Consider the following 56,863-nt stretch of genomic DNA (forward strand, 5'->3'; position numbering starts at 1 on the left):
TAATGCCCCTCTTTTCGCTTTCATCACTCAGCGTCAAAAACTTCTACTTTTTCCATTTTGTCGCCATTTTTCATAGCTTTGGCTGTTTCAAGTCCAGATGTCACTTTACCGAATACTGTGTGAACACCGTTAAGATGCGGTTGTGGTTCGTGCACGATAAAGAATTGGCTAGAGCCTGTATCTTTCCCAGCATGTGCCATCGATAGGCTTCCTGCCTCATGTTTGTGAGGGTTGCCTACTGTTTCACATTTGATTTGCTTGCCGCTTCCGCCTGCACCCGTACCTGTTGGATCTCCGCCTTGGCTTACGAAACCAGGGATGACACGGTGAAAGACCACTCCATTATAAAATCCTGTGTTTGCTAAGTTTTCGAAGTTAGCCACTGTGTTCGGTGCTTCGTTCGGGAAAAGGTCGAATTCGATCTTTTCTCCATTTGCCATAAGTATGTATCCTTTTTTAGCCATGTAAAACATCTCCTTTAATATGAACTGAATCAAATCTAATAGTACCATTTTTAGAAGCAGAAAGAAAAGCAAGCGCTACTTATTTAGAATTGTATCATTATACATTCCTATATTTTTTCTTTTATAATGGGATAGATCCATTATTTAAAGGGGGAAAAAACATGATACAGCAATTTGATGCATTAGTCGTGAACAAGAAAGAGGATCAATTCACCGTTAACATTCAGCAACTATCACTTGATGATCTACCTCAAGGCGAAGTGCTCATCCGTGTTCATTATTCCGGTGTGAACTATAAAGATAGCCTCGCCACCATTCCTAATGGAAACATTGTCAGCAGCTATCCGATCGTTCCAGGAATTGATATGGCTGGTGTCATCGTTTCATCTGAAGACTCGCGCTTTAAAGAAGGGGACGAAGTCCTTGCGACCTCTTATGGGATTGGCGTTTCGCAATCCGGCGGCTACAGTCAATTTGCCCGTGTTCCTGCAGAGTGGATCGTCCCGCTTCCCGATGGCCTTACAATGAAAGAGGCAATGATCATCGGTACGGCCGGTTTCACTGCAGCCTTATCGGTTCTGCGGCTGGAGGAAAATAACCTCACCCCTGAGCAAGGGAGCATTCTCGTCACTGGTGCAACTGGCGGGGTGGGCAGTTTCGCAGTTGCGATCCTTTCCAAACTTGGCTATTCCGTGGAAGCAAGTACTGGAAAAGAATCGGAACATGGTTACTTAAAGGAAATCGGTGCAACGACCATTGTATCGCGGGAAGATGTATATGATGGCAAGCTGCGGGCACTGGGCAAACAGAAGTGGAGCGGGGCGGTGGATCCCGTCGGCGGTGAACCGCTAGCCTCGGTCCTTAGCCAAATCAAGTATGGCGGAGCTGTTGCAGTCAGTGGGTTGACAGCTGGTACAAGCCTTCCTGCCACCGTCTTTCCATTCATCCTAAGGGGGGTTAATTTACTTGGGATCGATTCGGTCAATTGCCCGATGGATACTAGATTGAAAGTTTGGCAACGCCTTGCTACCGACTTTAAACCCGAGCATTTAAAACAGCTCGTTCAACAGGAAATTACACTGGAAGAATTGCCTGACGTCCTTCCTACCCTTTTAAAAGGGGAAGCAAGAGGCAGAACGATCGTTAAGCTATAAACCAAAAAGTGACGAGAGCATGGCTTCTCGTCACTTTTCATTGTGTACTTTCATTGATGGGAAGACTGATATCTACAATCGTCCCTTCTCCCACTTCGCTGCTGAACTGAATTTCCCCATTATGTTCATGGATGATTTTAGTACTGACCATGAGCCCAAACCCTGTTCCTTTTTCAGAGGTGCTATAAAAAGGCTGCCCAAGATGTTTCATGCGCTCATTTGAGATTCCACAGCCTTGGTCAATGAATCGGATCATTGCAGATCCTCCTTCATGGAGTACCTGTATATGAAGTTTGCCGCCATTCGGCATGGCTTCTATCGCATTATTGACGACATTCGTGAATACTTGTTTCAACTGATTCGGTTCGCCAAAGACAGAAGCCGAATCCGTATTATATTCCTTGATGATTTCAACATCATTCAATATCGCTTGAAACTCGGATAACGTAATCACACTATCCAATATATCGTTAAGCTGAATGAATTCACAAACCTTTGCTTCAGGCTCTGCTAAACTTAAAAATTCATTGGCCAGGGTTTCGATTTTTCCAACTTCACTGACCGTCATTTCAAGATAGTCCTTTTGCTCAGGGTCTTCTCTTAATAATTGTAAAAATCCTTTGACCGTCGTTAATGGATTTCTTATTTCATGTGCGATGCCAGCAGCCATCTGTCCTACCGCCGATAACATATTGGATTGACAGATCAGTTCTTCGGTCTTTTTACGCTCCGTAATATCCCTACAGAATACCTGTATGGCTGGTTGACCTTTATAAATAATCGGAAGGCCGAGTGTTTCTCCATAAAATACTTGTCCGTCAAGCCGAATGAACTTTTGTTCCAGTAAGCCAACCGCCTGATGATCGTCCCTCATGATCTCGATTCTTTTTTGTACACTTTCCCGGGACTCCAGGTGAACGAACTGAAAAACCGATTTACCAATAATATCTTCCACACTATCCATCCCAAGCATTTTTGCCCCCATGGGATTCATATATTCGATGATCCCATTACGATGCACAAAAATCGCTTCAGGTGACACCTCCACTAAACTGCGATACCTTTGCTCACTTTCCTTCAAGGCAGCTTCAGCAAGTTTTTGATTCGTGATGTCCCGATAAACGAAAACCAGTGCACACGGCTCATTTCCATCATCCCGGATATTGAACAGGGAAATGCTTACATCGATTAACTGGCCGTCCTTCTTTAGCCTGACCGTTTCAAAGCCTTTCTTTTGTATCCCTGACTTAATTTGGTCATGCAATTCATTGACTGACTCCTTCAAGAAATCAGGAATAATTGGAAACGGCATGCCAAGCAGCTCATCATTCGTCCAACCGAAAAACTCTTCAAAAGCTGCATTCACTTGAAGGGTCTTACCATCCAGATCAACAATGGAAATGGCGTCCGGGTTGTTCTCCATGAAAGACTTAAATTTCTCGGTATTATCCTCCGGCTGTTCCCCCATTTGCCCCTGTCCATAATTAATAAGCCTTTTACTCATCTATATTTTTATTCCTTTCTTAACCGGAAATTCACAGTCTCAATTTTACAGTATCAGTAAATTATTTGCCAGTTTTATCATATGATTTTTCCTAGTTAGAGATGGATGTACAAAGAGGCCAAACCTCCGTAAGGTTCAGCCTCCTCCTTAAAATGTATTATAAATATTTGGACATTCTGTACCTGTTGGTTCATAAAAGCAATGGAGCTTGAACCGCCCAACCAGTGGCTGATTATACCAGGTTGCCGGACAATCTCCAGGTGGCCTGAAGTACCATAGGCTAAATTTAGAGGGCCATAGCCTTTCACCCATTACACTTCGGCGTGCAAGCCTTTTTTCCCTCTCCCTTGCCCGCTGATAAAAATACCCCTTCTGTACAGCCTCAAAAGCATGCTCTTGGTAAATCATGTCTGGAATCGTCCTCAGCCCTTTGAAATCGGAACAATTCGACCTAATCCGATTGACTCCTACATTACCGATCATCAACATGCCTTGATCCCCTTCACCCTCACCTTCCGCTCTAAGCAATCTTGCCAATAAGGCAAGATCTGCATCAGTGTGCTTTACAACGGCCATCCCATCACCTCCACTTTTTTATCCTATGCCCAGGTATGGAAAAATACTCCGTTTATTAACAAAATCTTCATATGGAGTACACGTCCTATCAATAAAACAACCCTATACTTAAGTAAGGCTGGATAGCACGCGTGGCTATCATGGTATTTGGCGAAGGCGGGGCCAATGCTTCTATAATACATAAAAAAAAGGCGGCACAAATTGTGCCGTCTTTCCTCTTGTCATTCTTTCGCTTCAAATGCCGCTTCAAACGCCAATGATACCTTTTCGAACTCTTCATCCGATTCGATATCGAGCAGTTCACCTTCACCTTCGACCCTGAAAAAGAAAATATCGATATCTTCATCTGTATCCTCTTCAATATCTTCAAGCAAACCAACTGCAACATATTCCGTTCCTTCTACATCCAATGATCCTAAAACCTCAACTTCATGGCCTTCATCACTGTCATCGGTAAGGGTGAAAACCTCACCTTCACGAATTTTTCCCATACTACCTCTCCTCTCATATCCATTAATAATGGAGTTGTTTCCATAGTATATCGACTATTCCATTTAGAAACAAATTTTAGCCATGGAAAATGATAATACCATTCTTTCCATGAAAAGAATCAATCAAGAGATATTATGGAAGAAAAGTATTATCCACTAAGTTATTTTTCATTTTTTTATGATTCACCAACACTTTCCCTTTTTAACACCATTTATAAAATTATCTAAAAACGGCTATAAAAATGTAATTAAATTCCGAATAATCTTATATATACTAATATTAGCTTATTGCACCTGGATATAATGAAGGAGGAAGATTTCTTGGCTGCGAAAAGGGTCGATCATATTGGCGTTGTTGTAAAAGATCTTGAAAAATCCATCGCTTTTTATCAAGATGTGCTGGATTTAAAATTAAAAGCACGCATGACTCATACCAATGGGGTAATCGAACTGGCATTCCTCGGTTACGAAGAGTCGGATGAAACAGAAATAGAATTGATTCAGGGATATAGCGACACACTCCCATCTGAAGCAACGATCCACCATTTTGCCATTACCGTGGATGATATCGAAGTAGAATATGCAAGGATCAAAAGCTTGGATAACACCGAGCTGATTGATGAAGAAATAGTCACCCTTCCAAATGGTTATCGCTATTTCTACGTTTATGGACCGGAAAAAGAGTGGATTGAATTTTTCCAAAGGTAAAAAGTTTCATACTAAAAAAAGCAGAGTCTTAGAGATTTCTGCTTTTTTAACGTTCACTCTACACGCCGCTTCTTCAATGTTCAACAAAATTCACAGGCAAAAGAACTTTCCTTACTATCAATAAAGTAATTTCTTAATACACCGCATTTATCCTAAGTTGTAAAGCCCGAATTACATTAGCGGGCGCGGTAGCCACTTCATCCTTAAATCCCCTTTCCCCCGTTTCACCAGCTTGACTTTTTGACACCCGGCAGTTGCCCTTTATGGGCAAGTTCCCTAAAAACGATACGTGACATGTTGAATTTGCGCATATATCCACGAGGCCTCCCCGTTACTCCACAACGATTGTGGACCCTTGTCGGCGAGGAATCACGAGGGAGTCTGGCCAATGCGGCATAATTCCCTTTCTCCTTGCTTTATGTAAGTCAGGTGGAATGGACAATGCTTCCATCTTGCCAATTGTTCTGCATTTCTATCCACAATCGCCAGCCCCACTATCGTTTTTCCTGACCTAAGTGAAAAGGCAGCCATTGTCATATACCATGAACCTCCCTCCTTTTACGGCCATTCTCTTCTAGAAAACATAAACATTACGGTTTAAACCTCAAAATTACTTCGTTTCACGATGAAGCGTGTGCTTCTTTAATCGTGGGCAGTACTTTTTCAATTCGATCCTGTCCGGGTTATTCCGCTTGTTTTTCGTCGTGATATAATTTCGGTCCCCTGATTCTGTGCATGCTAAAGTAATGTTTACTCTCATTTTTGTTTCCTCCTGAATTTTTTTAATGAACGATTTCCATAAATGCAGGCAAACGATCTTCATACAGGGACCAATCCTGCTGTAACTCAATTTCCGTCAATAGGCATTGATCTAATTCATTTTCTATTTCCTGTTGATTCATTTGAATGCCAATCATCACCAGCTCCGTCATCCTGTCACCATATTTGGCATTCCACCGTTCCAATAATTCTGGTGCTTCCTTTAAAATTTGGTGCTGTTCTTCCTCAGAGTATGCAGCAATCCATTTTCCGGCTGCTTGTAAAGTTAATGACGGTCCTGCCTGCGATAGCAAGCCGGCCGTATCGTTTCTCGTTGCCAGCCAAATGAAGCCCTTTGCCCTCACCACTTGTACGGGCCAGTTTTCTAACCACTCCATCAGTCTCTCGGGATGAAAGGGTTTTTTCCTTCTGTAAACGAAGGAAGAAATTCCGTACTCCAGGGTCTCCGGAATATGCTCTTCATTCAATTCCTTTATCCAGCCAGCTCCTTGGCTTGCCTCTTCAAAATCAAATAAATGTGTATTCAATACATCCTTTAGCGGCACCTTGGAGTGGTTTGTTTCGATGATTCTCGCATCCGCATTCATTTTATGAAGAACCGCTTTCAATTTCTCAACGGCGGCAACATCCATTAGATCGATTTTATTTAACAGGATGACATTGGCGAACTCTATCTGATCTATTAATAGATCGACCACTTCCCTGCCATCCGCAGAATCAGTTGCCTGCATCCTGTCAATAAGTGTTTCTCCGGAAGTGAAGTCTTGCCAAAAGTTATAACCATCAACAACGGTAACCATCGTATCAAGCCGGCAATATTCCGATAAATCAATCCCCATGCTTTCATCAACATAGGAGAAGGTTTGGGCCACAGGTACCGGTTCGCTTATCCCAGTCGATTCAATCACGATGTAATCAATATCCCCTTGTTTCGCCAATTTCTCCACTTCCATCATCAAATCCTCACGAAGCGTACAGCAAATGCAGCCATTCTGCATTTCCACCAGTTTTTCATCCGTCCGGGTAAACCCTCCCTGTTTGACCAGCGAAGCATCAATATTGATCTCACTCATATCATTAACGATGACGGCAACCTTCAGATCATTTCGATTTTCAAGAATATGATTCAAAAGCGTCGTCTTTCCCGCACCAAGGTATCCACTCAATACCGTAACCGGAATTTTCTTCATCTCCATCCTTTCCACCCCTTTGCCTGATTTCCTTCCAATCATAAATCAAAATCATTACGATTTAAACGCTAAAGCTATCGCTTTTATAAAAACACTCCCTTATCATAAAACGTAATCATTACTATTTGCAAGTTTTTTTCAAAATTACCTCCGAATACTTTTCCCGAACAAATGTAATCACGATTGCTCCGATACTGCTGCATGGGCATTCACGGATAAATGAAAAGTGCTGACATTCTTCATAAAACTAAAAATAAAATTTAAATGGAAGCCCAATCACACTAACATCAAGTGTAATGAACCTCCATTGCTTTTTTTATCATTTATTGTCCTTCCATATTGACAAGCAACTGATCATCAACAACGTTTCATTATCCAATACATTTTTCTTTATCATTGTTGCAATTCAAGAAAAAATCATTGATTACTGTCCTTATTCCGCCATTTCCCACCCTGAAGATTTTACTGTCTCTTGTTCAAAAGTTTCAATCTCTCTCTGTTTCGCCAGTTTAGAAGCTTGTGACACGGACCACGTTAAATTCCCAAAGGCAATCACTGTCCCGATCGAGATAACCAACACCTTTTTACAAAGTATTTTCTTCAATAGCTTCCTCCTGAGAATGTATTGGAATACTCTAAATATAAACCAACATTGTTAACCTAACATGGAGAAGCTGTAAATGTACGAATTTTTTTTTGTACATATGTAAACTTAAGTTTGCACACAAAAAAGCTGAGTGCATATGCAGTCAGCTCTTCATAGGTACTCCTTACTTATAAAACACTTTGTCGACGTTGTATTTAGCATGAAGTTTATTGATCATGTACGTTTCATAGATTTCACGTTCCATAGCGTCTTCGACTAAAAGAATGTCAATTTTCTTGACTTCATTACGATGCTCTTTAATCGGAGAAACATTATCCTCGAAATGCTTCTTGACCCTTGGTCTTAATTTACGAGCTTTACCGACAAAGATAAGCTCATCTTTTTCATTGTAAAACAAGATGATGCCGCCTTTATCACGGGGAATCAAATGAAAATCGATAAATCCGTAAATTTCAGGAATGACAGCTTCGTCTCCTTCTATAACTTGCTTTCTTTGTTTGATGCTTATATCCGCTGTTGGGATTTCAATTTTTATCAATATAATTCACGTCCTCTATTTGTATAAGGTGAAACTTTTCAATCGGAATCAAAACTCCGGTTTCACGCCAGGCTCATCTCTTTAGTCTTAAAGGTAAATGGTATCATAATTATGAATGAAAAGCCATGTATGCCTTGATCGTTTTAGTTGATTCTGGATTAAATATAAAGAAGAAGAAGACTCGCTGAGAGCCTCCTTCTTTTTTCGGAAATATCCTTTACCACCTGTGAGCCTTTGCATTGCTTCTTAGTATAATGTTTGTTTGCGATTCTTGCGTATGGCCATTAACTTGAGATTTTGAACGCTTAGGTCTTGTCCAATTATGGTGAAACTTTTGAGAATGTGGATCTAATTGATCTTTATAGCTCATTCTGTGTCACCTCATCATTAGGATTTGGATATTCCGCTCAGTGATAGAAATCCCTATCACTTGTTCTAGTATTTGATTTTTATAAGGCATTCATACGCCAAATCCTTTAAAAAGCGAATTCAGCTAACTTCCCTTTGGCAAGGACTTCCCCTTCTTCATCCACCGCATCACTTGTCATGAGGGATATGCCTTTTATGTTTCCATCAATTAAAATGAAACCAATGTTTCCGCTTTTTGATCCGTTTCCTTCCATTTCGCCAGTAAGTTCTTCTAAGTAGATGTCATCTTCCCATGTCAGATGTTCTCCGCTGTCCGTTTCAAGGAAAGCCACTGGGGAAAACTTGATTTTTTTATCCGTATTATTTTTGATTTCCACGTTCACTTTTACGATATCGAAATCTTCATCATGCGTATACCCGTGAAAGAAATCAATCATGCTGTAATCCGGAGTGGCATGCATCACTTTCATTTCTTTGACTTTAACCTCGATCGGGCCAACATTCAACGTTTCATTCACATTTTTATAGGCCTTCAAAGTTAATTCGCCTTTTGCATCGGAAACGTTATGACCGACCTGGTTCAAGTTTATATCATCAGGAAGCTGTGGACTCGGAACATAGACATCCTTTTTTTCCAGTGGTCGGGCAATTTCTTCCGTTTTTTCTTTAGCTGGCGTTTTTTCTACGTAAGCTGGTTGGGTATTAAGAGCACCAAATGCCGTCAATAACAGGGCACCAATCATCAGTCTGTTCATTGAATCCCTCCCTGAAGTGTTATTACTTTTTCTTTAATAGGTCAAAGATGATTTTGGCATGATCCGTGTTATCGACCTGCCCGGCAAAACGTTCTTTATATGGCCCGTATGCGTAGACCGGAACATCTTCACCCGTATGCCCCCCGGTAGTCCATGCAGTATTGGTCCGATTGTCGAATATCGCTTCAATGGCATTATCGACATTCGTCACATCTTTTGATTTGGCAGCTTCTGTTATCGTTTTGATTTCATCATCAGTTAGTTTCACTTCATTTTGGTTAATATATTTCTTTAAAGTCTTTTCAACATCGGCCCCTTTGACGATGGCATCCGCCATGAAGTCAGGGGTACGTTTGGCTGCCTTGATCGGTTCACCATACCAGTTATATATTCCTTTGGCTCCGATCGAGAATCCTCCTGTAGAGTGATCCGCAGTAGCCACCACTAAGGTATGTTTGTCTTTCTTCGCGAATTCGATGGCCGCTTTGTATGCTTTTTCAAAGTCTTCCATTTCACTCATTGCACCTACGATATCATTATCATGTCCTGCCCAATCAACCTGGCTTCCCTCGACCATAAGAAAGAATCCATCTTTATTTTTATTCAAACGCTTAATCGCCGAACTTGTCATGTCTTCCAAAGAAGGCGTTTCACTTGGGCGGTCAATCATTTTTGGGAGTCCTTCAGAAGCGAATAAACCAAGGACCTGCTCATTTTTGTCCTTAAGCATTTGATTTTTATCAGTAACATAACTGTAACCATCTTTTTCGAAGGCTTTCGCCAAATTGACATCCGGCCGGACAAAATTGGATTTCCCACCGCCCAATAAGACGTCGATTTTATGTTTTCCCTTGATCAAGTCATTATAATAATCGTCTGCGATTGAATTCATGTTTTTCCGATTTTCATCATGGGCGCCAAATGATGCAGGTGTAGCATGCGTGATTTCTGAAGTGGCAACCAATCCCGTCGCTTTTCCTTTTTCCTTTGCTGCTTCCAATACGGTTTTGACTTCAGATTTATCATTATCCACTGCAATGGCGGCGTTATAAGTCTTCACTCCGGCAGACATTGCCGTTGCGGCTGAAGCTGAATCCGTTATATTTTGTGCAGAGTCTTCTGGGTAAGTCATCTGCTGGCCAACCAAGTATTTATCAAACTCTGTCCGTTCTGCCAGCTTCGTACCAGGGTTATCTTTTAAATACCGGTAAGCGGAGGTATAGGAAACACCCATGCCGTCACCGATCAGAAAAATCACGTTCTTGATTTCGGGTTCTTTTTTTGGATTCCCCTTTGCCGAAACACGATCCCCAGCGGACCATGATATACTTCCAAATGCTAATGCAGAAACGAGTGTGATGGGTAAAACCTTTTTACTCCATGTGCGATTCAAATGAATGACCTCCCCTTAATATTTTCTCTTTAATTAAACTATAGGTGAAGAAAATGAACTCAATGTCAAGGCTATGTAAAAATGCAGTAGGATAATTGTTAAGACAAGGTAAAGGCAGCATGCCTCGAAATTATATGCCACTTTTATGAAGTTGTTGGTTATGCAGGAAAATCATCAGTAGTGGGGGCATTTTACATGATTTAGAGAATGAAAAAGATTGGGTTAACACCAGCGTGGGAAGTGATCATGAACAAAGTTCTTTTCATTCAACCTCTTCAAATCGTGGGGAAAAGAAAAACGTTCCCGTTGTTTTCAGAAATCCGCTCCCTGTCTGCCAAGCGGCTGCGGGACTTGGCTAGCCAGTTATTCGGCAGGAGTGTCATAAATTTGTTCAAACTAGTGAGGGTTTCATAAAACAAGAAAAAACCATAAGTCCAGCCTAGTCTTAAACATGGTTCGGGATGAGTTTCTTCCGAATCCCCTATAGTCGGGGTCCTGGTTATGGAGGTCATGCACCATAAGAAAAAGCGCTCCATTCAAAGAGCGCTTTTTTCACTATTATTTCTCTACAACTAAACATTCCAAAGCACGGGCCGCATTCACTCTCGCCAACTCGATTGAATCGGCAGACGACAGGGCAACCGCGACCCTTCTCCCTGCCTTTGTAACTGGTTTTCCGAAAAGACGCACTTGTGTATTCGGTAAAGCCAAAGCTTGTTCAACACCGGCTATAGAATATTCCGATAACTCATCTTGCGCTTTTAATGGACGGCTGGCACCTGGGCTGATCAGCTTGATTTCCGGGATGGGAAATCCCAGAATCGCCCGAATATGAAGGGCAAACTCTGACAGGTTCTGAGTCACTAATGTCACTAGCCCCGTATCATGCGGACGTGGGGAAACTTCACTGAAATAGACTTTATCCCCTGAAAGGAAAAGCTCAACCCCGAATAATCCGTACCCGCCAAGTTCATCCGTAATGGCATGGGCAATTCTTTTCGCTTCCATTATTTGCGCTTCTGTCATATTATGCGGCTGCCAGGATTCAATATAATCCCCGCCCTTCTGAATGTGACCGATTGGAGCACAAAACATGGTACCATTCACGGCCCGGACAGTAAGCAGCGTAATTTCGGAATCAAAACGGATAAATTCTTCAATGATCACCCGTCCATTTTGAACCCGGCCGCCTTCCATCGCGATTTTCCAGCAATCCTCCAGGTCGCCTTCCGTTCGGCATACACTTTGCCCTTTACCTGAGGAACTCATCAACGGTTTGACGACATTCGGGAAGCCAACCTCCTTGGCAGCTTGGACAAATTCTTCATATGTATCAGCGAATTTGTAGGCTGCGGTCGGAATTTCCAGGGTTTCAGAAGCCAACCTCCTGATTCCTTCACGATCCATGGTCAATTTTGCCGCTCTTGCCGTCGGAATGACCTGAAAGCCTTCCTCTTCCAATTTGACTAATTCAGATGTAGCGATGGCTTCGATTTCCGGTACGATCAAATCAGGTTGTTCTTTTTCTACAATTCCCCTTAATTGTTCCGCATCCAGCATATCGATAACATAACTGCGGTGAGCGACTTGCATGGCAGGGGCATGTTCATAGCGGTCTACAGCAACGGTCTCCACACCAAGTCGCTGTGCTTCAAGTATGACCTCTTTCCCCAATTCACCCGAGCCCAATAATAAAATCCTTTTCGATTTATACATTCAGTCTCTCCTCCTTAATACTTCAAAATCATTATATACGAACTATAAAAGAATAAACATAAATATTTATTCGTATTTTCATTTAAAATCACACTGAAAAATGGAAATGATTCTATTCATTTTAGTTTTCAAATACCAACTTGACAAATAGGATTAATACACTTTATACTGGTTTTATATCAAGTATATATAAGCTGACTAGTTCACTGGAGGCTCTCTATTCAAAAGGAATAGGGGGTTTTTCGTTTTTATCAATGAGGGAGGAGTTTACTATGCAAAAGGAATTGCTACGGACCATTTCCCCTGTCATGACTGAGAAGAAAAATGGGGGCTTAGAAGATATGGAGTACCTTAATCTTCCTGACAGACTATTTTTCCATTGGTGCCAGCAGAAATATCGACTGAATAGAGGGGTTTACAACACGATCGATCATTGGTTCTATGAGTATGGCATTGTCCATATTCTTCACCGCCGCATCAACCTTTTAGCCTTTTTGGATTTCGCTTCTACCCCGGAACAAGATGCAGGAAAGACAAAATTCATTAAATTCGGCAATGGTGGCCTAACGCAAAAGTTACATGAATTCATTGCAGATTAACCTGAATCTTATAGGGCCCTTATCAGTAATATGCCCATTCCCCACCTACTGGTAAGGGACACTTATGCAAATGTCGAAATTTGCATTACGATTATTTTTGTAAATGTAAGCGCTTTCTATTATAATGAAAGTAGGTTGGATGGCATGCGTGGCCGTCAAAGTATATGGCGTAGGTGGGGCCAATACTAGCGCTAAGGAAGTCAAAAGACTCCTTTACTGCAATACTATTAGAATGCCTTTTGGTAGGGGCTGCAATCTTACTGGGACATGGAGAATGTCCGTTAATTTTAGGCTAAAAGGTGAATTAATCATGCAATCGATAAGTAAAGCATACCTTTACTTATTTTTTGCAGCAGCCCTCATCGTTTCAAGTCTAATAGTTTATAAGACTAAAAAGCTCTTCCCCATGTAAACGGAGTCGAGCTTTTTAAATTGGTCAGATTTCACATATATAACCCTGCTAAGAAAATCCCAAGCGATTTCTGATAAATCTCATCGAACTGTGTTATAGGCAAGGGGTTCGTTCCTTTCCCCAGCTCCACGGTAAACCCCGGCCTTCGCCAATCCTGGATGAACCAATCCTTATACCCTGCGTAACTATTGGCGGATTTGACAGGCTCATATCCACTGACCCTCGCAAACTCATTGACTATCGTTTCCGACTCCGGCGGTTCCAAACCTTCAAACCCCCAATAAATGACCTCTCCTTGAGTATGGAAAGCAAGGACTTTGCCAAAATCACGTTTTCTTGTCAACGCTGACATTGCAATAGCTTCTGGCTGTGTAAGCGGCCCCTCCCCGGGATAATTTGCCGGACCTGGCTCCATTACATTATTGCGAGCTTGTTCCAGCTCCCATTTGGCGGGAAATTGATCATTCAGATCCACCCCGTTAATATTCGCTTTCCAGCCAGAGAAGTCATCGCTGCCATTATTCCATTCGACGAGCCGGCCTCTCAATGTCTCAGGCGGGCCTTTCAGAACCAGCTCCACTCCGTCTGGATTCACCATTGGGACGATCGACAGCATCGTCTGTTGATAAATGGGAAACATAGATAGGCCGCGGATGTCAGCCTGATTCGTGATTGCGAGTAAATAATCATTTAAAAAGGTCATGATCACAGGCGTCGTTATCCACTCATTCGCATGAAAGGAACCATTATAATGAACTCGCTTGTTACCATTTCCAATCAGCACTTCGGGGATATCCCTTTCAAGAACCGAGTCCCCGATGGGGGAGGTTTTAATAAATGGATAGATATTTTTCAAACGTCTTACATCGGTCATCATCGTCCCATAATCATATTCCCGGTTTCCTTGAATTAGCCTCCACGTAATCCTTAATGGCACAGAAATTACCTGACCAACTTGCAGGGCATTCGGGTTGAGATTGGGATTAACCAAAAATAGGGCATCCAATGAAAGATTACGTGACCTGGCAATTTCCCATAACGAATCACCTTGCTTAATGCTATAGGGGGTAGCCGTAAAGCCAGGAATTTTGATTTGTTGGCCAATCATAAGTGCAAGTGGATCAATCCCACTATTGGAATCAATGATAAGTTGATAATTCACCTTGAATAATTGGCTATAATACCACAAGGAATCATTCTGCCTCACAAAAACGTCCATACTGCACCTCCTCTTAACCAAATGTATGCTGATTCGATTTAATTATTGCCAAAGCACCTTGTTCTGGACTACATGATTATTAAAAAGTCACTCCTCAAAATGAACCAAAGCGATCCAGAATGCTTGATATGCTCAGTTCTCCATACTCATTCTCAGGGTCTAGTTTTCGATATCTTATGAATTTCGCCATCCGATCTTCTTCTTTGATCCAGCCAAGATGCTTCAAATGTCGGATAAATTGTGAGGCAATACAAAGACATTTTCTGCAAATCTCCTGAAGCCTATCGTTCCATTTTCATTCAGATCCATCCCGATACCCAGGAATAGCCGGTAAAACCGGTGAGCGCACCAGCTTTCATCCTCCCAGTAATGGGTTTCATTCAAAAAGTCATTAACCGGATTTTCTTGATCGCTCATCTTCATTTCATCATGGAAGAACATTCAATCTTTTAAGAACGTTATAAGTCCTGATTCTTTTTGCTAGTCATTAATTCCAACCTTTACCGGTAATCTGAGTAACTGGCCCCCCATTGACCTGACGGCATGACTTCCCTACAAACATTTATAACTATCTATTCTTACCGAACTTGTCGGATGTCATTTATATAACGGAGCCCTCCATAAACAAACAAAACAGGCATCCATTCATGAATGGATGCCTGTTCACATTTTACTAGATTGAGAGCCTCTATTTTATGCTTCTTGCGGTACGGGCAAACCTAAGCCTTCGGCTATGCGCGTTCCGTATTCTGGATCGGCTTTGTAAAAATGACCGATTTGACGAAGCTTGATTTCTTCCAATTCCACAGGTTTCATTGCACCCACGATCGTGTCAACAAGGCGGGTTTTCTCTTCGGCACTCAATAGACGGTATAAGTCACCTGCTTGAGTGTAGTGATCATCACTATTATGACCAACTTGTGCAGCCTTCCCAGTCACCTCGAAAGGAGTGACTTTATTTTCAGTTGATTCGGCAGGACCGCCAAAACTATTCGGCTCATAATAAACAGATCCCTTGCCATTGTCATCTGCACGCATGAAGCCATCACGCTGATAGTTGTTCGCTTCCACTTTCGGCCGGTTCACCGGAAGCTGGTTATGATTCGAACCCACACGGTAACGGTGTGCATCTCCATATGCGAATAGACGTCCTTGAAGCATCTTGTCTGGGGAAGCTTCAATCCCTGGTACGAATGTTCCCGGTGAGAACGTGGCCTGCTCCACTTCGGCAAAGTAGTTTTCAGGATTTCTGTTCAATACCATACGGCCAAGCTCGATTAGCGGATAATCTTTTTGAGACCAGACCTTCGTCACATCGAATGGATCGAAACGGTATGTATCCGCATCTTCCAGAGGCATGATCTGAACATATAATTTCCATGCAGGGAAGTCCCCTTTTTCAATGGCATTGAAAAGATCTTCCGTATGGTAATCAGGATTTTCACCTGCTAGTTTTGCAGCCAGATCCACATCAAGGTTTTTGATGCCCTGTTCTGTTTTGAAGTGGTATTTCACCCAAACGCCTTTTCCTTCAGCATTCACCCATTTAAATGTGTGGCTTCCGAAACCATGTGTATGACGGAGTGTAGCAGGAATGCCCCGGTCTGACATCAGAATCGTTACTTGGTGCAAAGATTCCGGTGAATGTGACCAAAAATCCCAAACTGCCGTAGGGTTTTTCAAATGTGTTCTAGGATCTCTTTTTTGTGTATGGATGAAGTCGGGGAATTTAATCGCATCGCGAATAAAGAATACAGGCGTATTATTACCGACGATATCGTAGTTTCCTTCTTCGGTGTAGAATTTAACAGCAAAACCACGCGGGTCACGGACTGTATCAGCAGAACCCAATTCACCTGCAACTGTGGAGAAACGGATAAATAGATCTGTCTTCTTGCCCACACCATTGAAAAGTTTAGCTTTCGTGTACTGAGAAAGGTCGTTCGTTACTTCGAAAGTTCCAAATGCACCGGCGCCCTTCGCATGAACTACACGTTCAGGCACACGTTCACGGTTGAAGTGGGCTAGCTTTTCCAATAAGTGTACATCCTGAATGAGAACCGGGCCGCGTTCGCCGGCAGTGATCGAGTTTTGATTATCTCCAACTGGCGCTCCCCAGCTTGTAGTTAGGTTTTTCTTATTAGACATAATTGAACCACCTTTTCATTATTATTTATGTATATAATGATAAAGCTTCTCAGAAAAAAATCAATACTTATTTATAATAATTTTAATATAATAATGAATTTATTATTTATTAGTTGATGTTACAATTTCTCTACCAACCATAATGTGGATAATCAATAAGCTATAAACGTTGGCAGAACAACGTATTGCCACAATTTAATTCCTAATAATGGTATACGACCCTTATAACCCATATTCCTTCATGACAAGTGATTTTATCATTTCTCCTACCAATGGGATAGTAATCGAGATTGATGACGAATATTCATGGTTACTTTGCGCTATTTTTATTTCCTACTATCGTATAACAAACCGAAGTGTTCTCCTGTGACTTTGTTCACTTCATCAACCTTTTGTTACATGACGAATAGATGGATGCATAGAAACTGAATTTTCCAATACTTTTGTGAACCATATCTTCTGCAAGCCACTTCATAAATTGGCTGAAACATAAGGCCTTCACCCTAATTTTGCTAGAGAAATTGTAAACATACTGGTTTGTGTTCGTATAGAAAATAAGATACTATTACGTTAAAATGACCGTCCAATAAGAGTAAGGGTGATATATATGAATAAGCGCAAACAAATGGTAGTTAATTATGCACACCAATTATTTATCGAAAAGGGATATCAAGCAACTTCCATTCAGGACATTTTGGATTATAGCGGCATTTCAAAAGGAACATTTTATAACTATTTTTCTTCTAAAAGCGAATTGCTAAAGGCCGTCTTCCTAACTTCCCAAGAAAAATTAGAAAAAGAGCGGAATGAATTGCTGATTGGAAAAAACCTTGCAGATATTGAAATATTCATCAAACAATCCGAATTACAAATGCACTCCAACAAAAGCAATAAACTCTTTTCCTTATACGAGGAAGTAATGATTTCAAATGATGCGGAACTTAAGAACTTCATAACACATGCTAAATTCCAACATATCCATTGGCTATCAAAACGGTTTCTGGACATATTCGGTGCTGATAAAAAACCCTATGTTTTGGACTGTGCCATTCTTTACTCTGGGATGATGCATCAAACGATTCATTTTAATGCCTTGGCTAAAGAGCCCGATTTCAACCCTACTGAAATTATCCGTTATTGTGTCGATAGGATTAAATCGATTTTCGAAGATGTCAGCAAGTCAAAAGTACAGCTTTTGGAACCTGATCTCATCAAGCAATGGCTGCCTGAGTGCTTCCATACACAGCAGGATTTTCATACAGCACTCCTGCACTCTGCAAATGACCTAAAAAAGATGATCTTAAGGCTATGCCACGATGATGAAGCGGAACGGGTTAAAAACTTAAAATTGATTCACTTTATCCAAGAGGAATTATTACAAAACGTTGAACCGCGAATCTTTCTCATCGAAAGCGCCCTGCTTTCCCTAGACACCAATCCAAAATTGAAAAACACAATGGAATTAAGTGAATTCGAAAAGGTCATTGCCAACAACTTCTAAATAAAACCTAATGAGTCCCATTTTGTAGACTAATGGGTTCCTTTGTGGAAAGGGAGCGGATTTTTGAAGCAACTGGAACGTTTTTCATAGAAAAAAACGGTTACCAAGCCCGATTTCTTCGAATTCGTCTACAGTGTATGACCATAAAAGGAGTCCTCTCCAACCTGAGGGAATACATATCGTATTCCTTTTTTTGTGACAATTCTGCAAACATATAACTGAAATTCATGAAACTTTAGTATAATGTCTTGTAGTAAAGTGCCTGCAGGAGGAGTTTTTCATGAACATAATAATGCGTTTTCTTATCAACGGGCTGATATTGCTCGTTATTGACTGGCTTCTCGACTCCATCACGATTAAATCTTACGGAACAGCCTTGCTTGCGGTTTTTATATTATCGATCATGAACTTGCTGGTTAGACCCATTCTCCAACTTATCACATTGCCGATCACCATCCTGACGTTCGGGTTGTTTTCATTCATTATAAATGCCTTCACATTCCAAATTACTTCCTATACCGTCAGTGGCTTTGTAATAGATTCATTTTGGGGAGCTTTAATCGGATCATTATTATTGAGTCTCATTCAAAGTCTTCTTATAAAACTGAGTAAAAAAAACCGTCAGTAGCATGCTGACGGTTTTTTTTATCCATTTCATTTCCATAACAGGCTTCGATATTTCCCGGGCTATTTCCCTAAATTCCGCTAAGCTTCACTAGCTGTTTTCCCTCATTTTTGACAATGCAGAAGCAGAAAGCACCTAATATCCATAACATACATATACATACCGATTTCTCTGGAAATGGGAATGAAATGAATCGATCAATGGAGGAATGACCTGTTCACAAAACCTGAATCAAGAATTTCCCTGTCCATTTTACTCGTGCTTCCTTTCTTTATTCCCACTCTTTTCATTACCCCATCACTAGCCGTGGCTGGCGATGGCAGCTTGTCATCTCCTTACTCCGTTTCCCAAGCCATTGTGAATCAAGATAGCATGATTAAAACGGTTAGTGGATATGTGACGGGACAGCCCACAACAGCCAATACCGTCATCACGAACAGCTTTTCGAATGATTATGCCATAGTATTGGCAGACAGCTCTTCGAAAACAAACATTTCCAGTATGGTATATGTTCAGGTTCCATCCTCCTTCCGCTCTGAATTCGGGTTAAAAACACATCCTTCCTTGAAAGGAAAAAAAGTCACCGTAACCGGTACACTGAATGCGTATTTCACCCATCCAGGCTTGAAAGATGTATCTGCCATGTTTTCAGGGAGTGATTCACCAGAACCGGAGACACCGGGGGTGGCTCCTACTATGATTCAGCCATTGGAAAATCAGGGTCTTCGCTAAAGAATGCCCTCCATGAAATCATCGATGACCATTCGGAAATATCGTATTCTAATGTCTGGGCAGCTTTACGAAAAACCGATGAGGGCCCGAATAACACCAATAATGTCATTCTTCTTTATACAGGGCGTTCTCAAGGAAAAACGATGAACGAATCTGGTTTTAATGGTTGGAATCGTGAGCATGTATGGGCGAAATCACATGGTGATTTTGGTACCACTTTAGGACCCGGCACCGACCTGCATCACCTTCGGCCGACCGATGCTTCTGTCAACAGTACAAGAAACAACCTGGACTTTGATAATGGAGGTTCTGAACATACCGAAGCGATAGGAAATTACTATGACTCCGATTCGTGGGAGCCTCGCGATAGTGTCAAAGGTGATGTCGCCCGGATGCTTTTTTATATGGCGATTCGTTATGAGGGTGATGCTGGGGAAGTGGATTTAGAGTTAAATAATCAAGTGAACAATGGTACCGCCCCTTATCATGGTAAATTGGCTGTCTTACTTGAATGGAATGAACAGAATCCAGTAGATGTCTTCGAGCGTAATCGAAATGAGATCATTTATAATCAATATCAGCATAATCGTAACCCTTTCATAGACCATCCTGAATGGGCCCCCGCCATCTGGCGATGATAAAACGAAAAAGCCGTTTTTACGGGAGCAGCTTTTTCATCATTCAAAAGTCTAAATTTTTAGAAAAATCACATAATTATACTTTATTTAAATAGCATTACAATACATTTTGGAAGATTAACATTTGATCAAAACAGATGGGATCTCTTCAATAGTAAGCGTTTTCATTTTTTTCTTTACATTCTTCCTATTAAAATATATTATTTAGTTGTAATATTATGTGAAAAATCAATAAATAATATGTATTCTCCTCTACTAGTGATAAAATGCTAGATAGAGAAAATTAAACTCCAACATAGAAAAGGGGAAAATTATGCAAAACTCCAAAGAATCTCAACTACATAGAGGTTTGGAAGAAAGACATATCGCATTAATGTCTCTTGGCGCAGCCATTGGAGTCGGTTTATTTCTCGGCTCGGCATCTGCGATAAAATTAGCCGGCCCAGCCATCATTATTTCCTACGCCATTGGCGGACTTATGATCTACCTTATCATGCGTGCACTAGGGGAAATGGCGATAAAAAATCCAGTCGCAGGCTCTTTCAGCCGCTATGCGAGAGAATTTGTCAGTCCTCTTGCCGGATATATAACCGGTTGGAATTACTGGTTCGTCTGGATTGCCACCTGTATGGCTGAAATTACGGCAGTGGGAATCTATATGCAATTTTGGTACCCTGATACTCCGCAATGGGCTTGGGCGTTAGCCGCACTTGCCGTCATGACAACAATTAACTTTCTTGCTGTAAAAGCTTACGGTGAATTGGAGTTTTGGTTCGCCCTAATTAAAATCATTACGATCATCCTTATGATCGTCCTTGGCTTCGGAATGATCATCTTTGGTCTGGGGAACGGCGGAATCGCGATCGGTTTCGGCAACCTTGTTGAACATGGAGGATTTTTCCCTAATGGGATTTCCGGTGTCATCCTATCGTTCCAAATGGTCATGTTCGCCTATTTGGGAATTGAAATGCTTGGAGTAACCGCAGGTGAAGTTAAAAATCCTGAGAAATCTTTAAAAAGAGCCATCGATACCGTTTTTTACCGGATTTTACTTTTTTACGTTTTAGCACTGACTGTCATTTTATCGATCACTCCATGGGATGAAATGAATGGAGAAAACAGTCCCTTCGTTATGATGTTTGATAAAATCGGTATACCAGGTGCAGCAGGGATCATTCAGTTTGTCGTACTGACAGCAGCCCTTTCATCTTGTAACAGCGGGATCTTCAGTACAGGAAGAATGCTATTCAACCTAGCGCAGCAAGGTGAATCACCAAAAAGTTTCGAACGTACAACAAAGTCAGGCGTTCCTGGCGTTGCCATAATCGTTTCGGCTGTCGTGCTTCTTTTCGGCGTTTACCTTAACTACATGGAAGCCGATAAAGTCTTCACCTACGTCACAAGTGTCGCTACATTCGGTGCACTCTGGACATGGGGAACCATACTTGTCACACAGATTATGTCTAGACGGAAAATGAGTCAGGGAGAAAAACAAGGCTTGTCTTACAAGATGCCTCTTTTCCCATTCACTTCTTATTTCACTTTAGCCTTTTTAGTATTCGTAATGGTAGTACTCGGTTTTTCAGCAGATACAAGAATCGCTCTAATCGTTGGTCCGATTTGGATTATACTATTGGTAGTCCTGTATTATGTGACCGGCTTGCATAAACGGAATAAATAAATGTCAGAGGGTGCGCTAATTGGCACCCTCTATTTCTGCCTTCACCTTTTATCCCTTCTTTTGATCGCCCAATGGACCAATGCACAAGCTCCCCCTAATATAATGAGGATAGGCAAGTTGCCTATTATAAAGACAATGATTCCCGAACCCGCTTTAAGTAATAGATTCGCACTCGTTGCAAGTTGTTTCTTGGTTCTCTCCCATGTATTCAATTCCTTATTATCAATGCCCGGCACAACTATCCGGTCCTGTGATAACGTGATGGTAACCGTTGAATATGAGGTCTGGTTTTCAAGGTATTTCATTTGCCCGGTCAACTGCTCTATTTCTTCTTGCACCACGGCAAGATCGGATGATATTTTCAGCAAATCTTCCGTCTTCTCAGCATCCTTCATGAATGCAAGCAGCCTTTCCTCCACTGCCCTCTTTGACTTCCACCTTGCTTTTAAATCCACATATTGCTCCGTTACATCCTGTCCTGTTACGTTCCTTCCGACCACTTTTGAAGCTTCTCCCTCGCTATCGGCTAGAAAATCCTGAAAATGGGCTTCAGGGACCCGAACAGTGATCGTCCCTTCCACCCGTTCTTCATCTTCCCTGTATACATTGGACTCGACAACATATCCGCCATATTCATCCACCTTATTTTCAATCTTCATTTGTGCCTTTTCAAGGTTCTTCACCTTCAACTCCAGCTGGGCTTGATGGATGACCTTTCTTTCATCCGTCATCCCTTCTTTTTCCGCTACTTCTTCCTGCACTTCATTCCCGGAATTTGAAGCGTCCATTTTACTGTCCGCCTTTTCATCCTGTCCTTTAGATGCTGAATCATCCTTTTCATTACTGCTGCATCCAGCAAGTAAAAAGAACAAACTGAACATAAGCATCAGTATTTTACGGTTCATCGGTATTCCCCCTTTTCTTAATAGTACCGACGTAAAGTTTGGCAGAAAGTTACACTGCCTTATTAAAGGAATGTTTTATTTTCAGATGAAAAGGTAAAGGTATAAGAACAGCCAAATTATGAAGAAAGAAGTGTATCCAGTATGGACTACGGAAAATTAGCTAAAAGTGTATTGGTGCCAGTGGTAGGAGGGTCACTTGTGGGGATATTCGCCACAAGGAAATCAAAAGAAATTTATGGAAAACTCAAGAAATCTGCTTTTGCTCCTCCTTCCTGGACTTTTCCCGTTGCTTGGACAAGCCTTTATACGATTATGGGAATAGCGAAATATCGCATTGCATCCAAAGAAAAAGAATCGAAGTCCGCTGATCTTCTCTACGATACTCAACTAGGATTGAATTTCTTATGGTCTTTTTTATTCTTCAAATGGGGCTTGCGCGGAACCGCCTTTATTGAAATGGCTGCACTGCTGACATTGATTACATTAACGGCATTCGAGTTTTATAAAATAGACCGTACATCAGGTTTAGCGATGATTCCCTATATCGCATGGGTCACTTTTGCATTAGGGTTGAACTTTTCCATCTTCATAAACAATTAATCACAAAAAAGGAAGCACCCCTATACTAAGGAGCGCTCAGAATGTAGACAAACTGGATGAAAATCGAGTTTGTCTACATTTTTTTGGCTTGTACAATTTGGGCGTTGATTGGAACGGAAGGCACCCGCTTTCCGCTGGCGGTCCGGGGAGCCTCCTCCCTTTGACGCGCTTTTCCTGCAGGAGTCTCGAACACCCGCTCCAATCAACTTTGTTTTACCTTTAATAATCGAGTACGTTTTTTCCTCCGTTGTTCAAACATATAAATAATCCCCCCTATAAATATTTCGATTTTTCAATTCAAAACAAAAAAACTGGTAAAGCAAGTCGCATTACCAGTTTTAAAAGCATAAAGCCTATAAATCCCGATCTATTAAACTCGCGGATACCGGTTCGATGCCCATCTCCCTCGACCAGATGGACAGCTGGCCTATATGGTGAATTTCGTGCGCTATCAGATGGCGCAGTATTCTGCCTTTTTCGTATGTACCCTCCATCCAAGATGGCTGAATCATCGCATTCTCATCATCAATGGAATGCGAGTTCAAATAGTCCATGACCTCAGAGTGATAACGGTTAGATAAATCCTCCACTTCTTCGATCGTATCATGAGCGTCCAAATCTATCGCGACATCAGACTTCCCTTGTATGGCCCTGATCCAGCTGCATTCGACATCAATAATATGGGCGAGTGTCTTCAATATATTGCCCATCCCTCCTGTGCGCTGCCGTTTCAGCTCCTCACTCGGTAAGGACCTGCACCACTTGATCCACTCATTTCGCACCTGCCAGTTATAATTGAATAATGTCAACATCCATCCCACCCCCTACTACTCAATGTCGTTGAGGCATCCTTTAGCACGCCCCCCTTTGTATTGATAATAATCTTGTCTTTGAATGGTTTTGAATCCACAAGATTCATAGAGTCTTAAAGCATGCCGATTAGTCGCCTCGACCTCGAGAAAAATATCATATCCGAGCTGGCTTTGTTCCGCTACAACCTTTTTCAATGCCTTTCTGCCAATCCCTTTTCCCTGATATTTTGGCAAAATCGAAAAACCATAAATCCACGCTTCCCGTCCTGAGTGATCAACACGGATCTTACCGACCGCGCGGCCATCCTTTTCAATCATCATGGTTTTCAGAGTATCCTCATATAGGATGCGCTGATAATAATCTATCGCCTCTTGTTTCGTAAATCGGAAACATTGAATATCCAGCTGAATTTCCGTTTCCTCATCATCTTTCCGTGAAGGGCGAACGACTGCATCACCATAATCATCAAGCTCCGTTTCGGACCATTTCATTTGAAATTCAGAAAAAGCAGTCTCACATGGGAGCTGTTCCAAAAACGCTGTCCCTGAATCGGATAGGGCAGGTGAGTTCAAGAGAATCAACTTATAGTTGCGCTCCATGGCACTCCTTATAGCCTCTTCCAGCAGCTTTGTAAAAATGCCTTGCCTCCGGTAATCAGGATGAACCATCCCGCACATCTCCACTTTGTTTCCAAAATCGTAAAGACCAAGAAAACCAACAAGTTTTAAACCGTCATAGTGAAGAAAGTCATTCTTATTCACACCGTTTCGACTGCGAAGCGTTTCCCAGTTCAATTTTAAAGTAAAACCTTCCCGTTCACATTCTTGCTGTAAGATCCGAATATCTTCTAGCTGTTTATCCTTCAAATTCGCCACCCCTTTTCCATAGTATCAGTTTATTACCAAAAAATAAGAAAAGCAGCACCCTATAACTCGGATGCCGCATAACATTCATAAGTTTATTAATGAACGTTGTTTTTTTAAAAGTATTTTCACTTTAAAACATAAAACTAAAATCGTACGAGGGGAGGATTTCCTATCTAATTACATTGACGGATGAATTATAGTAGTAAAATGATTCCAAATGACGATTATTTTTTACCTATTTTATGATATATTCCAAATAATGGTTTATTATTATTTTATTTGAGTTTAAGGGAGGGATTTAACAGAGCCTTGATTTTCAGAAAGTACCCAATTCTTTATACCCGAATTCCGGACCCTGTTTAGAATAGAATCCGAAATTCGGTGTTTAACACCTGGCACATTGCGTCCTGAGGTTATCGTTTTTTCGTTTTATGAGCGGACTTTTTTAAGTTCTCTACGTCCGTTGTCAGTTCTTTTAATTGTTTACCGAAGCGGAAGAGCAAAAACATAGAAACGACGAATGGATAGCCAAATTCGCTAACTAATGAAACCCACATAGTAGCATCCTCAATCATCATCCTCTTCACCCCTTTTCTTGTATCTGATATCTAAAGTGAAACTTGTTCAAGAAAATCAATCTAGCACTATTGATTTATGGAAAAAAGAACGAATGTTCCTATATAATTGATTTATTCCCCTTGTCTTTCACTTTATTAATTAAAGGAGGGATAACAATGAACCAATTAACTTCTCATTTTTTTTCTCATTCATTGGAGTTTCTGCAGCAACAGTACTCATCTTTCTTTGAACAACCGATCATTCAAGTATTTTTACAGAACCCAGAGCATTTAAAGATTTTCACTGAAACTCTTGATTCCCCTTCCTCCCACAACATTTGTCATCTCAACGAGACTTTCAAAATTTTCTATTACCGGGCTAAAGTATACAAATACATGTGCTCCTTAATTTACTTTTTCTCTGTTGATTTTGATAAAAGGGCACGGAAGCAACGGGAACGCTATCGAATGGTACTTGATGCGACACCAAGGGATACTGGCGGACTGATCGATCGAATCGGCACATTGGACGTTCAACTTGAAAAGATGGGGGAAACGAATGAACTCGCTTCACACTTAAGTGATGAAGAGATGATAAAAGCCTTGAAGAAGTTAACAGCCAAACAAAACCTGGTGCTGACCATGATCTTTTCCTACAGCCTATCCAACAAGGAAATTGCTGCCTATTTCCATGAGTCGCCACAGAATATCTCAAGCATCCGTAAACAAGCTCTAAAAAAACTTCGAAAGCACTATATGGATGAGGTATATATTAGAAAGGAGAAAAGCCATTGTGGATAAAAAACTGTCAAAAGCAGAATTGATGGATCTAATCGACTCTTTGAATCCTAAAATAAAGAAATCATTAAAAAACACGAGCTATCAAGATCGGAATGATCTGGAGCAAGAAATCAAACTCAAGATCATTGAATCATATGAAAAGATCGCAGCAATCGAGGCCCCTAATTTTGAGGAGTTCCTTACAGAATTCCTTATTAAGCAAAAGCAATGAAAAAGTACCAAGTCCAGGGCAAGGATGCTGGACTTGGTACTTTTTTCTGAATATCAGTATGATGGTTTCAATGTCAGCTTATCACCTTTTGGATCGTCCAATGTAGTTTTGTGATAAGTACCTGCTGCCCAATCATCAAGCTGATCTTGGTACCACTCACTTTTAACGTTACCTGATTGACCCGGGCCAACGAGGTGATATCCTTGATTCATGTCGGCTAGGTCGATGACAAATCTCCAGGATCCACCATGATTAACGGTTCCATCATCTAGAAATGCCGCCGCCTGTACGGTGACACTGCTACCGCCTACCGGCATTCCGCCACCGCTGTTAAATAAATAATTTAAGGGAGCGACACTTGATAGCGGGTGATTAAACCTGACCTGGTGAAAGTCTCCCCATTCCCAATCAACTATATCGTCACCCTGTGATTCTTCAAGTTCCGTTAACGTCTCTTGTAACGACTTGGCAAGCACCTGCTCAAGGCCGCCTGCTTCTTCAATCCAAGGACCCGCCTTACCGTCCAGTGCCCGCCTTAGTAGTTCATCAACGGCCGAGCGCCTTCCATTAAAGAGGTTGAGGGTTTCCTCCGGTATTTCCTCTTTAAGCAGAACATCGCCTATTTTTCGCATCCAGACATTAAAAATCATCGGTGCCGCTTCATCTACGGAATCGATATGATTCCATTTCTTCAGAATCGTTAGTGCCTGGTCTTCCCGTTTCCCGGATGGACCTTTCAATACATCAATGAATGGAGGAACAAACTCCTTAGCTTGCAAATTCACTTTATCCATCTGCAGGCTTTGCATATCCTCGGCCGTAAGCTTTTTATTGGCTTTTAAAAACTCCTGTATCCGCATCTGACGGTACGGCTGAGCCCAGTTATTGCTGATGTGGTAAGGATAATCATCAGAGATGACTTTATTATTCGCTGTCGAAATGAATCCCTCTTCCGGATTCACCGTTTTCGGAAGTTCATCATAGGGAATATAGCCTTTCCACTCAAATTCATCCGTCCAACCAGGTACGGGCAGCATACTATCGCCTTTTTTCCGGATTGGGATTTTCCCATTCGCCTTATAGGCAATGGTCCCATCGACTGAGGCAAAGACGAAATTCTGTGCCGGCGTTTCGAATTTCAAGAGGGCCTTTTCGAATTCTTTCCAGCTTCCCGCTTTATTCATATTCAGTACCGCTTCAAGCTCGGCAGATGGATCAAGTGCTGTCCACCTTAATGCAAGCACGGTCTCTTTTCCGCTTTTCCCGGCAAACTCGGAGACAACAGGTCCATGTCGGGTGACCGTCACTTGATAGTCTAGTGTTTTACCATCCTTAACCTTGATGGGTTCGTCGAGGATTTCAGCTTTTTCCCAGTTACCTTTGTAGGAGAATTCCTTCTCGTTTTCCGGGTTTCTCCTCTCAATATACAGATCCTGAACATCCGGACCGGTATTGGTCACACCCCAAGCGACCTTTTCGTTATGCCCTAGTATGATTCCCGGAATCCCGGCAAAAATCACTCCGCTCACATTGACCGACGGAGCCTCCAAATGCATTTGATACCAAACGGATGGTGTAGCTAATCCCAGATGGGGATCATCCGCCAATAACGGCTGTCCGGAATCCGTTTTCTTGCCTGAAACGACCCAGTTATTGCTGCCGTTGAATTCATAAGGAATAACGGCGCCGGCAAAACTTTTTTCAATATCCAGTTCTTCCTTACTGATGATATATGGGGCGCTCTTTGGATAACTAGGAAATAAATCAAAGGCTTTTTCCTTTGGGAACGTTTGCAGCAAATACTGCCTAAACGCCTGATCTTCCCAGTTCCCTCCTAAATCAAAGGCCATATATTTACCGATGGTCAGCGAATCGACGGGTGTCCAAGGCTCTGGTTCGTATCCAAGCAGAGTGAACTCCGCCGGCCATTTCCCATTCTCCTTCAATTCACCGATATAAAGATTTACCCCCTCGGCAAACCTATCCAAGGCATCTTTCCCGTCACTGGTGTATGCTGCATAAGAGGCTTCAGCCGCCCGCCTCAGCCCAAGTGTGCGGAAATACTTATCATTTTTGACGGTTTTCTCACCAATCACTTCACTCAATCTTCCTGACGCCTGACGCCTGCTTAAATCCATTTGAAACAAACGGTCCTGTGCTTGGATATACCCTTGGGCTAAATACAAATCATGTTCATTCGCTGCATGGATATGCGGGACCCCACTTGAATCCCTCACCACCGTAACCGGTTTCAAAAGACCTGGAAGCGATATTTCCCCCTTTGTTTCCGGCAAGGATCTTGAAAGAAATACATTTGCAGCTATCAAGACAGACAGCAAAAGAATAATCAGGATTCCAAAAGTCCATAGAGCACGCTTTCTCCACTTCCGTTTTGGCTTTTGCTGAGGTACGGCAACTTCCATCGATTCATCTTCCTCTCCCCTTAAAACTCTCTTTCTCTTTCTATATTAAGATATTCCGCGTTTCTCCCCATCTTTCCTACCAACTTCCTTACATTCTCTCTTTTTATTTCAAGAAGGAAAAAAGGTGGAAGGACGGATTATCACGCACAAGCCCGAATTATTACCGCGTAAATGCTTCGATGAACATGACATCAAATGCAAAAACACCGATACAATGTATCGATGTGACAGGGGATGCTAGCTATTTGCAATAATGTATTCAATCACTTCATCTGCATCGTCTGTATAAAAGAGGGCTTTATCAAAGTCATGGGCTGCCTTCGTCTCGGCTTCCATGTATTCAACTAAGGAGAGGAGACCAAAGAGCCTCTTCCATTTATGAGTTTTCTCCAGAAGTTTTCTTTCCTTTTTTATATCCTCTGGTATGAATTCATTAATGATAAAACATGGGTCGGAAAATGAAGGGTCCTGAAAACGTTCGTTCAAGGCTCGCAATTTATCCCGATCCCATTCCACCCTTACCAAGTCCGATATGACCGATACATTTTGGACCGAGTCGAGGATGCGTTTGGACAAAACATCATATTCTTCATCCTCCAGCCCATTATCCGTCATGATTCCTACACAATACCATTTTTCGTTATGATCAAGTTCCTCATTTTTCTTAAAAAACACCCTTCATCCACCTTCCTTACACGTTTACATGTCCCAATAATTTAAATGAAAATCAACATGTCCGCCCACGTTATTTCACTATAACATGGAGAAATATCGATGCATAAAATATGAAGCTGCGAATGTTAGACTGACCTAGAAAAAAAGGTACCCTGAAAAAGGATACCTCCATCATACTGGCTGAAGAGCCAGCCCTTTTTGTTTAAACAGATATTCCAGGGCCTGTCTGAACGATAGAAAGGCTTTTACCTGATTTGAAAAATCAAGGTTGACGATCTCTTTCACGACATCAGGGGTAAAACCGACAAACATCGTTTCCGTTCCCATCAGCGCCAATGCCCCCACTAATTGATCCAACAGGGAGAGCATATCGCTTTCCTTCGTAAAGGTAATACCCGAAAAATCCATGATCAATACTTCCGCATGCAGGTCTGCACATTTTTGCAGTACCGTCGATTGCATCGACTCCATTCTCCAATCGTCAATGCGTCCAATCAATGGTAAGAGCAGCACATCCTTTAATACGGTCTGAACAATCGGGGTGGACAATTCTTCCATGACTTCTTGGTTTTCTTTTATCTTCTGCAAAGAATCATTTGCCATTTTCGCCATTTCTTTATAATGATTCACGTAACTGATACTCACACAGTGTATGAACTGGTCCAGGATTGCATCAATTATCGAGCTTGCCTTTAGCAGAATTTCAATGGAGTAATAGCGATTGCTTACCTCTTCTTCAATGAAACTCCAGAAAAGGTTACGCACAAGCTGTGCTTCCTCAATATTCTTATCTAAAGGAATGCCCATATCCACGATGCGCTTACCTATTTCCATACCCGTTATTTTCATACTTTCCATCGCTTGTGCCTTTCCATGAATCAAGGCATCTGCATGAATTTGAATAAGCTTTGACCGTACCTCTTTACTGGTTTCAAAATCATACAGCGGTTCCTCTTCTTCAAACAACTCGATATGCTCCACTAAGATATATTTAAATTTTTCAATTTTTTCACCGATCATCCTTAATTCTTCCATATGGACCTCCCATACAGGGCTTTTATCATATTTTATCAAAAAATGAATGGTTAATGATATAAAATCCTTCTATTACCAATATGATAATAGACGTTTACCTTTTCAATATAAGGGTATTATGATATATGACTTGGAGGGATTACCATGAAAAAAGATCAACAACAAGACTTCGAATCTGAAAACATGAGCGATTTAGTCGAACTCATAAACAGTAAAAATAACAGCCGCAGAATCTTGGATGTACTTCGGCGCAATAAAAAGGATAAAAGTAAAAGCAAAGATAAAAAATGAAAAAACCCAGTCCAAAACGGCCTGGGTTTTTTCATGGATAAAATAAAAGAGCTGAGTTTGTTTATTAAGCAAACTCAGCTCTTTCGCCATTAAATATTGATTGCCACTACCTTTTTCTCCGAATTTCCTTCACATGGTTCCCTTCAGTAGTAATATAGACTGTTTCATCAATTTTGTATGTTAAATATCGGTCACAATCAATTTCCAACGTTTTCCCATTACTGAATTTCATTGCGCAATTGGATCCCTCTTCGGTTTCCGTCACATCAATGACTTCGTTCGTCTTAAAACCGACTGCCTTGCCATCGGAGAAATGAGGATAGTATTTTTCAACAATCTCCACCTTTTCCACTCTGCCCGGGCTTGTTAAGTATACAACGAATAATATAATTAAAACGGCTATTAACCCAATGAGAATTCCTGCTTTTCGTTTCACTCTATCTATTACCCTCTTCTCTTATCAATCTATTATTCAATCTCCATTTTCACTAGATTATATTCAGGATTCCGGAAAACATGATAGAAAAGATCATTTTATTTAACGTTTTTCCCTTTTTCCACCATCATCGCACAAGCGGCAGCCAGGAGGATGAGAATGGATACTGCCGAGATGACCCCTCCCCAGCCGAACTTCATCAGGAATAAACCGCCTGATGCCCCCACTACACTTGATCCCGCATAGTAAAATAGGAGATATAATGCGGATGCTTGAGCCTTTTCACGCTTATGAGCTAACCTTCCGACCCAGCTGCTCGCAATTGAATGGGCTCCAAAAAAGCCAAATGTAAACAAGGCAAGCCCCATTATTTTCAGCAAAAGCGGATCCAATAAGGTTATAAGGGCGCCCATCAGCATGATTGCGATTCCGATAAGAAGTACAGGTCCCCGACTATATTGATCGGCAAGCTTACCCATCCATGTAGAACTAAATGTCCCCACAAGATAGATAATGAAAATGAAGCCAATCAATGTCTGCGATAAATGATATGGCGGTCCCATTAATGGTATACCCACAAAGTTATAAACGGTAACAAACGAACCCATTAATAGGAAGGCCATACCGAATAAGAGTACTAGTCTGCCATTCCTAAAGTTATTGATGAGGGAGGTTTTGATTCTCGGCAATGAGACTCCTACGCGGACGGTATGCTGTGAAGCCGGAAGCATCCACCAAAAAGCCAGACTGATGATCAAACTTAAAGCCCCAAGGCTTCCAATCGCTATGTTCCATGAGAAATGGTCGGTCAGCACCCCGACAATCAGCCTGCCAGCCAATCCGCCGATACTCGAACCACTCACATAGATCCCCATCACATAACCCAGGCTTTTCGGATGAAATTCTTCATTGATATAAGCCATCGCAATGGCCGGGAAACCTGCAAGCACCGCTCCTTGAATCGCCCGTATGGCGATAAGGATGTATAAATCATCCTGAATGAAACTTACACATATGGATAACAATGCAGACAGAGTGAGCGCCGTCCCCATTATTTTTTTCCTATCGATATTTTCTGAGAAAAAGGAAACAAGCAATAAGCAGATGGCAAGCGTTCCAGTTGCGAAAGATAATGTAAGACTTGCCATTGCAGGAGAGACTCCGAATTGCTTTGCGAAAACCGGAATGACCGGTTGGGTACTATACAGATCCGCAAACGTTACAAAGCTACCAAGAAATAAAGCCAAGATTGTTTTCCTGAATGATTTACCAGCAGGCTCGATATAATTCACTTTTGTTCAGACCCTTCACTATTTAACTTTCCCCCTATGTTAATACGAACTTCCCAAGTTGTCTATTTCGCCACTTTTGTCCAAAGGTAAGTTTTGTTCCAGCAATTTTTTTAAAAAACCCTTCACTGCATGCAGTGAAGGGTTTTTCATTAATATGAACGTTTATCATCCAGCTCACTTTTTTTAAGGAGCCAGTATACTGGCATCCCTATAATGAGAATGATCAGCGAGTACAAGGCATTTAAAGGTGTATCGATTAACGTGCTCACAACAATGTATATTGCGCCGGCAATCGCGACAATGGGGATGAATGGGTAAAACGGCACTTTGTAAGTTTTCGCATCCGGATCTTTTCTGCGTAAGATGAAAACCGCAAAGAAGGCCAATCCATAAAAACAGAAGACAGAGAATACAGCCATATTGGTAAGTTTGTCAGGGTCTGTTGCAACCATCATGATGATTGCAATGATCACTTGCAATATCGTCGCATTTACTGGCGTTTTAAACTTAGGCGATATTTTCCCGATTTGTTTATGGCCTGGCATCATTTTATCAGTCGCCATCGCCAAGGTAATGCGCGGAAAGGTCAGAAGCTTTCCGTTCAAGCAACCGAAGATTGAAATCGCTATTCCGATTGAAATCAATTTTCCACCCAGTTCACCGAATAGCATCGTGGCAGCAACATTCGCTGCATTCGTACCATGGGCTATGACTCCCTCCGCCCCCAATACATGAAGCATGGCAAGGTTCACAGCCAAGTAAGCGACCATGACCACGACTAATCCCGTAATGATCGCTCGCGGCAACGTTTTCTGCGGGTTTTTCATTTCCCCTGCCATGAAGCCGACATTCATCCAGCCATCATACGCCCAGAGTGTAGCCAAAATCGCACCAGCCATACTGATTTTCATTGAACTTTCACTATTGATATTGAAAACAGGCATATCACCTTGCGCGATACCGAAAACCGCTATGAAAATGATGGGGATCAATTTAGCAACGGTCGATAAGGTTTGGATGATACCTCCGTATTTTGTCCCCAGAAGATTCATGCCTGCTATAAATACGATCGTAAGAACCCCTATCGCCAAAGTGTAGCCTGAAGGGATATTAAATATTCCTGCAACTAATAACCCGAAGTATAAACTGAGTGCCCCCATGACTGCAGGCCCATATACCAATGTCTGGACCCAGCCGCATAGGAATCCCCATGCTTTCCCGTACACTTCTTCCATATAAACATATAAACCTCCCGTTTTAGGAATCCGTGTACTCACTTCAGCAATCGTCAACCCGCTTGCAAGGGTAATCAGACCGCCAATCAGCCAAGCTAATAAGGCCATGGTTGAATTTCCGCTTAATTCAAGCACGTCACCTGGTCTCATGAAAATTCCAGAACCGATAACTGTACCAACTACAATAGATGTCCCAACCCAAAAGCCAATCGTTTTCTTCAATTGGTCATTTCCCATGTTGTCCTCCCCAGGTGTACACATGTACTTTATTTATACTAAAATTATATCATATAAATTATTCGAGAATAGTTTATGTAATCATCTGAATATTTAAATAACCACTCGAACACGTTGGTATCACTACGCTCATGAAGCTTTATTACATTTATATTTTTTTTACTAATTATGTCTGAAATCACACTTAAAACCGAATGTTTTTTTATCATATAAAGAATAATTGATATTTTACTCTGAAATAACGAATTAAAAACCACAAAAAATAATTATCTTTCGTTATGATTTTTTTCGTAATCTTACTTTTTTTTCGGACACAAAAAAAAACCACCCCTAACCCACGGGGTGGTCCCTCACCTCTTTCAAGCTTCATTTCGTATTACCAAATAATGAATAGAAGCACAACCGCCAAGACAATCCGGTAAATGGCAAAAGGAGTCAATTTAACTTTATTGATTAAAATCAGGAAAAAGCGGATACAGAATAGTGCAAAGATAAATGCACTGATGAAACCTGCAATAAAGAATGGCAGAACTTCAGGTGTGAAGAACTCCCAGTATTTAACAATTTTCAACAAACTGGCACCAGCCATGATCGGCACTGCCATGATGAACGTGAAATCGGAAGCAGCCCGATAGCTCATTCCCAAAAGCACTCCACCTGAAATGGTCGAGCCTGAACGCGAGAATCCTGGCCACAGTGACAAACATTGAATCAACCCTACACCGAAAGCTTGTTTATAAGTGATTTGGTCAACCGTTTCTGCAGTCAGCTTCGGACGGAATTTATCCGCAGCAATCATCAGAAATGCACCCAAGAACAATCCGACGATAACCGTCTTCATCGTAAATAAATGATCATCAATGTAATCTTCGAATAATAGACCTAAAACGCCAGCAGGTAACAATCCGACAAAGATCTGCAATAGGTTAAGCTTTGGGCCGTTCACAGCGGATGTGCCTTTCAGCTTCCTTAAACCAAGCAAGTCCATGAATCGTCCCCAGAACAGCACGACAACCGCGAGTATCGAACCAAGCTGGATGACTACCTTAAAGGCATTCGCCACTTCACTCCCGAAAAGCTCAGTTGATTTCAGCCATAAATCATCGACGATAATCATATGCCCCGTAGACGATACAGGAGCAAATTCAGTTAATCCTTCTACAAGACCAAGGATAACGGCAACAAAAATTTCCCACATATTCATTTTATTCACCTCATAATTCGAACACCTATTTATGGAAATATCATATGTATTTTACTCGTTGTTTAAAATATTGTCTATTAAACATTGCTGAAACAATTCAAGCGTACATGTATGATAGGGTTCAAGATAAAGTTTATAGGGGAAGTGATGATTTTGCAAAACATACTGATTTTCGCCCATAGAGGGTCCAAGGGGACGCATCCTGAAAACACCATGGCGGCATTTCAAAAGGCTGCCGAAATCGGGGCCGAGGGGATCGAGTTCGATGTTCATCTCAGTTCTGATGGGGAATTGGTCATCATCCATGACGAAACACTCGATCGAACGACCACCCTTACTGGTTATGTAAAAGATCATTCGTCACAAAGACTGAAATCGGCTGATGCCGGGAGCAAGTTTTCCAAGGAATTCCTTGGTGAACGGATTCCTTTTTTAATGGATGTTTTCGACTGGGCTAAGGGAAATGCTTTATTGATGAATATCGAAATCAAAACCGATAAACTCGCTTACGAAGGAATCGAACAGAAGATCATCGATTTAATTCGTCAGTATCAAATGGAAACTCGGGTGATCCTCTCTTCTTTCAACCATCAATCCATTGAAAAAGTGAAGATGCTTGCACCGGACCTTGAACGTGCATTATTGTTCGAGGGGCTTCCTGAAAACTTCGAAGAAATCTTACGGGATAAAAAGGAAGCAGGTTTCCATCCAGATAAAAACAGCCTGACTCCAGCAGTTCATGAAAAAGCGAAAGAACTTGGATATAAAATCCGGCCTTGGGTCGCCAATGAAGAAGCCGATATCGTCAAGTTGGCAGAGTTGGGAGTCGATGTTATCATGACCGATTTTCCTGAAAAGGCAATCAAGATTTTAAAAGCTTGGCAGGCAACTAGCTGAACAATGCGAAAGAGAAGGAGCGAAGCTCCTTCTCTTTCTAATCCATTTTTATTCAGTTAATTAACGAGAGTATCCGCCTAATTGTTGCTCAGCCATTTGCACTAAACGTTTTGTGATTTCCCCACCAACAGATCCGTTAGCGCGGGAAGTAGTGTCAGCACCTAGGTTTACACCAAATTCACTAGCGATTTCATTCTTCATTTGTTGTAGAGCTTGCTCTGCACCAGCTACTACTAGTTGATTGCTGTTATTGTTGTTTGCCATGTGTTTTCACCTCCTACTAATATTAATTAGCATTTTAGGCTTAAATTATTATTGCCAATTTATTGAATTTTTTCGTTTGGGGTTTCTCTCAATCCTAAGCTCTTTATCATGAATTTCTTTTTATGTTCATAAACTGTTAGGAAACTTTCAGTAGGAGGGAAACGAATTGCAAATTCATGTGGTTAGGCCAGGCCAGACGTTATATGGCATCGCCCAAACGTACAGCGTAACCGTTGACAGGCTAGTGGAAACAAATAAGATCCCTAACCCAAATAATCTTGTTTCGGGTCAGGCCCTTGTCATTCCAATCGTCGGCAGTTATTACTTCGTTCAACCGGGTGATAGTCTTTATTCCATTTCCCAAAGGGTTGATGTCCCTTTTCAAGAATTGGCAAAAATAAATGGTATTCCCGAAAACCAAATCTTATCCCCTGGATACCGGCTCTATATTCCGGCACGTAAGAAAAGGACAGCCGAATTCAACGGTTATGTCGAGCCGCGGGGTACGACGGTTGCTCCGGCCCTTGTAACGGCTGCCAGGGAGGCTGCGCCCTATTTAACCTACTTAGCCCCATTCAGCTTCCAGGCGCTTCGTGACGGCTCCTTAAAAGAGCCTTTGCTCAATGACTTTCCTGCCATCGCCAGAGAAAATAAAAATGTCCTGATGATGGTGATTACGAATCAGGAAAATGACCAATTCAGCGATGAGCTCGGGCACATCATCTTAACGAATACTTCCGTTCAGAATAAGTTCCTGAACAATATCGTTGCAACGGCAAAGAAATATGGATTCCGGGATATCCACTTTGACTTTGAGTTTTTAAGGCCAGCCGATAAAGAAGCCTATAATCAATTTCTACGAAAAGCAAAGGAACGATTCAAGAAAGAGGGATGGTTCATTTCCACGGCACTTGCCCCTAAAACAAGTGCTGAGCAAAAAGGCCGTTGGTATGAGGCACATGACTATAAAGCACATGGTGAAATCGTCGACTTCGTTATCATCATGACTTATGAATGGGGATATAGCGGAGGACCGGCAATGGCTGTGTCTCCTATTGGCCCTGTTCGGGATGTTCTCGAATATGCCGTCACCGAAATCCCCTCCAACAAGATCCTGATGGGGCAGAATCTATATGGCTATGATTGGACCCTTCCTTTTGTACAGGGATCAACTGCCAAGGCCGTGAGCCCGCAGCAGGCCATCCAGATTGCAGCGGCCAATAATGTTTCCATCGAGTATGATGAAACCGCACAGGCCCCGCACTTCAACTATACAGATATAGAAGATAGGCAGCATGAGGTGTGGTTTGAGGATGCCAGATCCATTCAGGCAAAATTCGATTTAATCAAAGAACTGAACCTAAGGGGTATGAGTTATTGGAAACTCGGCTTAGCCTTCCCTCAAAACTGGCTGCTCATCAGCGATAATTTTAACGTACGGAGAAGGGTCTAAGAAAAGATTGAGGAATACCGAAACGCAAACGGGCATATAATCAATTATCGAGCATGAAGTCCAGTTCAGGATACGTGACTCAGCACTAAAAGCCTTCCGACATCATCCGGAAGGCTTTTTATCATGTACATCGCATCGTACTTTCCAGGTAAGGTACCGATATTCTACTCAAAGTTTGTCTGTGGGAACCCTTATGAGCCAAGCCTTTTTTGACCATACTAAAAGGAACAGCTTAAGGGGTGAGAAAAACGTGATTCGAATCAGTCCATTCATCAGCACCGTACCCAGATTTCCGCGTTTCATCAGATTGCTTTCTATCATCGCATTATATTTACTCTCATTCGGGGTCTTGATTCACATTGTGGAGCCGGAGAGATTCCCTACTATACTTGATGGCATCTGGTGGGCAATCGTCACTATGTCAACGGTGGGTTACGGAGATTTCACTCCCGTTACAAATCTTGGAAAAGTCATTGGGATGGTCCTCATTTTGTCGGGAGCCGGTCTGATTACCTCTTATTTTGCATACATTGCTAAAATTTCCATTTCCAATGAACAGCAATTTTTAACAGGAAAGAAAGTATTCGGCGGAGGCGGTCATATTATCATTGTAGGCTGGAATGGCCGGTCTAAGAGAATCATCCAAAACATTCATGATCACAAACATCAGCAATCCATTGTCCTTATAGATGATACGCTGCAAAAGCACCCGCTTCCAAGAACGAATATCCACTTTATCCAAGGAAAAGCTACATTGGATTCCGTTTTACAGAAAGCCAATATTAAACAAGCCATGCGCGTCCTTATTACGGCTGACCTTAAGCAAGACGAGCTGCAAACGGATATGTTCTCGATATTAACGTTACTGGCCGTCAAAGGGCTGAATCCTCATGTATATTGTCTTGTGGAAATATTAACGCATGAACAAAAGGAAAATGCTTTACGGGCTGGAGCGGACGGTATAGTGGAAACGAATAAATTTGCGAGTGAATATATGCAGGACTGCTTATCGAAGGGGATACTTGCGGAAGCTGAAGAGCAAAAAGAACCGGATGGATTGAACATCAAACAGCTGCCTATCCAGGATGACTGGGTTGATTTGACGTTTAAACAGTTGAACGTTAAACTATTCGATCAAGACATTTTATTGGTCGGCATCATTTCAGGGGGCAAGACATTAATCAAGCCCCCTGGAGATGTAATCATACATCAGGATGACACCTTGCTCATCATTGAAGATTAATGTAATAAAATCTTTTCCAAATCACGGACAAGCGTTTTTCCAAATGAAATATAGTTTTCCGGAAATTCGGCATCCGGATTTTCAGGCTCAGCAAACTGATTGAAGGAAGCGGAGAGGTTTCCGATATTTCCTTCATCGTCAATCCCGTCCTCGTACTTATGAGATAACAAAAACGGTTGTAAAAGTTCGACCATTACCCCATCCATATCGAGTGAACCATCAACAGCCTTGAAAGGGACTCGCAAGAATTGGTAGCCATCACTGTCATCAATCTTATAGTCAAAAGACCCGTGGTCATAATCCCATCCTCCGCCTATCACATAGCCTTCCGGTTTTAACTTCGTCTCCAGATCGAACAAACCAAACGTTTTCCCTTCCAACTGAGAAGAAATTTTAATCATTGTATAAAACCTCTTTCGCTAATTTTCTATTAGTTTAACCAAAGTGCCTTTAAAAAAACCTGGAATGTATCTATTGTCCCCTCGATTGGCAAAAGGAATTGGCCACTGCACCGTTTTCAAAGCCGCCCTTACGCTGTTTGTGAAAATTCCCTGATGGCACCACTTTAGCTTTCAACAAGAAAAAGGCATCAAGCAGGATGTTATCCCAGCTTGATGCCTTTTATATTATAAGCGCTGTTCGAGCTCCGCTTTTTTCTTTTCATATCCCGGCTTGCCTAAAAGAGCAAACATGTTCACCTTATAGGCTTCCACCCCAGGCTGATCGAACGGATTTACACCCAGTAAGTATCCGCTCATTGCACAGGCTTTCTCGAAGAAATACACAAGGTAGCCAAAAGTATATGCATCTTGCTGCGGAATCGATACGATCAGATTGGGAACACCACCGTCAGTATGGGCTAACAGTGTACCCTCAAATGCTTTATTATTCACGAATTGCACCGTTTCACCTGATAGGTAATTCAGGCCATCCAAGTCATTGGCCGCTTCTTCAATCAAGATTTCATGACGGGCCTTTTCCACTTTGATGACTGTTTCAAAAAGATCACGCCGCCCTTCCTGAACATACTGCCCTAATGAATGCAGGTCAGTCGAGAAGTTAGCCGATGAAGGGAATATCCCTTTTTGATCCTTCCCTTCACTTTCTCCAAATAATTGTTTCCACCATTCAGAGAAGTATTGAAGTCCTGGCTCATAGTTTATCAGCATTTCAATCGTTTTCCCTTTATTGTAAAGGATATTCCGAACCGCCGCATATTGGTATGCCTGATTCTCACCTAGCTCGGACGAACTGAAGTCCGCCCTAGCATGCTCGGCTCCCTCCATAATTTGATCGATATCCGCCCCGCTGACCGCAATCGGAAGCAACCCTACAGCCGTTAAGACCGAGTAACGTCCGCCAACATCATCAGGAATGACGAAAGTTTGGAAACCTTCCTCCGTTGCCACCGTTTTTAATGCGCCCTTTTCTTTATCAGTGGTGGCATAAATGCGGCCCTTGGCTTCTTCAACGCCGTATTTTTGTTCCAACAGTTTCCTGAAGATCCTGAAGGCCAGTGCAGGCTCCGTGGTCGTACCTGATTTAGAGATAACATTAATCGAGAAATCCCTATTTTCCAATAAGTCCATTACGTCCTGCATATATGTAGAGCTTATATTATTACCCACAAATATGATTTGCGGTGCATTTCTTTTATCCGAAGGTAAAATGTTATAAAAGCTATGTTGGAGCATCTCAACTGCTGCCCGTGCTCCCAGATATGATCCACCGATTCCGATAACCAGCAGTACTTCTGAATCTTCTTTTATTTTTGCGGCCGCTTTTTTGATTCTTGAGAACTCTTCTTTATCATAATTGGCAGGTAAATCAAGCCAGCCAAGATATTCATTGCCTGCCCCTGTCTGCTCATGCAGGGAATGGTGTGCCACTTTTACAGCATCCTGTAAATAGGTAATCTCATGCTCCCCGAAAAACGGCAGGGCTTTTGAATAATCGAAACGAATATGGGCCATTCAAATTCCTCCTTGAATTCTTTAGTCTCCCTTTCACTTTATCTGATGTAATTCTCATAATCAAGAAATCGATCAAGTAAATAACGAATTATGCATATAAAGTAATCTCCCACTTGGCATGGTGGGAGAACGGATCATATCAATTGATTATAATGAAGCCCGTAAAATGGCAAGGACATCTTCACGGTTCAGGACTTTGAACCGTCCAAATTCCCCTCTGCTCATCGCTTTATCGGCCATGACCTCCAATTGTGAATCATCGATGCCATAATCCGAAAGGTTGGTCGGCGCCCCTAAGCTGCTCCAAAATGACCTTAGTCTTTCTATGCCTTCAAGCGCAGTTTCCTCATCCGTTTTACCTTCCGGATCCACATGGAATACACGGACTGCAACTTGTTTAAAGCGTGCGGCATTTTCATGAAGAACATGCTTCATCCAATTTGGGAATAAGATGGCCAATCCTCCTGCATGGGGGATGTCATAAACAGCTGAAACGGCATGTTCAATATTATGCGTTGCCCAATCTCCGCTATAACCTACCCCCAGCGACCCATTCAAAGCCAGGTTTCCGGCATATAGGATAGTGGCCCGGTGCTCATAATCCTCCAGGTTTTCCAATAGTTTAGGTGCCGTTTCGATCACCGTCAATAACAGCGATTCACAAAAACGGTCTTGAAGCGGCGCATGCGTTTCGGGATGGAAGTATGTTTCGAAAACATGTGACATCATATCGACCATTCCGTATACCGTTTGGTCTTTTGGTACTGAAAAAGTATTTTCAGGATCCAAAATGGAGAATTGCGGAAATACCAATGGACTTCCCCATCCATATTTCTCTTTCGTTTCCCAGTTTGTTATGACAGATCCGGAATTCGCCTCAGAGCCGGTTGCAGCTAATGTCAGCACCGTTCCGAATGGAAGGGCCTCTTCGACTGGTGCCTTCTTAATGACAAGATCCCATGGATCCCCCTCATATTTAGCACCTGCAACGATGGCCTTCGTAGCATCAATAACGCTTCCTCCCCCAACAGCAAGTACAAAGTCGATGGCATGCTCTTTACAAAGATCAACGCCTTTTCTGACTGTTGAAATGCGTGGATTTGGTTCAACTCCGGAAAGTTCATGCACATCCGCATCGATATCTTTCAAGGCATTGACCACATCTTCATATAAGCCATTTTTCTTTATGCTTCCTCCGCCGTATACAAGTAAAACTTTATCGCCATACGCAGGAATTTCAGTTTTTAAGCTTTCAAGCTGATTTTTCCCGAAAATTACTTTAGTAGGATTTTTATAAGTGAAATTCTCCAATGATTATCTCTCCTTTAATGCCACATTGCCTGCGTTTGTGAAATTGTCCACAGTGCCAATGGCTAGTTTTTCTTTTATTCATTATGAACAATGTTCCATTTAAATACAAAGTATCCGCCCGGAACTTTTGTAGGGATGTATATTTACATGATGAAAAAGCATGATAAGTAACGAACTGATTTTTTCAAAAAAGGAGGCTGCAAAATGAGTGGAATACAAAGAATTGCACTTGTTCTTACAATAATTGGGGCAATCAACTGGGGTTTAATAGGTTTTTTCCAATTTGACTTGGTCGCTTCGATTTTCGGAGGGCAAGATGCTGGATTGGCCCGTATCGTTTACGGATTGGTGGGAATTGCCGGTCTCATTAATCTTGGTCTTCTCTTTAAACCAAGTCCTGAAATTTCCAGGGAGCCTGAAACCAAACCGACTCGTTGATAGCATGACCATGGACAGTGTTTATGTTCTATAAAATAAAGCCGGACCATGGATAGACACATGACCCGGCTTTATTTCATTCATATGCCCCAAAACAAAAAAAAACCGGCTGATCGAAGGATCTGCCGGTTTCCAAAATTATTTTTTGATTAAGTCTTCGCGTTGAGATTGTTCAATCCACTCTTGAAGTTTGTCTTTCAATGTGTTGAAACCTTCAGTAGATTCGATGTGAGATGTCGCTTTAACAGATGCTTGGCGTTTTTTCGGAGCTTTTTTCGGAGCTTCAGTACGCTCAGGAGCTTCTTCTGTAGCGCGGATCGATAAGCCGATTTTTCCAGCAGCTGAATCGATGGAAAGCACTTTAACTTTCACTTCATCGCCCACTTTTAAATGTTCGTTGATATCTTTAACGAAGCCGTGAGTAATTTCAGAAATATGAACTAAACCTTGAGTTGAATCATCTAGAGCAACAAATGCACCGTATGGTTGAATACCAGTTACTTTACCAGCAACTACCGCACCAATTTCGAATTTTTCAGACATGGTAACACTCCTATTTTATATATATTTTTTCGTCTTTTCACGCAATAAAAAATTATATCACATAATTGGAAAATAATCAAAGTTAAGTATACCATACTTTTTGGGATTTTACTCATTAAAAATGTTTGTTTTTTGGAAATAATAAATATTATAAGATCTTTATTTATAACTTATCCTAAAAACTTGCAAATAAACTCTATTTTCCTTAAGATGTTTACTCATTTTTCTAAAGATTGTAATATTAAAACACTATCCAATCCCTCATAATCATAGTAAGATGAAAAAATGTTTTAACAAAAGTTATTTACAGCTAGATATTCTTTACATCCAAAGGAGTTTTACCATCATGTCAAAACAAGAACAATGGACTTCAAAACTTGGGTTCATCCTGGCAGCCGCGGGATCCGCTATTGGATTGGGGGCCATCTGGAAGCTCCCATATATGACTGGGGAAAATGGCGGAGGGGCCTTTTTCCTGCTCTTCATTTTATTCACCCTGCTTATCGGTGCACCGATATTAATAGCGGAATTCACGATAGGCCGCAATGCACAGAAAGATGCCATTAGCGCATATAAACATATCGCCCCGGGAAAGCCTTGGGCATTGATTGGATATGGCGGTGTCGTCGCATCAATCATTCTGCTTTCCTTCTTCAGTGTTGTCGGAGGATGGATTATCTCTTATTTAGCAAGAAGCTTTACAGGGTCTCTTTCAAACTTGACTCAAGAAGAATATGGGAACTTCTTCAATACGATAATCAGTAATCCTTTTGAAACGGTTATCGCTCAGTTATTATTCATGGTCTTTACCATTTGGGTCGTGCAAGGCGGCGTTTCCAAGGGAATTGAAAAGGCGAATAAATATATGATGCCTTCCTTGTTCATTCTATTTATCATTCTTCTTATCCGTTCCTTGACTCTGGATGGAGCAATCGAGGGTGTTGAATTCTTCCTGAAGCCAGACTTTTCGGCATTAACCGGGGAAACGATCCTATTGGCATTGGGCCAATCCTTCTTTGCGCTTAGTGTCGGTGTTTCCGTGATGGTAACCTATGCATCCTATTTAAGTAAAAAAGAAGATATTACAAAATCGGCCTTTTCGGTAGTTGGACTGAATATCTTCATCTCCTTGCTGGCAGGTTTGGTCATCTTCCCCGCTGTTTTCGCACTAGGTTTCAGCCCATCAAGCGGACCTGGACTAGTATTTGTCGTGTTGCCTGCCGTCTTCAATGAAATGGCGCTTGGCGGGATTTTCATGTTCATTTTCTTCATATTATTATTATTTGCCACCCTTACGACGGCATTCTCCATTCTCGAAATCGTCGTTGCAGCCATGATCAAGGGGGATGCTGCAAAGCGGAAGAAGGCTTCTTGGATAGCTGGTATCGCCGTTTTCCTGATTGGGATTCCAAGTGCATTATCCTTTGGGGTGCTTTCGGATGTGAAGATTTTCAATTTATCCATATTTGATTTCGCCGATTATCTGACAAGCAATATCGCGCTGCCAGTCGGCGCCTTGTTCATATCGCTTTTCATCGGCTATCAAATGAAAAGGATCGAGGTACAAAAGGAGTTCGAATCTAGCGCTGATTCCGGCCGTTCACTTTTTAAACTTTGGTACTTCCTGATTCGCTACATCGTGCCGATCATGATCATACTCGTCTTCCTTAAGTCAACTAATCTTATTTAACATTCATCATGCCGTTTCGATATTTCTCGATGCGGCATTTTTTTCACAAAACATACATATTCCGTTACTTTCCTTAAGTAATAATATGGTAAAATACTTACATAAAGAAAATATATTTCCTGAAAAAGGAGTGTCTGACTATGTCAAATATCGCGAATAATATCCGGCAATACCGAGAAGATCACAACCTCACTCAACAGGAATTGGCATTGAAATTACGAATCGGCACGAAGAAAATTGAAAAGTATGAATCGGGTGAATCGGTTCCTGATACACAAACCATTTTACGGCTTTCCACCGTTCTTGACATTCCAGCTTCAGAATTCCTGAAGGATGCCCAGACCGGGAACGCTGCTGGTATCGACGAAGACATAAAAAAACTGATTGAAGAAATCGGAACCAAGAAAGCGGAGCTCGTTTTAAGAACAGCTAAGGACTTTAGCGAAGAACAGATTCTGAATGTTATGCATACTTTATATAATACACAAGCTTAATTTAAAAAATGGATCGTAGTATGTGTATTTTTTTCAAAATACTGGATATACTATGATTAACACTTTCTATGTTAATCCATTAGATTAACTCTTTTTTCTAATTCCCCCTATGGAAAGGGACCCGGCTGCTTAAAACAGCTGGATCCCTATTTTTTTGCTTTTATTGGCAATGATTCTTCATGAAACGTTCCATCCTTCTAAGCGCTTCTTGAAGCTGTTCCATGGAGGATGCATAGGAACAGCGGATATGACCTTCACCGCTTTCCCCGAACACATCACCCGGTACAACGGCTACAAGTTCTTCCGTCAGAAGTTTTTCAGCAAATTCCATTGAAGTCATCCCTGTTTTCTCGATTGAAGGAAAAGCATAAAAAGCTCCTCCAGGATTATGGCAATCAAGTCCTATCTCATTAAATGATTTCACGATATAATTTCGCCTTCTCCGATAACTCCGACGCATTTCTTCCACATCCTGCATACCGTGCTTTAAAGCCTCCAATGCAGCATGCTGCGCAACGGTCGGCGCACACATCATCGCATATTGATGAAGCTTAAGCATCGCTTCGGAAATTCCCTTAGGTGCACAAACGAACCCAAGGCGCCATCCAGTCATCGCAAACCCTTTCGAAAACCCATTGATGACAATTGTCCGCTCAAGCATGCCATCAATGGCAGCAAAAGAGGTGAATTTCTCATCATAAGCAAGTTCTGCATAGATTTCATCGGAAATCACCAGCAAGTCATGCTTTTTAACGATGTCAGCAAGCATCATTAATTCTTCATGCCCGAGCTGTGTTCCCGTCGGGTTATTCGGTGAACAGATTAATACGGCCTTCGTTTTAGGCGTGATCGCCGCTTCAAGCTGTTGGGGAGTTAACTTAAAGTCATCCTCCTTAGATGTTTGGACCGTGACCGGTATTCCCCCCGCCATGGTCACAAGCGGTGCATAGGCGACGAAACAAGGTTCGACGACAATGACCTCTTCACCTGGGTTCAAGATGGTCCTCAGGGCAATATCGAGGGCCTGGCTCGCTCCGACCGTGACAATGATTTGATCCTCTGGCCTATACGAAACATGGAACTGCTTCTCCATATACCCGCTGATTTCCGACCTCAATTCATATAAGCCGGCATTGGCCGTATAAGAGGTATATCCTTCCTCCAAGGAGTTGATCGCCGCTTCCCTTACTGCCCAAGATGTAACGAAATCCGGTTCACCCACACCAAGAGAGACGACCCCTTCCAAATTGGCTGCCAAGTCGAAAAAGCGGCGGATGCCTGATGGTTTAAGCTCTGCAATCGTTTTTGAAACATAACTCGTTTTAATCATGGTGACACCACTATCCGCTTATCTTCTTCAGTTTGATCAAAAATGGTGCCATCATGCTTGTATTTTTTCATAATGAAGTGAGTCGTCGTAGAAATGACGGAATCCAGTGTCGAAAGCTTTTCCGAAACAAAGCTTGCCACTTCGTTCATCGAACGTCCTTCGACAATGACTGAAAGATCATAAGCCCCGGACATTAAATAAACGGACTCGACTTCTTTGAATTTGTAAATCCTTTTTGCGACCTCATCGAAACCGACGCCGCGTTTTGGAGTGACTTTGACATCGATCATCGCTGTGACACCATGATACTCATCCACTTTTGCCCAGTTAATGACTGTTAAGTAACGTACAATAACCCGCATATCTTCTAATTTCTTCAATGTTATTTCAATGTCCGACTCTGTTTGATCGGTCATTTTAGCTAAATCCTTCAGATCAATCCGGCTGTTATTTTCAATGATTCTCAAGACTTCCAATTCCTCTTCATTCAAGTGCATTGGAAAACCCTCCTTTTGGAATTCACTAATTTAGATGTGATGGTTTGGCTGGCAGATAGTCCCACGAATTACCTTATTAGACTTTTTTAAAACCCTATATGACAATATAATTTAATAAGTCCTATTCTGTCAGGATAAACTTACACTATTATATCAAAATTGATTGGTGACCTGTTATAGTAATTGTGTTTTTTCATCGTTATTATCACAATTACTGTTATGCAACAGTATTAAAGGACCTTTTTTGGAATATTCAGGGTAAATTGGGTTTTTATCATTGACCAATAACGGAGGAGGAACTTTTATGGAAAATCATACGATCAAAGGTGTCGAACGGGTGGGTAATATGGAAATCTATTATGAATATGACCGAATCGATGATTCCCTCCCCACCCTTGTCCTGCTTCATGGATTTTTGTCATCGAGTTTCAGTTTCCGTAAATTAGTGCCCTATTTAATCAAGGAGTTCAATGTAATCTCAGTAGACCTTCCCCCATTCGGGCAAAGCGGAAAAGATTATCGATATACATATTCATTCCGGAACATCGCTAAATCAGTCGTTATGTTCTTAGAAGGAAAAGGCATCAGGAGATTCAGTACCATCGGTCATTCCATGGGCGGGCAGATTTCCCTGCAGCTCATCAAATCATATCCTGAACTTGTCGACCATGCCATTCTTCTTGCCGGTTCAGGCTATCAGCCCGGCTATTCGGAAAAAATGAAGTTGGTCAGTTACCTGCCTTTCTTTTCATTCGGGATAAAGCGGTATCTACAAAAATCAGGTATCGAAAAGAACTTGAAAAATGTCGTCCACAACCCGGCCATGATTGACGATGAAATGCGGCAGGGATATCTAGGACCATTCATAAAGAAGCATGATATTTTCCGGGCATTGGGGAGGATGCTCCGGGATAAGGAGGTCGATTTGTTGAAGGAGGACCTTAGTGATATTCATACGCCATGCCTGCTTATTTGGGGAAGGCATGACCGCGTGGTGCCATTGAACATTGGCCAAAGGCTCCATGAAGACCTGCCTAATTCCAAGCTTGTTGTCATTGAGGATTCCGGACACCTTCTTCCCGAGGAGAAACCGGCAGATGTGTATCAATTAATCAAGGGGTTTATTGGGGTAGCCACCCCAACGTAAAAAAGGCGCCCCTGATGGGTACACCCTTTTTCACCTTTAGATCGAACAGCTTGCATCATTTTTAATGATGAGCAGCTTTTGTGCAACTTCCAGGCACTTTTCCATCTGAACGGATTCATCGAACGCGAACTCGTAAATGGATTTTATTTTTTCAGCCAGTTCCGTTGGGTCATCTATATCCCGGATTGCTACGACCGTATCGGCAATTTCGGGTTCATATAGATCCCATCCTATCTGGAATGGGTCCCATTCTTGCAAAACGGCAACCAACGCTAAATTCATTTGCTGTGTATCCATTAATCATCACCTGCTCAATATTTTCAAAGAACATGATTTCATAGTATCATAACAACAGGCTTTACGCGAAGACGACAAATTTTTATTCGGCGGTGGATATTTTGAACAAGTCAATATTTGAAGAACAAATAAACAGGGAAAATTCAGGTTCTGCAAAATGGAACAAAAACGCGCTCACATCATTGTATGGTCGCGAAGATGTTCTGCCAATGTGGGTTGCCGATATGGACTTCCCATCTCCTGAGGGCATTCAAAAGGCATTGATGGAACGCTTGAGCCATCCAATTTTTGGGTATACCATCCCCTCTGAAACGGTTTTCACCGAAATTCAAAGCTGGCTTAGGGACCGGCACTCCTGGCAAATCGATAAAGAGTGGATCTCATTCAGCTCCGGCGTCGTTTCCGCTATCGGTACAACGATCCAAGCATTCACGAACCCGGGTGATAAAATATTGTTACAATCTCCAGTCTATACCCCATTTTTTGATATGATCAAAAATAATGACCGGGAAGTGGTCAATAGTCCCCTTATCATGGAAAAGGACCGCTTCGAGATTGATTTCACCGATTTTGAGGACAAGCTGAAAAGCGGAGTGAAACTATTCCTTTTTTGCAGTCCGCATAATCCTGGCGGACGGGTTTGGACAGAGGGCGAACTCTTACGAATCGGTGAGCTATGTGAAAAATATGGTGTAGTCATCGTCAGCGATGAGATACACGCTGACTTATTCCATACAACATCAAGGCATTATCCGATCGGCTCGCTTTCAAAAAATTTAGCGGACATTACTGTTACATTGATGGCGCCAAGCAAAACATTCAATATTGCCGGCCTTCAGGCCTCATTCCTGATCGCCAGTAATGAAAAATTGCAGAAGCAATTACAAAAGGCGCAAACGAAACTGGCCTTCCATGGTCTTAATATCTTTGCCTTAACAGCAATGGAAGCTGCGTATCGAGAGGGCTTGGAATGGCTTGAAGATATGATTGGCTACATTGAGGAGAATATAAAAGTGGCAGAGGAATTCATTGCTGCTGAAATTCCGTCGCTGCATGCCATGCATCCGGAAGCTTCTTATCTTTTGTGGATTGACTGCCGTGATCTTGGATTATCCGACAAGGAAATTAAGGATCGACTGATCCACCAAGGGAAGCTCGCATTGGAGCCTGGTTCAAAGTATGGACCAGGCGGAGAAGGTTTCGTCCGGATGAACCTCGGTTGTCCACGCAGCGTCCTGATGGAAGGTCTAAACCGTTTAAAATTGGCGTTTTCATAAACAGAAAGAAGAACCAGGATTATAATCCCGGTTCTTCTTTCTTAAACTTTCTCATCATCGACATATGGATCATGCTCATATCGAGGCAAATCCCCAAACGAGGTTTGAATATTTTCTTCAAAAAGCTCTTCCTTCAATTCTTCATATTGGGAGTTCGGATAAACCGTTATCTCTTTACCGTATATATCCACACCAACGAAATTTTCATAATCTTCGACATATCCGATATTTTCTTCGGACTCGACATACATATCTTCGTAATCGTTTGGCGGGTTTACAAAATCGGAAGGTGATTCAGATGTTCCATAACTGGCAACATCCTGCCAAGAATCCTCCGCATCGTATGCAACTGATTCGTGCCGTTCATCATAATCAAACTTTCCAAATGGAGGTCCCAGCACTTCCTCCTCCACCGGGCGATTGTCCGAAGTTTCCTGTGATGGGGTATGCTCGACACAAAAAGTCGTGGTAGGGACGGCTTTCAAACGTTCGAGAGGTATTTCCCTTGAACAAACCTCGCAATTTCCATACTCACCAGCTTCGATGGCTGAAAGCGCTCGTTCAATATCCCTTATTTCATCCCGATCATGCTCGGAAAGGGCTAGATCCTTTTCCCGTTCATATAACTCGGTTCCTTCATCTCCGGGATGGTTATCGTAACTCGATAACTCACCAGTCGAATCCTCCAAGCTTCTTCTTAAATCGTGGTTGCCTGAATCATTTAATCGCTCTTCCAACTCTTGCTTCGTTTGCTGCAATTGCTGTTGAAATTCTTTTAGCTGCTGATTGGATAGCATGTGCAACATCCTTTCAAAATCGTTCTTCCCTAGTATTTCTCTCATCCCGTCATTCCATAAAGGTACTTTTTACCTTAGGAATAAATTAATACAGATAACAGAAGCTAACTTAGAAATATCATTTAAGGAGGGTATTCCATTTGTATTTTTATAAAGAGGACTTAATCAATATGATCGTTCCCGATAAGCCTGATCCGAGTGCAGCAAAAGTACTTCAGGAAGCTCTTGGAGGGCAATTCGGTGAAATGAGGACGATGATGCAGTATTCTTTCCAAAGCGCCAACTTCCGCGGCAAGGCTAAACAATATCGTGATTTAATCCGTGGAGTTTTCTTGGAGGAACTTAGCCATATTGAACTTGTCCAATCAACCATCAACCAACTGCTGAATGGTGCTGGCGGAAATATGCCTGGAGATTCCGCCATCGATGGTGCCCCATTGGATGAAGTCATCAAAGGCGGCGCAAACCCCCATCACTTCATAATCGGTGCGAAAGCATCCCTGCCCGTCGATGCTGGCGGGAATCCATGGAATGGATCATGGGTTTATGATCACGGTAACCTTGTGGCGAACCTTTTGAACAATGTCATGCTTGAATCTACGGGAGTCCTGCAAAAGTCCAGGATTTATGAAATGAGTTCCAATAAATCAATGCGCGAAACATTGGCATTTTTAATGGTTCGCGACAATGCCCATCAGAATGCATTTGCCAAGGCATTGGAAACACTTGGGGTTGACTGGGGGAAAATCTTCCCTGTACCTAATTATGATTTGAACAAATATCCTGAATGCCGCAAGTATGTGGATTTAGGCTACCATAATGCCCAATTCAATTTCAGGTTGGATCAAACGCAGATCGGTGAAATTTTCCAAGGGGAGACACCGAGCCGAAATGGTGGAAACCTCGCTGTTACCGATCCGCCAAAAGGATTCCCTGTCCCTGAAATGCCGGATATGCCAAATGAACATAGCCCTGGCTTGAGTGATTTAAACAATTAAAAAAGAAGGCGGACACATCATTCTGTGTCCGCCCCCTTTTTTAATTATTGATATATTTCTCAAAAACATAGCCAAAATCTTTAACATGGTACTTTTTCCGGCTGTCCATCAACCATTCGAAAGCTGCCGAATTAATTTCCTTGAAACTTGCAGCCATTTGGCTTCCGTCAGTGCGAACCTGGTTCAAAGTGGAAGAAGCAAGGTTTACACTTTGCTGGGCATATTGAAGGGCATACTCATTCTCATGGCAAATTTCCGATATTTTCACGAGTGATTTGAACAAGTCCTTTAATTCTTCAATGAATTTCTTATGGACATCGATGGAGAAAGTCTTTGCACCGATCGAAAATTTAATTTCCGCATCCAAATCCACAGTCCCCGCAGTTTCAAGCGTGGCGTTGGAAATAGTATACTGGCTGTAGCTATATCTTGTAAGTGTACGCTTTTTACTTATCGCACTTGTGCCGTCCAAATGTATGAATGCTTGATTCGTGAAACAGTATTCATCGGTTTTCGATTTAATCAGGAAATAAATTTTTTCCCCATCCTCGTGCATGATATAGTCATCTGCATCCACCTTGTCATAATCGGCAGGACTAATCACACTTCCAATATCGCTAAGACCAAGGGCATCAGCCGCAATTTTCTTGAACATCCCTATTCCCCCTATCAAAATCCAGGTGAATTACACCTTATTATAAGTATTTCTCCAAAATTATCTCGTCTCGGATTGGAATTCCATCAAAACTGTAAAATGGTATTTCAGGCTTGATTTTCCGAGATTCTTCGACGGCGTTTTTAACGATTTCCGAAATGGCATACCCACGCTTTTGAAAAAATTTCATTGCTTGTAAATTATCGTTCGTTGTAATCGCTTTAATAGTATGGCAACTTTTTTCCTTAGCGATATTTTCCATTACATAAAGCAATGATGAGCCCACCCCTTGATTCTCATGCACACTATTCAAAGAGATGATCTGACATACATGGTCGGATATTTTGTATGTTCCCAGGCCCGTGATTTTTTCATTCTCGTCCATCACCCCAAAACCCTCAAGTTCCGCATAATGAAACAAGCCTCTTGAAAAAACGACTTGAGTCGTCTCCCAGTGCTGAATGAAAAACTCCTTAACCGTATCTGCCGCAATCATTCTTTTCGCTACAATTTGCATAACCAATTACGCCCCCAAAGTTTCTATCTCTATGCTTATAGTATAAAATGCTTATGCTGATAAGGGAACATTTTATTCTTTACGACCTTCTAACAAAACATAATACCATTCATATTCAGATAATCAATATCAAAAAAACGGGGCTCGCGATTCAAGGTATCTTCCAAGATCAAGAAATAGTATCATCCTTTATGCGCTGGTTCCTTTTGGTGACCTCATCTTCGAATTGCTTGGTTTTCATTTCTTCCTTCTTTGAATATCTTATAATTGCCCTCATCGTAAAAACAGCTGCCACTAAAAAAATGAAGCACGTTATACCTGCCGAGATATATTCAGTCTTGTCTTCTGGAAAGTAAAGAAACAAACCCAGTAAAGCATGATTGATAAAGTCCATCCGGTACATCCTTCCTGAAAGGGAATTAAACTGCATTATCCCATTATATCAATTGCCAGAACAATCCACTAGTGGGGCTAATCGACTAAAACCTAAAAAAAACGAGAGGCACTGAGCCCCTCGCTTCACTTTTATTTATAGGATGGTGATTCCTTTAATGACCACGTCCACTGCAGGTTTGTCTCCCGCAACTGTCTCTACGTTAGCAATCGTATCGACAACGTCCATGCCATCGACTACTTGTCCGAAAACAGAGTGTTTATGATCCAGCCATGGTGTGCCACCCTGTTCCATATAAGCACTGATGATTTCTTCCGGATAACCGGCTTGCTTCATTTGCTCACCCATCCTGCTGTCCACATGCTGGGCTTGTACGACGAAGAATTGGCTCCCGTTTGTTCCCGGGCCTGCATTTGCCATGGAAAGAGCTCCGCGCAAATTGAATAATTGCATGGAGAACTCATCCTCAAATGGAGTTCCCCAGATACTTTCTCCACCCATTCCAGTCCCTGTCGGATCTCCTCCTTGAAGCATGAAATCCTTGATGACACGGTGGAAGATGATTCCTTCGTAGTAACCGTTTTCAGCATGTGTCAAGAAATTTTCCACTGTCTTTGGAGCCAGTTCAGGGAATAGTTTAATTTTAATATCGCCCATCGTCGTTTGCATGATGACCGCTTTTTCATTTTCCAAAACTTCACTTGTTAATTGTGGAAAGTTTGTCATTGTACATAACCTCTTTCTTTTTAAAATAAAATGGCATGAAACACCATTTTTCATCTTCATTTGTACACTTTACACGATTTTCTAAAAAAAAGCATCTTTACGAAATTGAACAAATTCGCTGTGAAAAATCGATGTTCTTATGTATCATGAAGGAAGTGAAAAGAAAGGTGGTAGGGAAATGTCAGAACAGGATTTTAAAATCGGCGATAAGGTTACCGCCATATATAAAACTGGAAAATACATCGGGGAAGTCACCGATATCAGACCTGCTGCATATCTTGTTAAAGTGTTGGCTGTCTTGAAGCATCCCATGCAGGGAGATCTCCATAACCCGAGGCAAACGGAAGTATCCATGTTCCATCAGCGGCGTGCTCTTGCATTCCGTGAGCAAACCAATGTACCCAAGAATATGGTAAGGACATTTGATGAGGAGATTCCTGAGTATACGGAATCCTTAAGGGAAGCTGTTGAGAAGATGAAGGGCACTTTAAGCGAAGTCCAAACAGAGTGGAATGACAAAAGTTTACAGTTGCTTGAAGATCTAGCGGCCGATTATTTCAAATAAAGCATGATAAAAGCCAAATCAGTAGTATATGATTTGGCTTTTATAACGCTAAATGATTCAATACCTTTGATAAATCAATGCGATCGCCAATTGTCGTCGGTTCATGATTTTTCATATAACTTTTATCTTTCTCTACTAGCTTAAAGATATTATATGTCGTAATCGCATCATCCAGTGCCCTGTGATGCTTGCCTGTCCCTTCTTTGCCATAGGCCTGTACAGCTTTCCAAAGACCGGTCTGATTTTGATCCCCAAAAAAGCGTTTATACTCCAGACAAAGATCACTTTGTTTCCCGGAAAAAGGGAAATCCAATCCTGCTTTTTGACAGTTCTGGCGAAGCACCTTCATGTCCATATTCCCCCAGGTAACAATCGTCGTGGGGTGCTGCTCATCTATTTTCTTCAATAAAGTAACCAGTTCTTCTAATGAAATCCCCCGGTCTACCTGATCCTGGGTAATATTCAAGAACTTCTTGCATCTCCCCGTTAAAACTTGAAATTTCGATGGGTTAACAAAAGATGAGAATTGTTCCTGAATGGTCTCATTAATGACGGTGACTAAACCAACCTCAATGATTTCCGGATAAAACCCTACTGGGTTGGCTTTTCCTTCCGGCATCGTAAATTCAAAATCAATGAATACATATTGCTGTTGTTCCTCCATTTTTATGACCCCCTTCATATTCCTGACATCGACATATAAACAAAAAATGGCTTTTTCTCACGAGAATATTATAACAGAAGATTTAGAAAGTTTTCTTTTAGGATCGTGACGCACCATTCGGATACGGCTTCTACCGTGATACCTAATTTACCCAAAACTCTTTATTGTCTACCTAATTTGGATTATGATGGATGGACGAATGAACCGAAAGTACCATTTTTTCCTCCCTTCATTCCAAGGGCATACTAAAAATATATTAGTTAGGAAGTTGAACTATGCGCACGTATCTTGGTTATATCACGATTTTCCTCTTAGTTCCCATATTGATCCTTTTCATTTTCCTTTCCTATCAGGAATGGTCCTTAGCGCAATCTCCCTATCATGTACTCGACGAGCGAATTCCCATTGAATCGATAGAACTGGCTCAGAATAGTTACATGAAGGCCGCAAATGGAAAGGTCATCAGTGAAATTTCCACAGGTGAGAAACGATCTTACCTAAAACTTGAAGACATCCCCCTTTTCCTGGAAAATCTGTTCATCGTTACTGAAGATCAGAAATTTTATGATCATGCAGGCGTTGACCTATCCGGCATAAGCAGGGCGCTTCTTATCAATTCACAAAATAATAACATAGAACAAGGCGGCAGTACCATAACCCAGCAGCTGGCCAGGAATGTTTATCTTTCACATGATAGGACGTATAACCGAAAACTCAGTGAACTCATTTACGCCTATCAGATAGAGCGAAAAAAATCAAAACCGGAAATTATGGAGCTGTATTTGAATGCCATATATTTCAGTAATGGTGCTTATGGAATCGAAACTGCTTCCCACTATTACTTCAGTAAACCGACTGGAGAGTTATCCAAGGCTGAACTTGCCTTCCTGGCCGCAATCCCCAATAATCCGGAAAACTATAATCCTCTTAAACATTTCGATGCGACGAAAAAGAGGCAGGAGAGATTACTGAAACAAATGGTGGCCGAAGGTAATTTAGAACAGACCGAGTACGAAAAGCTTATCGAAAGTACGATTAAATTAGACTTGTCCACCCCAGTCGACTTATATCCCGATTACGTGACGTATGTTCATCAGGAATTGAAAAACTTGGTGGCATCCTCCGAGGGTCTCGACAAATCTCTGCAAAGCACTGATGTCGCTATACGTAAGCAGGCGGAAGCTGAGCTGGATAAAAAGGTCGAAAAGCTTTTGAATTCCGGTGTAACCATCCATACCGCACTCGATACCAAGCTGCAAACACAGTCAAAGACTGCTGTACAATCAAAGATCGGTGTAAATGATATCGAGGG

At 41.8% G+C, this 56,863-nt stretch carries 64 protein-coding genes and 2 pseudogenes (1 of these 66 cut by a window edge); 24 read left to right on the plus strand and 42 right to left on the minus strand.

What is annotated here, in order from left to right; all coding sequences use genetic code 11:
* Positions 1–23 precede the first annotated feature (23 nt).
* On the minus strand, positions 24–464 hold the full coding sequence (locus IOC57_RS10930; protein ID WP_207438751.1) for a peptidylprolyl isomerase: 441 nt from the start codon (positions 462–464) through the stop codon (positions 24–26).
* Between the two features lie 161 nt (positions 465–625).
* Between IOC57_RS10930 and IOC57_RS10935 the strand changes: the two genes are divergently transcribed.
* Complete coding sequence (locus IOC57_RS10935) at positions 626–1,618, plus strand: NADPH:quinone oxidoreductase family protein (RefSeq protein ID WP_207438752.1); 993 nt, start codon at positions 626–628, stop codon at positions 1,616–1,618.
* A 37-nt stretch (positions 1,619–1,655) separates the two neighbouring features.
* Here IOC57_RS10935 and IOC57_RS10940 read toward each other — a convergent pair whose 3' ends face one another.
* The 3 genes from IOC57_RS10940 to IOC57_RS10950 form a co-directional block, all read right to left on the minus strand.
* Complete coding sequence (locus IOC57_RS10940) at positions 1,656–3,122, minus strand: PAS domain-containing sensor histidine kinase (RefSeq protein ID WP_207438753.1); 1,467 nt, start codon at positions 3,120–3,122, stop codon at positions 1,656–1,658.
* Between the two features lie 147 nt (positions 3,123–3,269).
* Positions 3,270–3,698: a cell wall hydrolase gene (locus IOC57_RS10945; protein WP_207438754.1), complete on the minus strand. Its 429-nt coding sequence runs from the start codon at positions 3,696–3,698 to the stop codon at positions 3,270–3,272.
* A 221-nt stretch (positions 3,699–3,919) separates the two neighbouring features.
* Positions 3,920–4,189: a DUF1292 domain-containing protein gene (locus IOC57_RS10950; RefSeq protein WP_034310405.1), complete on the minus strand. Its 270-nt coding sequence runs from the start codon at positions 4,187–4,189 to the stop codon at positions 3,920–3,922.
* 321 nt (positions 4,190–4,510) lie between these two features.
* Between IOC57_RS10950 and IOC57_RS10955 the strand changes: the two genes are divergently transcribed.
* Positions 4,511–4,897, plus strand: coding sequence for a VOC family protein (locus IOC57_RS10955; RefSeq protein WP_286184738.1), 387 nt, complete (start codon positions 4,511–4,513; stop codon positions 4,895–4,897).
* Positions 4,898–5,121: 224 nt separating this feature from the next.
* On the opposite strand, the pseudogene rpsN reads toward IOC57_RS10955, so the two are convergent.
* From rpsN to IOC57_RS11000, 9 genes and pseudogenes are all read right to left on the minus strand, one after another.
* Positions 5,122–5,310 (minus strand): annotated as a pseudogene (rpsN, locus tag IOC57_RS10960) (30S ribosomal protein S14); the annotation flags it as partial.
* The gene (locus IOC57_RS10965; protein WP_207438757.1) at positions 5,267–5,434 is read right to left on the minus strand and encodes a hypothetical protein; all 168 of its coding nucleotides are present in this window, start codon (positions 5,432–5,434) and stop codon (positions 5,267–5,269) included. The pseudogene rpsN and the gene IOC57_RS10965, both read right to left, overlap by 44 nt.
* A gap of 73 nt (positions 5,435–5,507) precedes the next feature.
* Entirely contained in the window at positions 5,508–5,657 is a 150-nt protein-coding gene (gene rpmG / locus IOC57_RS10970) for a 50S ribosomal protein L33 (protein ID WP_034310390.1), read from the minus strand.
* Between the two features lie 22 nt (positions 5,658–5,679).
* Positions 5,680–6,873, minus strand: coding sequence for a GTP-binding protein (locus tag IOC57_RS10975; protein ID WP_286184740.1), 1,194 nt, complete (start codon positions 6,871–6,873; stop codon positions 5,680–5,682).
* 427 nt (positions 6,874–7,300) lie between these two features.
* The gene (locus IOC57_RS10980; RefSeq protein ID WP_155726482.1) at positions 7,301–7,471 is read right to left on the minus strand and encodes a hypothetical protein; all 171 of its coding nucleotides are present in this window, start codon (positions 7,469–7,471) and stop codon (positions 7,301–7,303) included.
* A 166-nt stretch (positions 7,472–7,637) separates the two neighbouring features.
* Positions 7,638–8,018 (minus strand): nucleotide excision repair endonuclease, encoded by a 381-nt coding sequence (locus IOC57_RS10985; RefSeq protein WP_207438858.1) that lies wholly within the window; start codon positions 8,016–8,018, stop codon positions 7,638–7,640.
* A 211-nt stretch (positions 8,019–8,229) separates the two neighbouring features.
* On the minus strand, positions 8,230–8,382 hold the full coding sequence (locus IOC57_RS10990; RefSeq protein ID WP_072272311.1) for a YpzG family protein: 153 nt from the start codon (positions 8,380–8,382) through the stop codon (positions 8,230–8,232).
* 106 nt (positions 8,383–8,488) lie between these two features.
* Positions 8,489–9,136, minus strand: coding sequence for a DUF4352 domain-containing protein (locus IOC57_RS10995; protein WP_207438758.1), 648 nt, complete (start codon positions 9,134–9,136; stop codon positions 8,489–8,491).
* 22 nt (positions 9,137–9,158) lie between these two features.
* On the minus strand, positions 9,159–10,529 hold the full coding sequence (locus IOC57_RS11000) for an alkaline phosphatase (RefSeq protein ID WP_207438759.1): 1,371 nt from the start codon (positions 10,527–10,529) through the stop codon (positions 9,159–9,161).
* 246 nt (positions 10,530–10,775) lie between these two features.
* On the opposite strand from IOC57_RS11000, the gene IOC57_RS11005 reads away from it, so the two are divergent.
* Positions 10,776–10,943, plus strand: a complete 168-nt coding sequence (locus IOC57_RS11005) for a hypothetical protein (RefSeq protein ID WP_207438760.1) — start codon at positions 10,776–10,778, stop codon at positions 10,941–10,943.
* Positions 10,944–11,087: 144 nt separating this feature from the next.
* Here the strand turns inward: IOC57_RS11005 and purT are convergent, their stop codons facing one another.
* Positions 11,088–12,245 (minus strand): phosphoribosylglycinamide formyltransferase 2, encoded by a 1,158-nt coding sequence (gene purT / locus IOC57_RS11010; protein ID WP_207438761.1) that lies wholly within the window; start codon positions 12,243–12,245, stop codon positions 11,088–11,090.
* A 272-nt stretch (positions 12,246–12,517) separates the two neighbouring features.
* Here purT and IOC57_RS11015 point away from each other — a divergent pair, with 272 nt between their 5' ends.
* Complete coding sequence (locus IOC57_RS11015; protein WP_286184749.1) at positions 12,518–12,844, plus strand: hypothetical protein; 327 nt, start codon at positions 12,518–12,520, stop codon at positions 12,842–12,844.
* Positions 12,845–13,287: 443 nt separating this feature from the next.
* Here IOC57_RS11015 and IOC57_RS11020 read toward each other — a convergent pair whose 3' ends face one another.
* The 3 genes from IOC57_RS11020 to katA form a co-directional block, all read right to left on the minus strand.
* Positions 13,288–14,475 carry a M14 family metallopeptidase gene (locus tag IOC57_RS11020; protein WP_207438762.1) on the minus strand — a complete coding sequence of 396 codons (1,188 nt, stop codon included), beginning with the start codon at positions 14,473–14,475 and terminating at the stop codon, positions 13,288–13,290.
* A 222-nt stretch (positions 14,476–14,697) separates the two neighbouring features.
* Positions 14,698–14,892 (minus strand): hypothetical protein, encoded by a 195-nt coding sequence (locus IOC57_RS11025; protein WP_207438763.1) that lies wholly within the window; start codon positions 14,890–14,892, stop codon positions 14,698–14,700.
* A gap of 276 nt (positions 14,893–15,168) precedes the next feature.
* On the minus strand, positions 15,169–16,623 hold the full coding sequence (gene katA, locus IOC57_RS11030) for a catalase KatA (RefSeq protein ID WP_207438764.1): 1,455 nt from the start codon (positions 16,621–16,623) through the stop codon (positions 15,169–15,171).
* A gap of 607 nt (positions 16,624–17,230) precedes the next feature.
* On the opposite strand from katA, the gene IOC57_RS11035 reads away from it, so the two are divergent.
* The 5 genes and pseudogenes from IOC57_RS11035 (at position 17,231) to IOC57_RS11055 (ending at position 21,800) form a co-directional block, all read left to right on the plus strand.
* Positions 17,231–18,124 (plus strand): TetR/AcrR family transcriptional regulator, encoded by an 894-nt coding sequence (locus IOC57_RS11035; protein WP_207438765.1) that lies wholly within the window; start codon positions 17,231–17,233, stop codon positions 18,122–18,124.
* Positions 18,125–18,404: 280 nt separating this feature from the next.
* Positions 18,405–18,752 carry a phage holin family protein gene (locus IOC57_RS11040; protein WP_207438766.1) on the plus strand — a complete coding sequence of 116 codons (348 nt, stop codon included), beginning with the start codon at positions 18,405–18,407 and terminating at the stop codon, positions 18,750–18,752.
* Positions 18,753–19,121: 369 nt separating this feature from the next.
* Positions 19,122–19,481: a DUF6359 domain-containing protein gene (locus tag IOC57_RS11045; RefSeq protein ID WP_286184765.1), complete on the plus strand. Its 360-nt coding sequence runs from the start codon at positions 19,122–19,124 to the stop codon at positions 19,479–19,481.
* Positions 19,439–20,119 (plus strand): annotated as a pseudogene (locus tag IOC57_RS11050) (endonuclease I family protein); the annotation flags it as partial. The gene IOC57_RS11045 and the pseudogene IOC57_RS11050, both read left to right, overlap by 43 nt.
* 313 nt (positions 20,120–20,432) lie before the next feature.
* Entirely contained in the window at positions 20,433–21,800 is a 1,368-nt protein-coding gene (locus IOC57_RS11055; RefSeq protein ID WP_207438768.1) for an amino acid permease, read from the plus strand.
* 41 nt (positions 21,801–21,841) lie between these two features.
* Here IOC57_RS11055 and IOC57_RS11060 read toward each other — a convergent pair whose 3' ends face one another.
* Positions 21,842–22,705: a DUF4349 domain-containing protein gene (locus tag IOC57_RS11060; protein ID WP_207438769.1), complete on the minus strand. Its 864-nt coding sequence runs from the start codon at positions 22,703–22,705 to the stop codon at positions 21,842–21,844.
* A 141-nt stretch (positions 22,706–22,846) separates the two neighbouring features.
* On the opposite strand from IOC57_RS11060, the gene IOC57_RS11065 reads away from it, so the two are divergent.
* On the plus strand, positions 22,847–23,305 hold the full coding sequence (locus IOC57_RS11065) for a TspO/MBR family protein (protein WP_207438770.1): 459 nt from the start codon (positions 22,847–22,849) through the stop codon (positions 23,303–23,305).
* A gap of 353 nt (positions 23,306–23,658) precedes the next feature.
* Here the strand turns inward: IOC57_RS11065 and IOC57_RS11070 are convergent, their stop codons facing one another.
* From IOC57_RS11070 to IOC57_RS11080, 3 genes are all read right to left on the minus strand, one after another.
* Positions 23,659–24,117: a DinB family protein gene (locus tag IOC57_RS11070; protein WP_207438771.1), complete on the minus strand. Its 459-nt coding sequence runs from the start codon at positions 24,115–24,117 to the stop codon at positions 23,659–23,661.
* A gap of 15 nt (positions 24,118–24,132) precedes the next feature.
* On the minus strand, positions 24,133–24,984 hold the full coding sequence (locus IOC57_RS11075; RefSeq protein WP_207438772.1) for a GNAT family N-acetyltransferase: 852 nt from the start codon (positions 24,982–24,984) through the stop codon (positions 24,133–24,135).
* Positions 24,985–25,397: 413 nt separating this feature from the next.
* Positions 25,398–25,562 carry a YvrJ family protein gene (locus IOC57_RS11080; protein WP_081088496.1) on the minus strand — a complete coding sequence of 55 codons (165 nt, stop codon included), beginning with the start codon at positions 25,560–25,562 and terminating at the stop codon, positions 25,398–25,400.
* Between the two features lie 156 nt (positions 25,563–25,718).
* Here IOC57_RS11080 and IOC57_RS11085 point away from each other — a divergent pair, with 156 nt between their 5' ends.
* Together IOC57_RS11085 and IOC57_RS11090 are read left to right on the plus strand one after the other, a co-directional pair.
* Positions 25,719–26,342 carry a sigma-70 family RNA polymerase sigma factor gene (locus tag IOC57_RS11085; RefSeq protein WP_207438773.1) on the plus strand — a complete coding sequence of 208 codons (624 nt, stop codon included), beginning with the start codon at positions 25,719–25,721 and terminating at the stop codon, positions 26,340–26,342.
* On the plus strand, positions 26,335–26,553 hold the full coding sequence (locus IOC57_RS11090; RefSeq protein ID WP_309487694.1) for a hypothetical protein: 219 nt from the start codon (positions 26,335–26,337) through the stop codon (positions 26,551–26,553). Before IOC57_RS11085 ends, IOC57_RS11090 begins: the two co-directional genes overlap by 8 nt.
* Positions 26,554–26,606: 53 nt before the next feature.
* On the opposite strand, the gene IOC57_RS11095 is transcribed toward IOC57_RS11090, so the two are convergent.
* The 3 genes from IOC57_RS11095 to IOC57_RS11105 form a co-directional block, all read right to left on the minus strand.
* A complete protein-coding gene (locus IOC57_RS11095; protein WP_207438774.1) occupies positions 26,607–28,976 on the minus strand; it encodes a penicillin acylase family protein in 2,370 nt (789 codons plus the stop codon).
* Positions 28,977–29,213: 237 nt separating this feature from the next.
* Positions 29,214–29,651 carry a hypothetical protein gene (locus IOC57_RS11100; protein ID WP_207438775.1) on the minus strand — a complete coding sequence of 146 codons (438 nt, stop codon included), beginning with the start codon at positions 29,649–29,651 and terminating at the stop codon, positions 29,214–29,216.
* A 171-nt stretch (positions 29,652–29,822) separates the two neighbouring features.
* Positions 29,823–30,686: an STAS domain-containing protein gene (locus IOC57_RS11105; protein WP_207438776.1), complete on the minus strand. Its 864-nt coding sequence runs from the start codon at positions 30,684–30,686 to the stop codon at positions 29,823–29,825.
* A gap of 144 nt (positions 30,687–30,830) precedes the next feature.
* On the opposite strand from IOC57_RS11105, the gene IOC57_RS11110 reads away from it, so the two are divergent.
* Positions 30,831–30,977 (plus strand): hypothetical protein, encoded by a 147-nt coding sequence (locus IOC57_RS11110; protein ID WP_207438777.1) that lies wholly within the window; start codon positions 30,831–30,833, stop codon positions 30,975–30,977.
* 106 nt (positions 30,978–31,083) lie between these two features.
* Here the strand turns inward: IOC57_RS11110 and IOC57_RS11115 are convergent, their stop codons facing one another.
* The 4 genes from IOC57_RS11115 to IOC57_RS11130 all read right to left on the minus strand — a co-directional run bounded on the left by IOC57_RS11115 (position 31,084) and on the right by IOC57_RS11130 (position 35,381).
* Entirely contained in the window at positions 31,084–31,413 is a 330-nt protein-coding gene (locus IOC57_RS11115; protein WP_207438778.1) for a hypothetical protein, read from the minus strand.
* Positions 31,414–31,511: 98 nt separating this feature from the next.
* Entirely contained in the window at positions 31,512–32,705 is a 1,194-nt protein-coding gene (locus IOC57_RS11120) for an MFS transporter (protein ID WP_207438779.1), read from the minus strand.
* A gap of 149 nt (positions 32,706–32,854) precedes the next feature.
* Positions 32,855–34,177 (minus strand): APC family permease, encoded by a 1,323-nt coding sequence (locus IOC57_RS11125; RefSeq protein WP_207438780.1) that lies wholly within the window; start codon positions 34,175–34,177, stop codon positions 32,855–32,857.
* Positions 34,178–34,553: 376 nt separating this feature from the next.
* Positions 34,554–35,381, minus strand: a complete 828-nt coding sequence (locus IOC57_RS11130; RefSeq protein ID WP_286184752.1) for an undecaprenyl-diphosphate phosphatase — start codon at positions 35,379–35,381, stop codon at positions 34,554–34,556.
* A gap of 153 nt (positions 35,382–35,534) precedes the next feature.
* Here IOC57_RS11130 and IOC57_RS11135 point away from each other — a divergent pair, with 153 nt between their 5' ends.
* The gene (locus IOC57_RS11135) at positions 35,535–36,278 is read left to right on the plus strand and encodes a glycerophosphodiester phosphodiesterase (protein WP_207438781.1); all 744 of its coding nucleotides are present in this window, start codon (positions 35,535–35,537) and stop codon (positions 36,276–36,278) included.
* A 60-nt stretch (positions 36,279–36,338) separates the two neighbouring features.
* Here IOC57_RS11135 and IOC57_RS11140 read toward each other — a convergent pair whose 3' ends face one another.
* Positions 36,339–36,542, minus strand: coding sequence for an alpha/beta-type small acid-soluble spore protein (locus IOC57_RS11140; protein ID WP_057278019.1), 204 nt, complete (start codon positions 36,540–36,542; stop codon positions 36,339–36,341).
* Between the two features lie 166 nt (positions 36,543–36,708).
* Here IOC57_RS11140 and IOC57_RS11145 point away from each other — a divergent pair, with 166 nt between their 5' ends.
* Both IOC57_RS11145 and IOC57_RS11150 read left to right on the plus strand, forming a co-directional pair.
* Positions 36,709–37,995, plus strand: a complete 1,287-nt coding sequence (locus IOC57_RS11145) for a glycoside hydrolase family 18 protein (RefSeq protein ID WP_207438782.1) — start codon at positions 36,709–36,711, stop codon at positions 37,993–37,995.
* A gap of 250 nt (positions 37,996–38,245) precedes the next feature.
* The gene (locus IOC57_RS11150) at positions 38,246–39,238 is read left to right on the plus strand and encodes an ion channel (protein WP_207438783.1); all 993 of its coding nucleotides are present in this window, start codon (positions 38,246–38,248) and stop codon (positions 39,236–39,238) included.
* Here the strand turns inward: IOC57_RS11150 and IOC57_RS11155 are convergent.
* The 3 genes from IOC57_RS11155 to IOC57_RS11165 form a co-directional block, all read right to left on the minus strand.
* Positions 39,235–39,639, minus strand: a complete 405-nt coding sequence (locus tag IOC57_RS11155; protein ID WP_207438784.1) for a YugN-like family protein — start codon at positions 39,637–39,639, stop codon at positions 39,235–39,237. The genes IOC57_RS11150 and IOC57_RS11155 overlap by 4 nt on opposite strands.
* Before the next feature lie 225 nt (positions 39,640–39,864).
* On the minus strand, positions 39,865–41,211 hold the full coding sequence (locus IOC57_RS11160; protein WP_207438785.1) for a glucose-6-phosphate isomerase: 1,347 nt from the start codon (positions 41,209–41,211) through the stop codon (positions 39,865–39,867).
* A gap of 147 nt (positions 41,212–41,358) precedes the next feature.
* On the minus strand, positions 41,359–42,522 hold the full coding sequence (locus IOC57_RS11165; protein WP_207438786.1) for an iron-containing alcohol dehydrogenase: 1,164 nt from the start codon (positions 42,520–42,522) through the stop codon (positions 41,359–41,361).
* Between the two features lie 204 nt (positions 42,523–42,726).
* On the opposite strand from IOC57_RS11165, the gene IOC57_RS11170 reads away from it, so the two are divergent.
* On the plus strand, positions 42,727–42,960 hold the full coding sequence (locus tag IOC57_RS11170; protein ID WP_207438787.1) for a DUF378 domain-containing protein: 234 nt from the start codon (positions 42,727–42,729) through the stop codon (positions 42,958–42,960).
* 138 nt (positions 42,961–43,098) lie between these two features.
* Here IOC57_RS11170 and yugI read toward each other — a convergent pair whose 3' ends face one another.
* The gene (gene yugI / locus IOC57_RS11175) at positions 43,099–43,503 is read right to left on the minus strand and encodes a S1 domain-containing post-transcriptional regulator GSP13 (protein WP_063234086.1); all 405 of its coding nucleotides are present in this window, start codon (positions 43,501–43,503) and stop codon (positions 43,099–43,101) included.
* A 346-nt stretch (positions 43,504–43,849) separates the two neighbouring features.
* Here yugI and IOC57_RS11180 point away from each other — a divergent pair, with 346 nt between their 5' ends.
* Both IOC57_RS11180 and IOC57_RS11185 read left to right on the plus strand, forming a co-directional pair.
* On the plus strand, positions 43,850–45,193 hold the full coding sequence (locus tag IOC57_RS11180) for a sodium-dependent transporter (protein WP_207438788.1): 1,344 nt from the start codon (positions 43,850–43,852) through the stop codon (positions 45,191–45,193).
* 140 nt (positions 45,194–45,333) lie between these two features.
* Positions 45,334–45,687: a helix-turn-helix domain-containing protein gene (locus IOC57_RS11185; RefSeq protein ID WP_207438789.1), complete on the plus strand. Its 354-nt coding sequence runs from the start codon at positions 45,334–45,336 to the stop codon at positions 45,685–45,687.
* 160 nt (positions 45,688–45,847) lie between these two features.
* Here IOC57_RS11185 and IOC57_RS11190 read toward each other — a convergent pair whose 3' ends face one another.
* Both IOC57_RS11190 and IOC57_RS11195 read right to left on the minus strand, forming a co-directional pair.
* Positions 45,848–47,017, minus strand: a complete 1,170-nt coding sequence (locus IOC57_RS11190) for an aminotransferase (protein WP_207438790.1) — start codon at positions 47,015–47,017, stop codon at positions 45,848–45,850.
* Positions 47,014–47,514 (minus strand): Lrp/AsnC family transcriptional regulator, encoded by a 501-nt coding sequence (locus IOC57_RS11195; protein WP_207438791.1) that lies wholly within the window; start codon positions 47,512–47,514, stop codon positions 47,014–47,016. Before IOC57_RS11195 ends, IOC57_RS11190 begins: the two co-directional genes overlap by 4 nt.
* Before the next feature lie 304 nt (positions 47,515–47,818).
* Between IOC57_RS11195 and IOC57_RS11200 the strand changes: the two genes are divergently transcribed.
* Positions 47,819–48,661, plus strand: coding sequence for an alpha/beta fold hydrolase (locus IOC57_RS11200; RefSeq protein WP_207438792.1), 843 nt, complete (start codon positions 47,819–47,821; stop codon positions 48,659–48,661).
* 36 nt (positions 48,662–48,697) lie between these two features.
* Here IOC57_RS11200 and IOC57_RS11205 read toward each other — a convergent pair whose 3' ends face one another.
* Positions 48,698–48,958 (minus strand): DUF1871 family protein, encoded by a 261-nt coding sequence (locus IOC57_RS11205; protein WP_207438793.1) that lies wholly within the window; start codon positions 48,956–48,958, stop codon positions 48,698–48,700.
* Positions 48,959–49,050: 92 nt separating this feature from the next.
* Here IOC57_RS11205 and IOC57_RS11210 point away from each other — a divergent pair, with 92 nt between their 5' ends.
* The gene (locus IOC57_RS11210; RefSeq protein ID WP_309487695.1) at positions 49,051–50,235 is read left to right on the plus strand and encodes a MalY/PatB family protein; all 1,185 of its coding nucleotides are present in this window, start codon (positions 49,051–49,053) and stop codon (positions 50,233–50,235) included.
* A gap of 41 nt (positions 50,236–50,276) precedes the next feature.
* Here the strand turns inward: IOC57_RS11210 and IOC57_RS11215 are convergent, their stop codons facing one another.
* The gene (locus IOC57_RS11215) at positions 50,277–51,032 is read right to left on the minus strand and encodes a TraR/DksA C4-type zinc finger protein (protein ID WP_207438795.1); all 756 of its coding nucleotides are present in this window, start codon (positions 51,030–51,032) and stop codon (positions 50,277–50,279) included.
* 140 nt (positions 51,033–51,172) lie between these two features.
* Between IOC57_RS11215 and IOC57_RS11220 the strand changes: the two genes are divergently transcribed.
* Entirely contained in the window at positions 51,173–52,030 is an 858-nt protein-coding gene (locus IOC57_RS11220) for a manganese catalase family protein (RefSeq protein WP_207438796.1), read from the plus strand.
* 40 nt (positions 52,031–52,070) lie between these two features.
* Here IOC57_RS11220 and IOC57_RS11225 read toward each other — a convergent pair whose 3' ends face one another.
* The 4 genes from IOC57_RS11225 to IOC57_RS11240 form a co-directional block, all read right to left on the minus strand.
* Positions 52,071–52,685, minus strand: coding sequence for a PH domain-containing protein (locus tag IOC57_RS11225; RefSeq protein WP_207438797.1), 615 nt, complete (start codon positions 52,683–52,685; stop codon positions 52,071–52,073).
* A 40-nt stretch (positions 52,686–52,725) separates the two neighbouring features.
* On the minus strand, positions 52,726–53,202 hold the full coding sequence (locus IOC57_RS11230; protein WP_207438863.1) for a GNAT family N-acetyltransferase: 477 nt from the start codon (positions 53,200–53,202) through the stop codon (positions 52,726–52,728).
* A gap of 169 nt (positions 53,203–53,371) precedes the next feature.
* Positions 53,372–53,596: a hypothetical protein gene (locus IOC57_RS11235; protein WP_207438798.1), complete on the minus strand. Its 225-nt coding sequence runs from the start codon at positions 53,594–53,596 to the stop codon at positions 53,372–53,374.
* Positions 53,597–53,731: 135 nt separating this feature from the next.
* Positions 53,732–54,322: a peptidylprolyl isomerase gene (locus IOC57_RS11240; RefSeq protein ID WP_207438799.1), complete on the minus strand. Its 591-nt coding sequence runs from the start codon at positions 54,320–54,322 to the stop codon at positions 53,732–53,734.
* A 178-nt stretch (positions 54,323–54,500) separates the two neighbouring features.
* On the opposite strand from IOC57_RS11240, the gene kapB reads away from it, so the two are divergent.
* Complete coding sequence (gene kapB / locus IOC57_RS11245) at positions 54,501–54,887, plus strand: kinase-associated lipoprotein KapB (RefSeq protein ID WP_207438800.1); 387 nt, start codon at positions 54,501–54,503, stop codon at positions 54,885–54,887.
* Between the two features lie 40 nt (positions 54,888–54,927).
* Here the strand turns inward: kapB and kapD are convergent, their stop codons facing one another.
* Positions 54,928–55,551 (minus strand): 3'-5' exonuclease KapD, encoded by a 624-nt coding sequence (kapD, locus tag IOC57_RS11250; protein WP_207438801.1) that lies wholly within the window; start codon positions 55,549–55,551, stop codon positions 54,928–54,930.
* A 275-nt stretch (positions 55,552–55,826) separates the two neighbouring features.
* Between kapD and IOC57_RS11255 the strand changes: the two genes are divergently transcribed.
* Positions 55,827–56,863 carry the 5' portion of a transglycosylase domain-containing protein gene (locus IOC57_RS11255; RefSeq protein WP_207438802.1) on the plus strand. The gene runs 823 nt beyond the window's last position, so 1,037 of the gene's 1,860 nt are visible here — the first part of the coding sequence; the start codon lies at positions 55,827–55,829; its stop codon lies beyond the right edge, outside the window.

The organism is Bacillus sp. SD075, from assembly GCF_017355165.1.
In the GTDB taxonomy this organism is placed as follows: Bacteria; Bacillota; Bacilli; order Bacillales; family DSM-1321; genus Peribacillus.

Bases quoted from the DNA above. Each gene is read 5' to 3' on its own strand.
- IOC57_RS10930 (WP_207438751.1), bottom strand. From the start codon at position 464: ATGGCTAAAAAAGGATACATACTTATGGCAAATGGAGAAAAGATCGAA.
- IOC57_RS10935 (WP_207438752.1), top strand. From the start codon at position 626: ATGATACAGCAATTTGATGCATTAGTCGTGAACAAGAAAGAGGATCAA.
- IOC57_RS10940 (WP_207438753.1), bottom strand. From the start codon at position 3,122: ATGAGTAAAAGGCTTATTAATTATGGACAGGGGCAAATGGGGGAACAG.
- IOC57_RS10945 (WP_207438754.1), bottom strand. From the start codon at position 3,698: ATGGCCGTTGTAAAGCACACTGATGCAGATCTTGCCTTATTGGCAAGA.
- IOC57_RS10950 (WP_034310405.1), bottom strand. From the start codon at position 4,189: ATGGGAAAAATTCGTGAAGGTGAGGTTTTCACCCTTACCGATGACAGT.
- IOC57_RS10965 (WP_207438757.1), bottom strand. From the start codon at position 5,434: ATGACAATGGCTGCCTTTTCACTTAGGTCAGGAAAAACGATAGTGGGG.
- rpmG (WP_034310390.1), bottom strand. From the start codon at position 5,657: ATGAGAGTAAACATTACTTTAGCATGCACAGAATCAGGGGACCGAAAT.
- IOC57_RS10975 (WP_286184740.1), bottom strand. From the start codon at position 6,873: ATGGAGATGAAGAAAATTCCGGTTACGGTATTGAGTGGATACCTTGGT.
- IOC57_RS10990 (WP_072272311.1), bottom strand. From the start codon at position 8,382: ATGAGCTATAAAGATCAATTAGATCCACATTCTCAAAAGTTTCACCAT.
- IOC57_RS10995 (WP_207438758.1), bottom strand. From the start codon at position 9,136: ATGAACAGACTGATGATTGGTGCCCTGTTATTGACGGCATTTGGTGCT.
- IOC57_RS11005 (WP_207438760.1), top strand. From the start codon at position 10,776: ATGAACAAAGTTCTTTTCATTCAACCTCTTCAAATCGTGGGGAAAAGA.
- purT (WP_207438761.1), bottom strand. From the start codon at position 12,245: ATGTATAAATCGAAAAGGATTTTATTATTGGGCTCGGGTGAATTGGGG.
- IOC57_RS11015 (WP_286184749.1), top strand. From the start codon at position 12,518: ATGCAAAAGGAATTGCTACGGACCATTTCCCCTGTCATGACTGAGAAG.
- IOC57_RS11020 (WP_207438762.1), bottom strand. From the start codon at position 14,475: ATGGACGTTTTTGTGAGGCAGAATGATTCCTTGTGGTATTATAGCCAA.
- IOC57_RS11025 (WP_207438763.1), bottom strand. From the start codon at position 14,892: ATGAGCGATCAAGAAAATCCGGTTAATGACTTTTTGAATGAAACCCAT.
- katA (WP_207438764.1), bottom strand. From the start codon at position 16,623: ATGTCTAATAAGAAAAACCTAACTACAAGCTGGGGAGCGCCAGTTGGA.
- IOC57_RS11035 (WP_207438765.1), top strand. From the start codon at position 17,231: ATGAATAAGCGCAAACAAATGGTAGTTAATTATGCACACCAATTATTT.
- IOC57_RS11040 (WP_207438766.1), top strand. From the start codon at position 18,405: ATGAACATAATAATGCGTTTTCTTATCAACGGGCTGATATTGCTCGTT.
- IOC57_RS11045 (WP_286184765.1), top strand. From the start codon at position 19,122: ATGATTAAAACGGTTAGTGGATATGTGACGGGACAGCCCACAACAGCC.
- IOC57_RS11055 (WP_207438768.1), top strand. From the start codon at position 20,433: ATGCAAAACTCCAAAGAATCTCAACTACATAGAGGTTTGGAAGAAAGA.
- IOC57_RS11060 (WP_207438769.1), bottom strand. From the start codon at position 22,705: ATGAACCGTAAAATACTGATGCTTATGTTCAGTTTGTTCTTTTTACTT.
- IOC57_RS11065 (WP_207438770.1), top strand. From the start codon at position 22,847: ATGGACTACGGAAAATTAGCTAAAAGTGTATTGGTGCCAGTGGTAGGA.
- IOC57_RS11070 (WP_207438771.1), bottom strand. From the start codon at position 24,117: ATGTTGACATTATTCAATTATAACTGGCAGGTGCGAAATGAGTGGATC.
- IOC57_RS11080 (WP_081088496.1), bottom strand. From the start codon at position 25,562: ATGATGATTGAGGATGCTACTATGTGGGTTTCATTAGTTAGCGAATTT.
- IOC57_RS11085 (WP_207438773.1), top strand. From the start codon at position 25,719: ATGAACCAATTAACTTCTCATTTTTTTTCTCATTCATTGGAGTTTCTG.
- IOC57_RS11095 (WP_207438774.1), bottom strand. From the start codon at position 28,976: ATGGAAGTTGCCGTACCTCAGCAAAAGCCAAAACGGAAGTGGAGAAAG.
- IOC57_RS11105 (WP_207438776.1), bottom strand. From the start codon at position 30,686: ATGGAAGAATTAAGGATGATCGGTGAAAAAATTGAAAAATTTAAATAT.
- IOC57_RS11110 (WP_207438777.1), top strand. From the start codon at position 30,831: ATGAAAAAAGATCAACAACAAGACTTCGAATCTGAAAACATGAGCGAT.
- IOC57_RS11125 (WP_207438780.1), bottom strand. From the start codon at position 34,177: ATGGGAAATGACCAATTGAAGAAAACGATTGGCTTTTGGGTTGGGACA.
- IOC57_RS11130 (WP_286184752.1), bottom strand. From the start codon at position 35,381: ATGAATATGTGGGAAATTTTTGTTGCCGTTATCCTTGGTCTTGTAGAA.
- IOC57_RS11140 (WP_057278019.1), bottom strand. From the start codon at position 36,542: ATGGCAAACAACAATAACAGCAATCAACTAGTAGTAGCTGGTGCAGAG.
- IOC57_RS11155 (WP_207438784.1), bottom strand. From the start codon at position 39,639: ATGATTAAAATTTCTTCTCAGTTGGAAGGGAAAACGTTTGGTTTGTTC.
- IOC57_RS11160 (WP_207438785.1), bottom strand. From the start codon at position 41,211: ATGGCCCATATTCGTTTCGATTATTCAAAAGCCCTGCCGTTTTTCGGG.
- IOC57_RS11170 (WP_207438787.1), top strand. From the start codon at position 42,727: ATGAGTGGAATACAAAGAATTGCACTTGTTCTTACAATAATTGGGGCA.
- yugI (WP_063234086.1), bottom strand. From the start codon at position 43,503: ATGTCTGAAAAATTCGAAATTGGTGCGGTAGTTGCTGGTAAAGTAACT.
- IOC57_RS11180 (WP_207438788.1), top strand. From the start codon at position 43,850: ATGTCAAAACAAGAACAATGGACTTCAAAACTTGGGTTCATCCTGGCA.
- IOC57_RS11185 (WP_207438789.1), top strand. From the start codon at position 45,334: ATGTCAAATATCGCGAATAATATCCGGCAATACCGAGAAGATCACAAC.
- IOC57_RS11190 (WP_207438790.1), bottom strand. From the start codon at position 47,017: ATGATTAAAACGAGTTATGTTTCAAAAACGATTGCAGAGCTTAAACCA.
- IOC57_RS11195 (WP_207438791.1), bottom strand. From the start codon at position 47,514: ATGCACTTGAATGAAGAGGAATTGGAAGTCTTGAGAATCATTGAAAAT.
- IOC57_RS11200 (WP_207438792.1), top strand. From the start codon at position 47,819: ATGGAAAATCATACGATCAAAGGTGTCGAACGGGTGGGTAATATGGAA.
- IOC57_RS11205 (WP_207438793.1), bottom strand. From the start codon at position 48,958: ATGGATACACAGCAAATGAATTTAGCGTTGGTTGCCGTTTTGCAAGAA.
- IOC57_RS11215 (WP_207438795.1), bottom strand. From the start codon at position 51,032: ATGCTATCCAATCAGCAGCTAAAAGAATTTCAACAGCAATTGCAGCAA.
- IOC57_RS11225 (WP_207438797.1), bottom strand. From the start codon at position 52,685: ATGTTCAAGAAAATTGCGGCTGATGCCCTTGGTCTTAGCGATATTGGA.
- IOC57_RS11230 (WP_207438863.1), bottom strand. From the start codon at position 53,202: ATGCAAATTGTAGCGAAAAGAATGATTGCGGCAGATACGGTTAAGGAG.
- IOC57_RS11235 (WP_207438798.1), bottom strand. From the start codon at position 53,596: ATGGACTTTATCAATCATGCTTTACTGGGTTTGTTTCTTTACTTTCCA.
- IOC57_RS11240 (WP_207438799.1), bottom strand. From the start codon at position 54,322: ATGACAAACTTTCCACAATTAACAAGTGAAGTTTTGGAAAATGAAAAA.
- kapB (WP_207438800.1), top strand. From the start codon at position 54,501: ATGTCAGAACAGGATTTTAAAATCGGCGATAAGGTTACCGCCATATAT.
- kapD (WP_207438801.1), bottom strand. From the start codon at position 55,551: ATGGAGGAACAACAGCAATATGTATTCATTGATTTTGAATTTACGATG.